Origin of the sequence: Defluviimonas aquaemixtae (assembly GCF_900302475.1) — a bacterium.
Lineage (GTDB): Bacteria > Pseudomonadota > Alphaproteobacteria > Rhodobacterales > Rhodobacteraceae > Albidovulum > Albidovulum aquaemixtae.
This window is the reverse complement of record NZ_OMOQ01000001.1, coordinates 610,024-667,694: the sequence shown is the minus strand read 5'-3', so window position 1 is coordinate 667,694 and position 57,671 is coordinate 610,024. Positions and strand designations below refer to the sequence as shown.

Below are 57,671 nucleotides of genomic sequence, written 5' to 3'. Positions count from 1 at the left end.
TGCCGACGCCCAGAAGCGAGCCCGCCGCCTGCACGAAGGTCCAGAACCAGAACCCCGCCGAGGGCAAGACGGCCCCGCGCAGGATGAAGCCGTCGGCGCCCTCCGGCACGTCGGGCCGGAGAAGTGCCAGCAGCGCCATGCCGATCACCCCGAAGAGTCCGAGCGCCGTGAAAAAGCCCGCAAGCAGCGTCTCGGCGCTTTCTTCCGCGCACCATTCGCGCGTGGCGATATTGCCGAGCGCATAGAGCGCGCCGGCCGCAACAGGCAACACGGTGGCTGGGCCGATCGCGGCCCCCTGCCCCGGGCCGAGAACAAGCACCACGCCGACGAAGCCGAGGGCCACGGCGGCGATCCGATAGGGGCCGATCGGGATGCCGAAAGCGAAGCGCGAAATGAGAAGCGTGAAGATCGGAGCGGTGAACAGCCCCGCCGCGACGACGGCGACCGGCAGGAAGGCGAGGCAGCCGAAATAGATCACCATCGCGGTCCCGTGCAGGAGGCTCCGCCCGGCGACCGGGCCCCACCGTACCGGTCTGAGCCGCAGCCCGAGGGGCGCCGCGGCCAGCCCCAGAAGCGCGAAGCCCATCACCGTGCGGGTCGCGTGGAACTGCCAGAGGCCGGCCTCCTTCGCGATGACCTGCACGAAGTTGTCGGTAAACCCGATCGCCATCGCATAGCCGAGGATCAGCAGGCCCGCGAAAAGCGTGCGGCTGGCTGTTCCGATCTGATCGACCGTCGTCATATCGTCTCCGAATGTCGAATCCCGGTTCCCTTGAAGCGGGCGGCGCGGCAATAATCGCGTCCATAAGCGACATGGCCGGTCGGGGAGGACTTTGCATGGGCTGGATGGCGGACGAAACGGCGCTCGAAAGGAACGAGGCAAACTTCGTGCCACTCACGCCGCTTTCGTTTCTCGCGCGCGCGGGCGACGTCTTCGGCCCCGAGACGGCGGTCGTCTACCGAAACACCCGCCGGACCTATGCCGTATACCGCGACCGGGTGAGCCGCCTGGCCTCCGCGCTCGCCCGGCGCGGAGTCAGCCCTGGCGATGTCGTGGCCACTCTGCTTCCGAACGTGCCCGCCCAGGCAGAGGCGCATTTCGGCATCCCGGCCGCCGGCGCGGTGCTGAACACGATCAACACGCGGCTCGACACCGACACAGTGTCCTACATCTTCGGCCATGGCGAGGCGAAGATCGCGCTCGTCGACACGGCACTCCTGCCGCTCGCCGAGGCGGCGATCGCCGAGATGGAGGGGCCCGGCCCCGAGATCATCGAGGTCGCCGATCCCGAGGCGGGCTTCCCGGCCACGGGGCGCCACACCGAGTACGAGGCGCTTCTGGCGGAAGGCGATCCCTCCCAGCCCTGGATCATGCCCAAGGACGAATGGGAAAGCCTCGCTCTCAACTACACATCCGGCACGACGGGCCGTCCAAAGGGGGTCGTCTATCATCACCGCGGCGCGTACCTCCTGGCGATGGGCACCGCCGTGACCTGGTCGGTGGGCATCCGGCCCGTCTACCTGACCATCGTGCCCTTGTTCCACTGCAACGGCTGGTGCCACACCTGGATGATGCCGGCGGTGGGCGGCACGCTCGTCTGCTGCCGCGACGTGACCGCGAAGAACATCTACGACGCCATCGCCGACGAGGGCGTGACACATCTCGGCGGCGCGCCGATCGTGCTGAACTCGATCATCAACGCGAAGCCGGGCGACCGGCGCGACTTCGACCATGTCGTCGAGGTGTTCACCGCCGGCGCGCCGCCTCCCGCAGCGACGCTGGCCGCCATCGAGCCGCTCGGATTCCGCGTCACCCAGGTCTACGGGCTGACGGAGACCTACGGCCACGTCACCGAATGCCTGTGGCGCGCCGAGTGGGACGGCGTGCCGCAAGCCGAGCGCGCCGCGATCAAGGCCCGAACCGGAATACTTATGCCGTTCATGGAGGACATCTCGGTCCATGACGACAAGGGCGTGCCCGTTCCGCGCGACGGCAAGACGCTGGGCGAAATCGCGATCCGCGGCAACGCGGTGATGAAGGGGTACTACAAGAACCCCAAGGCCACGGCCGAAGCGTTCAAGGGCGGCTTCTTCCGCTCCGGCGACATCGCCTTCCAGCATGAGGACGGCTACATGAAGATCACCGACCGCGCCAAGGACATCATCATCTCGGGCGGCGAAAACGTCTCGTCGGTCGAGGTCGAGGGCGCGTTGATGCACCACCCGGCGGTGTCGCTCTGCGCCGTCGTGGCCAAGCCGGACGAGAAATGGGGCGAGGTCCCTTGCGCCTTCGTCGAGCTTAAGGAGGGCGGAGAGGCGACGGAAGACGAACTCATCGCCTTCGTTCGAGAGCGGCTCGCTGGGTTCAAGACGCCGAAGCGCGTGGTCTTTCAGGAACTGCCGAAAACCTCGACCGGCAAGGTCCAGAAGTTTGAACTCAGGGTGCTCGCGAAAACGCTCTGACGGGCGGCGCGCGCCTTCCCTCGCGGAGGCCGGTGGCGCCCTTTGGGCGCCGCCGGTAAGCTTAATCTTCAGGCCTAGCCGACAGGCTGGCCGTCTTCCCGCCAGACCGCGATCACGGACGACCGGGGCTTGCCGGCGCCGTCGGGCCAGCTGCCGCCCGGATGCTGGACGCCGACGAAGGCGACCTTGCGGTCGAGCGACCAGCAGAGACCCGTCACCTCCGCCCCGGTCGGGACGGTCATGAAGCGGGCTATCTCGCCGGTCTCGGGGTTGCCGACGAGCATCTGGTTGTTGCCCATGCCGGCAAACTCGCCCTCGTTGCTGTCATCGCCGTCGGTCTGGATCCAGAGAAGGCCGGTCGAATCGAACTGCATCCCGTCCGGCGAGTTGAACATGTTGCCCTCGGTGACGTTGTCCGAGCCGCCATAGACATTGCCGTAGACGGTCGGGTTGCCGGCCATGACGAACAGATCCCACGAAAACGCGTCGGCCCCGTGATCGTCGCCCGCGGGCACCCAGCGCACGATCTGGCCGAAGTTGTTGGTCTCGCGCGGGTTGGGGCCATTTACCGGCGTCTCGTCGCCACCGGCATTCGGCTTCACGCCCCGGTTCTTGTTGTTGGTCAACGCGCAATAGGCTTCCGCCTTCATGGGATTCGCGGCGATCCACTCGGGCCTGTCCATCGTCGTGGCACCAACCTTGGAACCGGCGATGCGGGCGTGGATGAGAATCTCCTCGATCGCCATGCCGGTGGTCTCCGGCGTCAGCGCCAGCCACTCGCCGGTCTGGTCGTCGTTGAACTTTGCGACGTAGAGCGTGCCGTCGGACAGAAGGCCGTCGGTCGGCTGCCCCTCGGCCCAGGTCCCGTTCGAGACATACTTGTACATGAACTCGCCGCGCTCATCGTCGCCCATATAGACGACGATCCGGCCATCGGCGGCCTGCACCATCTCGGCGTTCTCATGCTTGAACCGGCCAAGCGAGGTGTGCTTGACAGGCGTGCTCTGGGGATCGCTCGGATCGATCTCCGTCACCCAGCCGTGGCGGTAGGGCTCGTTCGGCTCTTGCGAGAGGTCATAGCGCGCATCGAACGTCTCATAGCCGTAGCGGCCCTCGCCGCCGATGCCGTAGCGCTCGAAATCGTCGGTCACCTCGTAATCGCCGCTCGCGCCGAAATAGCCGTTGAAGTTCTCTTCGCAGGTCAGATACGTGCCCCAGAGCGACTTGCCGGATCCGCAATTGTTCATTGTGCCCTTGGGCGACATGCCCTCCGGATCGGCATTGGTCTTGACCAGATCGGAACCCGCGGCGGGGCCGTCCATGGTCATCTGTGTCTCGTGTGTGATCCGGCGGTTGTAGGGGCTGTCGATCACGACCTCATAGCCGTCGCCCTTGTCGGCGACTTCCATGACGGTGACGCCCTGAAGGTTCTTCAGAAGCATCACTTCTTCGGCCGATTGCGGCATGCCTTCAGAGGCGGCGGGCAGGTTGATCTTCGGGTTCACATATTCGGAATTCACTGCGATCAGCTCGCGGCCGTCGACCTCGAAAAGCGACATGCCGTCGGTGTTCTCGCCAAAGACCATGTCCGAGATCGCGGGCGAAACGCCGGTGTCTGGCGAATAGGCGCCCTCGGCATCGGAAAACAGCGGATCGCCCCACCGGACGACGGTCTTCCAAGCGTAGCCGCTCGGGACGTGAACGTCGAAATCCGTCGCGATGCCGATCGGTTCGAACGGAAACGCCGTACTGCCGGCCAAGGCCTTGCCCGCCGATCCCAGAAGCCCCGAACCGAAGACCGCAGCGCCGGACCCGAACGCGAGCACGCCGCCCATGAAGCCGCGACGCGAAATCGCGCGTTCGACGACCTTGTCGAACTCGCTCTCCGCGGGGCGCGGGTCCCGGTGTTCGTCGAACTCGTCCCAAGTGAGATCGATCAGGGTTTTCTTGTCCATAGCAGCCAGCTCCTCGTCATCTTGTTTTGCGGGATGTGCACGTCCGGACGGGCCGCGCGCGGCACGAACAGAAGCTGACCTAGCATCGTTAACTTGAGCGATTTGTGACACGGCGCCAAATCGCTGGCTACGTCGCACGCACACGAAGTTACTTGCCGCGTTTGGCGGCAGCATAAGCGATTTGTCGACATTCGACCATGCCGGGCACGAATCGTTTCGTCTGCGGGGACGACCCGCCAGGGCTCGCGCCGCAGAAGCGGCCTGGGCCCGTCCCCGCGCCGATTGTTCGCGCGCGCGCGATCGGCTATCCTGCCCGCCAACAGAGGCAGCGAGCAGGCCCACCCCGCCGTGACGGCGCTCAAGGAATACCAGCGGCTGGAATGCACCGGCCTGTGGCGCGACACGCCCGACGCGCAGCGCCGCGAGGTTGCCGTCTCGTTCGGCGACGCCACGCTCGTGATTTCCGAGGCGCGGTCCGGCCGGGCGCTCGCCCACTGGTCGCTTCCCGCCGTGACCCGCGTCAATCCGGGCCGCATGCCGGCGCGCTACGCGCCCGGTCCCGACGCGGGCGAGGAACTGGAACTCGAGGACAAGGAGATGATCGCCGCGGTCGAGCGGGTGCACGCGCTGATCGAGGCGCGGCGGCCGCATCCCGGCCGGCTCCGCGGGTTCATCCTCGGCGCAATTCTTCTGGTCATTCTCGCGGTCGGCCTCTTTTGGATGCCGCGCGCGCTCGTCAGCCACACCGCCGCCGCCCTGCCCTTCTCCAAACGGCAGGAAATCGGGCGCATCGCACTCGCCGATCTCACCCGGCTCACCGGTACGCCCTGCGGCGGGTCCGAAGGGGCCGAGGCGCTGGCCCGTCTGAGCGACCGGCTCTTCGGCGCGCGCGACCGGCTGTTCGTCCTGCCTGAGGGCCTCTCGCGGACCCGGCACCTGCCGGGCGGCGTGGTCCTTCTGCCGCGCGCGCTCGTCGAAAGGCTCGAGACGCCGCACGTCGCCGCCGGGACCATCCTGGCCGAGGACGCGCGCCGCACGGTCTCTGACCCACTGATCGGGATTCTCGACCATGCCGGCCTGCGGGCCACGCTCACGCTTCTGACGACCGGCGATCTTCCTGCCGACACCGTACACGGATACGGCGAGGTGCTGCTGCGCGCCGATCCTCTGCCGGTCACCGACGCCGCGCTTCTCGCCCGCTTCACGGATGCGGGAGTGCCGACGACGCCCTATGCCTACACTCTGGACCCGAGCGGCGAGTCGGTTCTCGGCCTCATCGAGGCCGATCCCTATCGCGGTCGGGCCGCGCCAGCGCCGATCCTGTCGGACACCGAATGGGTCGCGCTGCAAGGGATCTGCGCCGAATAGGCACCGGCGTCGCCAGCCGGAGCAATCGGGCTAACGGCGCGCGAAGGCGTCCGCGTAGCCGTTCCGGCGCGCCGTCGTCAATGCGGCGGCCAGCGCGGCGTCATCGGCGAAGGGGCCGGCAAGAACCGTGCGGACAGGCTTCCGCCCGACATGTTCGCGGGCGGTGGCGACCGGCAGGCCCATCGCCTTCAGCCCGGCGACAGCGCGGTCTGCATTCGCGGGCTCCGCGTAGGCGCCGACCTGGACGTAGCGTGCGCCGTGACCGCTCGCGGACGCCTTCGTGGACCCCGTCGCCCGGCCGCTTGCCTTCGCGGCCTGCCCCGCGGGACTCAGCTTTCCGTTCGACCAGACCACACGGTAGTCGCCTCTGTCGGCCTTCTCCGCGCGCCGCGCATCGGCCGCGCGAGGCGCGTTCGGTTCGACGGTCAGTCCCGGCACGCCCAGCCCGTTCAGATAGGCCACCGGCTCGCCCTCGGTCTCTTCGGCGCATTGGGTCACCCGCCGCCCGTCGCTCAAGAGATAGCGCTGCGCCGCATCGATGCCTTCGACGCAATAGGTCGCGGCCTTACCAACGGTGCGGACCCGGACCAGACGCGTGCCCGTGGGCGCGGCCTTCCGCGCCCGCTTCTTCGCAGGCGCTGCCATAACCGCCGCCGCGGGTGCAGCGGCGGCCCGCACGGTGGCCTCCGCCGTCGCCGGCGCGCTCGGAGTCGGGGACGGCGCTTCGGGTTGAGCTGCGGGTGCGGCGCCTGCCGACAGGGAAGGCTCCAGACCGCAGACGGGCTGCCGGTCGCGCCCGAGACGCGGAATCCAGGTCACCTGCCCCCCGATTCCGGCCCGGACAAAAGCGCAGCCGCCGCTGTCGACATACTGATTGCCGGCATAGTCGGCCGGCGGCGCTTCCCTCGGCCCCCCAACCTGCGCTTGCGCCCCCGTGCCCGTCCCCGCAACCGCCACGAGTGCGGCCAAAACAACCCGGATCACCTGCATATTCCGCCTCATCGTTCGTTGGCGGCAGGATGCCAAAGGCCTGGCGATGAGTAAAGGAAAAACGGCCTATTTAGTACCGAACATGCGATCACCCGCATCCCCTAGCCCCGGTACAATATATCCATGCTCGTTCAGCCGCTCATCCACAGCCGCTGTGACGATCGGAACGTCGGGATGCGACTTTTTCATCCTAGCGATCCCTTCTGGCGCGGCCAGAAGGCACATGAAACGGATGTTCGTGGCGCCCGACCTCTTCAGCAGTTCCACCGCCGCGGCCGAGGAATTCCCGGTCGCCAGCATCGGATCTAGCGCGATCACGAGACGGTTCTCAAGCTCGGACGGCACCTTGTAGTAGTACTGTACCGGCTGAAGAGTCTTCTCATCCCGGTAAAGCCCGACGAAGCCCACCCGCGCAGCCGGGATGAGCTCCAAAACGCCGTCCAGAAGCCCGTTGCCCGCCCTCAGGATCGAAATGAGCGCCAGCTTCTTTCCGTCGATCACCGGTGCGTCCATCGGACAAAGCGGCGTCTCGATATGCTTCGTCGTCATCTCCATTTCACGCGTGATCTCGTAGGCCAGAAGCTGGCTGATCTCGCGCAGGAGCCGGCGGAAGGAATTGGTGGAAGTCTCCTTCTCCCGCATGAGGGTAAGCTTGTGCTGCACGAGCGGATGGGTCACGACGGTCAGATGCTCATGCATCGGTTTTCTCCAGTCTCTTTAGTATCTTCTCACGTGTTTTGAATGTGCAGAACGCGGCTTCTGCCGAGGTCTTCGCAATCTCATGGAAGACACCATCATCCCAATCGAAGGCCTCGGCCAGACGGTCGTATTCCAGCGCCATCGTTGTGTGAAAGAAGGGCGGATCGTCGGTCGAAACCGTCACCCTAACTCCGCGTTCGCGCAGACGATCAATTGGATGGGACCGGTAATCCTTGTAAAGCCCCAGCGCGACGTTCGAACCGGGGCAGAGCTCCAGCACAATCCCCGCCTCGGCGATCTCATCCACCAGCGCAAGATCCTCGATCGCGCGCACGCCGTGGCCGATGCGCTCCACGCGCAGGTCGCGGATGGCAGCGCGCACGCTGTCGGGCCCGCCCCATTCTCCCGCATGGCACGTCAGCCGCAGCCCCGCCTCGCGGGCCGCATCAAAAGACCAGGCGAAGTCTTTGGGTTTGCCAGACTTTTCATCACCCGCCAGCCCGAAGCCGACCAGCCAGTCACCGGCCGTTTCGGCGGCGCACAGCGCCGCCTCCTTCGCCTTGTCCGGCCCAAAATGGCGGATCGGCGTGACGATGCCCCTAAGCACGATGCTGTGGCGCCGTTCGGCCAGATCCGCCGCCTCGCGGATCGCGTGAAGGTAGTCGCGCCAGGCCGACAGGTCCCGCCCACCGCAGAAGTCGGGGCTGATGAAGGCCTCGGAGTAGACAACCCCCGAAGCCGCGCTTTCTTCCAGCACCGCGAGCGTTAGGCGGTGGTAGTCCTCGGGCGTCGTCAGGACCGCGGTCGCGGCCTCGTAGACCGTCAGGAAGTGCCAGAAGTCGCGGTAGGCGTAGTTACCCCGCTCGTCGAAGATGCCCGAGATGTCGATCTTCTTCTCGGCGGCAAGGCCGCGGATGAACGCGGGCGGCGCGGCGCCTTCGAGATGCAGGTGCAACTCGACCTTGGGCAGCGACGCGCTCATGCCGGCCGTCCTCGCTCGCCCCGGCCGTGTCGGGACGCGTGTCGGGACAGATGCGGGACGCAAGCGGTACGCGTGCGGGACCGAAGGCAGGCGGCAAATCCGGGGTCGTGCGCAGTCACAGGAAACTCCTCCCCGGCCCCTCCGATGGCACGCCGAGATGCGCCGCGACCGACGCCGCGACATCGACGAAGCCCACCTGCCCGATGGCCCGGACACCCAAGCCGTAGCCGACGACCGGCACCCTTTCGCGCGTATGGTCGGTCCCGGTCCAGGTCGGATCGTTGCCGTGATCGGCGGTAAAGATCGCCAGATCGCCGGGCTGCAGCCGTTCGAAAAACCGCCTGAGTTGCCCATCGAACCATTCGAGCGCGCGGGCATAGCCTGAAACGTCGCGGCGATGGCCAAAGAGGGTGTCGAATTCGACGAAGTTCGCAAAGGTCAAGGACCCGGGCTCGGCCGTGTCCGCCAGCGAAACTAGATGTTCGAAAAGGTCTGAATCCGTCCCCTTGCGCACGTCGTCGATCCCGCGCCTGGAGAAGATGTCGCCGATCTTGCCTATGGCGTGGACCTTGCGCCCGGCGCCCTGCACCCAGTTGCAGAGCGTGGGCGCAGGCGGCGCGATGGCGTAGTCGTGGCGATTGGCCGTCCGCCTGAAATTCCCGCACTCACCCACGAACGGCCGCGCGATCACCCGCCCGACTTTCATTGCGTGCAGCGTGGGCGCGATGTCCTCGCAAAGCTTCAGAAGTCGGTCGAGCCCGAACGTCTCCTCATGCGCGGCGATCTGGAAGACGCTGTCGGCCGAGGTGTAGCAGATCGGCCAACCGGTGCGCATATGCTCGGCGCAATGCTCCTCGATGATGGGCACGCCCGAGGCATGGCAGTTGCCGAGCGTCCCCTCGGCGCCCGCGAGCCGAGCGACCTCGTCCATCAGTTCCTGCGGAAAGGCGGGGACCTCATCGGGAAAGTAGTGCCAGTCCCACGGCACCGGCACGCCCGCAAGCTCCCAGTGACCCGAGGGCGTGTCCTTGCCCTTCGACACCTCGGTCGCCGCCCCCCAAAGTCCGGAGGGCTCTGCATCGAAACCCGGCATCGACGCGCCCGAGGCGAGCCGCACCGCCGCACCGAGCCCGAGCGCGTCGAGATTGGGCATGCGCAAGGGGCCGCTCCGTCCCTCCTCCGCGCTGCCGGCGACGCAGGCCTCAGCAATGTGGCCCAGCGTGTTGGCGCCGGTATCGGGCACGTTGCCGTTGAAGAATTGGTTGGCATCGGGCGCACCGCCCGCCCCGACACTGTCCATAACGACGAGGAAGGCGCGCGTCACGGCCCGATCCTCGCATGGATGAGAGGCGGTTCCTCGGGTTCCTCGGGGCTGATACGGATCGCCGCGGCAACGGCGCGCGCCGTGTCCTCGGCCGCCGCCTGCGTGGCGGCGTGGATCCGGGCGATGGCCTCACCGCGCTCGATCGGTTCGCCGAGCGGCATGATCTCGGATAGCCCCACCGAGGGATTGATGCGGTCGTCTCCCCGAAGCCGCCCGCCCCCGAGAAGAACGACGGCGTGGCCCAGCACCTCTCCGTCGATCGCGGTGACGAAACCATTCTCCGCGGCGGCCACGTCGAGTACGACGGGCGCGGCAGGCAGCCTGTCGGGATAGCGATCGACGAAATCGGACGGGCCGCCCTGAGCCGCGACCATGCGCCCGAAGATCTCGGCCGCGCGTCCCGATTCCAGTGCCTCGTCGATCTGCTCGCAGCCCTCCTCGGCGTCGGCGACGAGCCCGCCAAGCGCCAACGCCTCGCCGCCAAGCTGAACGGTCACGTCCCAGAGAGCTTGGTTCACAGCGACCCCCGTCAGCGTCTCCATCACCTCGAGCACTTCGAGCGCATTGCCGGCGGACGAGGCGAGCGGCTGATCCATGTCCGTGATCAGCGCCGCCGTGCGGCAGCCCGCGCCGTTCGCCGTGATAACAAGCGCCTCGGCCAGAGCCTCGGCATCCTCCATCGATTTCATGAAAGCGCCTGAACCCACCTTGACGTCCAGGACTAGCGCTTCGAGGCCAGCCGCCAGCTTCTTCGAGAGAATCGAAGCGGTGATGAGATCAATGGACTCCACCGTGCCGCTCACGTCGCGGATCGCGTAGAGCCGCCGGTCCGCTGGCGCCATGTCTGCACCCGCGCTGACGATGGCGCAGCCGTGTTCCGCCACCAGTCGGTGCAGATCATCGGTTCCGAAGCCGGTGCGGAAACCGGGGATCGCCTCGAGCTTGTCGAGCGTGCCGCCGGTGTGGCCAAGTCCACGGCCGGAGATCATCGGCACATAGGCGCCGCAGGCCGCGAGCGCGGGGGCAAGCAGAAGAGACGTGCAGTCGCCGATGCCGCCTGTCGAGTGCTTGTCGATTACCGGACCTGGAAGGTTCCATTCCAAAACGTCGCCGCTGTCGCGCATCGCCTCGGTCAGTGCGACACGCGCGTCCTGATCGAGGCCCTTGAGAAGCACGGCCATCGCGAAGGCGCCGGCCTGCGCATCGGTGACCTCATCCGAGGCGAGACCTTTCGCGAACCACACGGCCGCCTCGGGCGACAGCCCCTTTCCGTCGCGGACGCCCGCGATGATGCGGCGCGCGTCCATGTCAGGTCCGGTCCATATGATGCGCCGAGAAGCCCCCGGGCAGGAGAGCCCCGATCGTCGTCTCCTCGGACCGGCCATCCGTGGTCGCCAGTGTCACCGGAACGTCAGAGCGCCCGAACTCCGCCAGCTTCTGCCGGCAACCGCCACAGGGAGAGACCGGCATCGCGCTATCGGCGATCACTGCGACCTCGGTCAGCTCGGTCTCGCCCGACGCGACCATGGCGGCAATGGCGCCCGCCTCGGCGCAAGTGCCCTCCGGATAGGCGACGTTCTCGACGTTACAACCCTTGTAAACCTTGCCCGACCGTCCCCTGACCGCCGCGCCGACTTTGAAGTGCGAATAGGGCGCGTAGGCGTTTTCCCGCACCTCGCGGGCGGCATCGATGAGCGACATGAGCAACTCCTTGTACGATGCCGAGACTGCGTCCATGCGGGAGGCGATGCAAGGTCAGCGATGGATTTCCGTAACGAAACGGCCCGGCAGCGCGACTTCGAGGATCTCGACATCGTCGCTCGGCTCCGACCAACGGGTGCGCATCCCCGGAGGGATCACGTAGGCATCGCCCGGTGCGAGCAGGCAGGGGGTCTTCCCCTCACCTTGAAGCGTCATGGCGCCGCCCATCACGAAACCAAATAGGATGTCGCCGTCATGCGTTGCCCAGGCGAAATCGCCCTCGCCCCGGCGTACGACTTCAACACTTGCCACACCCGCGGTGTTCTCACCGATCGTGGTGTCCCGGCAGACATAGCCCGGAAGCCGGTACGGCCGCCATTCTGCACCCTGCGCGACATTGTGGACGAAGCGCTGCCCCTGCCATTCCCGCTCGGGCCTGAGATGCGGGGTGGGCAATTCCATCTCGTGGTCAATCTCGGTGACATGATCGGCCGGGACGCCGATCTCGATCACCTCGATCCCGTCGGAGGCTTCGAGCACCCGGTGCCGGATCTCGGGTGGCTGAATGAAGCAGTCGCCGGCATGGAGCCGACGCGGGCCGCCCTGATCCTCGTAGACGACATCCACCCAGCCCTTGATGCAGAAGATGAGCTGAAAGCCGACCTTGTGGAAATGCACCATGTCAGGGACGGGCCCGCCATCGGGAATGCGGATATGGCTCGCGATGATCGAGCCGCCGAGGCGCGAGGGGATGAGATCGCGGTACTGCATCCCGGCCCGGCCGATGATCCAAGGCGCCTGGTCGGCAAGCCGTCGGACGACGAAGGCGTGTTGGGTCGGCGGCTGAATGACGGGCGGATTCAGCACGTCAATCTCGATCTCGGTCCCGCCCGGCGCAGTCAGCCGACGCGCGCCGTCAGCCAACGCGTCTGGATCGTCGCTCAGAATGCGCAGCCGTCCCGGCGTCCCGCTCACATTCGCGTCCAGCCGCACCCGAAGCCCATGACCGGACAGGATCGCCACCGCCGGATCGTCGGCGGGCCAGATCGCGTCGAGCCGCATGTGAAGGGTTTCGGTGAAGAATGGCAGATCCTTGACGAGGCTCGTGGTCAGCAGAACGACCTCAGCGCGAATTTCGGACATTTCAGGCTCCCCGTGCTATGGGAAGAGTGGCGGGACGGGCGGAAATTGACAAGCGACTCGGGGGCCTGGTCAACGAGCCTTCCGTCTCGCCGCAAGAAAGTTTAATACTAAACGAGTTTTCTCGGGAGGACAGGACGTGGACGACGCACGGCAGGAAAACGCACGACAGGCGGCGCTGGACTATCACGAGTTCCCCAAGCCCGGGAAGCTCGAGATCCGGGCGACGAAGCCCATGGCCAACGGCCGCGACCTTTCCCGCGCCTACAGCCCCGGTGTCGCGGAGGCCTGCCTCGAGATCAAGGCCGACCCCACCACGGCCTCGCGCTTCACCGCGCGCGGCAATCTCGTCGCGGTTGTCACAAACGGCACTGCCGTCCTGGGCCTCGGGAACATCGGCGCGATGGCGGCGAAGCCGGTGATGGAGGGCAAGGCTGTCCTGTTCAAGAAGTTCGCGTCCATCGACTGCTTCGACATCGAGGTCAACGAGCCTGACCCCGAGAAGCTCGCCGACATCGTCTGCGCGCTGGAACCCACATTCGGCGCGATCAACCTTGAAGACATCAAGGCGCCGGACTGCTTCATCGTCGAGAAGAAATGCCGCGAGAGGATGAATATCCCGGTCTTCCACGACGATCAGCACGGCACCGCGATCGTCGTCGGCGCGGCGGCGACGAACGCGCTGCATGTCGCGCAGAAGGACTTCGACAAGATCAAGGTCGTCTCCACCGGCGGCGGGGCGGCCGGGATCGCCTGTCTCGACATGCTTTTGAAGCTGGGCGTGAAGCGCGAGAACGTTTGGCTCTGCGACATCGAGGGCCTGGTCTACGAGGGGCGCGAGGCACAGATGACGCCGCAAAAGGCAGCCTATGCGCAGGGAACGAAACCGGCGACGCTCGCCGATGTGATCGAAGGCGCCGACCTCTTTCTCGGCCTCTCGGGTCCGGGCGTCCTGAAACCCGATATGGTGAAGAAGATGGCCGACCGGCCTATCATCTTCGCGCTCGCCAATCCCATGCCCGAAATCATGCCCGACGAGGTCCGCGCGGTCGCGCCGGAGGCGATCATCGCCACCGGCCGCTCGGATTTCGCGAACCAGGTCAACAACGTCCTCTGCTTCCCGTTCATCTTCCGCGGCGCGCTCGACGTGGGCGCGACGACGATCAACGACGAGATGGAGCTCGCCTGTATCGAGGGCATCGCCGCGCTCGCCCGCGCCACGACGAGCGCCGAGGCCGCGGCCGCCTACAGGGGCGAGACGCTGACCTTCGGGCCGGACTACCTGATCCCGAAACCGTTCGACCCGCGCCTTATCGGGACCGTAGCCTCGGCCGTCGCCCGGGCCGCGATGGAAACCGGTGTCGCGACCCGGCCGATCGCCGATCTCGACACCTACAAGCGCAAGCTCGACGGTTCGGTCTTCAAGTCGGCGCTCATCATGCGCCCGGTCTTCGACGCCGCCCGCACCGCCCAGCGCAAGATCGTCTTCGCCGAGGGCGAGGATGAACGGGTCCTGCGCGCCGCCAACGCGATGCTCGAGGAGATGACCGACCGGCCGATCCTCATCGGCCGACCCGACGTGATCGAGCGGCGCTGCGAACGCGCCGGCCTGCCGATCCGGCCCGACCGCGATTTCGAACTCGTCAATCCCGAGAGCGATCACCGCTACCGCGACTACTGGGAAAGCTATCACGAGCTCATGGCGCGGCAGGGTGTCACGCCCGACCTCGCCCGCGCGATCATGCGCACGAACACGACCGCGATCGCCGCCATAGCGGTCCACAAGGGCGACGCCGACAGCATGATCTGCGGCACGTTCGGGCAGTATCTCTGGCACCTCAACTACATCCGTCAGGTCCTGGCCCGCGACGGGCTCAGACCGCTTGGCGCGCTTTCGCTGATGATCCAGGAGGATGGTCCCCTTTTCGTCGCCGACACCCATGTGAACGCGGTGCCGACGCCCGAGGAGATTGCAACCACGATCTGCGGCGCGGCACGCCATGCCCGGCGCTTCGGCGTTACGCCCAAGGTCGCACTCTGCTCGCATTCCAACTTCGGCAATCTCGACACCGATTCCGGCCAGCGGATGCGCGCCGCGCTGGAACTGCTCGACGCGAAGGCCGTCGACTTCTCCTATGAGGGCGAAATGTCGGCCGATGCCGCGCTCGACCCCGAACTGCGCGAGCGGATATTCCCCGGCAGCCGGATCGAAGGCGCGGCGAATATCCTTGTCTTCGCCTATACGGATGCAGCCAACACTGCGCGCAACATGCTGAAGTTGCGGGCCAACGGGCTTGAGGTCGGGCCGATCCTGATGGGCATGGGCAACCGCGCCCATATCGTCACGCCTTCGATCACCGCGCGCGGACTTCTTAACATGTCGGCCATCGCGGGGACGCCGGTCGCGCTCTACAGCTGACCGTGCCGGGGGAAAGAATCACCGCCTGCCCACAAACAATGATTTGCGGCAGTACTTTGCAAAGTCGCCGCATTTTTTACATTTAGATTCGCCACATCGCGGAATTTGCAAAAATTTGCGAAACATTTCGGAAAGATTCTGCAAATTTATCTGTCGCGCGATGCGCTGTGATCGGTAACGGCGTTGCGCGTCGCCCTCGCCGTCGCGTAACAAACGCCATGTCCTTTGAGGAGGCAAGACGATGGGATACGCCGAGATCTATTCGCGCTGGAAGTCCGATCCGGAAGGTTTCTGGATGGAGGCGGCCGAGGCCATCGACTGGGACAAAAAGCCCACCAAGGCACTCTTCGACGAGAATGCGCCGATCTACGAGTGGTTCTCTGACGGGATGGTCAACGGCTGCTGGAACGCGGTCGACCGCCATGTCGCGGCTGGGCGCGGCGGCCAGGTCGCCATCGTCCATGACAGCCCGATCACCCAATCCAAGCGCGAGATCACGTATGCCGAGCTGAAGGACCGTGTCGCTGGCCTTGCCGGTGCATTGAAAGCCAAGGGCGTCACAAAAGGCGACCGCGTGATCATCTACATGCCGATGGTGCCCGAGGCGTTGGATGCGATGCTTGCCTGCGCGCGGCTCGGCGCGATCCACTCCGTCGTGTTCGGCGGCTTTGCGGCACACGAACTCGCCGTCCGCATCGACGACGCGACGCCCAAGGCGATCATCGCCGCTTCCTGCGGGCTCGAACCGGGCCGTGTCGTCCATTACAAGCCTCTGGTCGATGCAGCGATCGAGCAGGCGAAGCACAAGCCCGACTTCACTTTGATCTTCCAGCGCGAGCAGGAGTTCGCGGACCTGACACCCGGCCGCGATTTCGACTGGCACGAAGCGCAGGCGGAGGCGGAGCCGGCCGACTGCGTGCCGGTCGAGGGGAACCATCCGGCCTATATCCTCTATACGTCCGGCACGACGGGCGCACCGAAAGGCGTCGTGCGCCACACGGCGGGCCATCTCGTCGCGCTACACTGGACGATGAAGGCGATCTACAACGTCGAAGCAGGCGACGTCTTCTGGGCGGCCTCGGACGTGGGCTGGGTCGTCGGCCATTCCTATATCTGCTACGCGCCGCTGATCGCGGGCTGCACGACGATCGTATTCGAGGGCAAGCCTGTAGGCACGCCTGATGCGGGGACTTTCTGGCGGGTAATCGCTGACCACAAGGTCAAGAGCTTCTTCACCGCCCCCACCGCATTCCGCGCCATCAAGCGCGAGGATCCCAAGGGGGAAATGATCCGCAACTACGACATCTCGAGCCTGAAGGCGCTATACCTTGCGGGCGAACGCGCCGATCCCGACACGATCAAATGGGCACAGGCTCGTCTCAAGGTGCCCGTGATCGACCACTGGTGGCAGACCGAAACCGGCTGGGCCATCGCCGCAAACCCGCTCGGCATCGAGGAGCTGCCGGTCAAGATTGGCTCGCCCTCGGTTCCGATGCCGGGCTACGACGTGCAGATCCTCGACGAGGCCGGTCACCCGGTTAAGCCCGACACCCTTGGTGCCATCGCGGTCAAGCTGCCGCTGCCACCTGGCACGCTGCCGACGCTCTGGAACGCCGAGGAGCGGTTCCGGAAATCCTATCTCAGCCACTTCCCCGGCTACTACGAGACTGGCGACGCGGGCTATGTCGACGAGGACGGCTATCTCTACATCATGGCGCGCACCGACGACGTCATCAACGTCGCGGGGCACCGCTTGTCGACGGGGGCGATGGAAGAAGTTCTGGCCTCCCATCCCGATGTCGCCGAATGCGCGGTGATCGGCGTCACGGATCAGCTAAAAGGCCAGATGCCGGTGGGATTCCTGTGCCTCAATTCCGGGTCCGACCGCGACTACGGCGATGTCGTGAAGGAATGCGTGAAGCTCGTCCGCGAGCAGATCGGTCCGGTCGCAGCCTTCAAGCTGGCCTGCGTCGTCGACCGGTTGCCAAAAACGCGATCGGGCAAGATCTTGCGCGGCACGATGGTGAAGATCGCCGACGGCGAGGCATACAAGATGCCGGCGACGATCGACGATCCGGCAATCCTCGACGAGATCACGCTCGCCCTAGGGCAGATCGGATACCCGATCAGTCGCCCCACCTGAACCAATCGCCGGTGCAGGTCTTGATTGGTTCCGCGCCGGACGAGGACTTGGCGTTTCAGACAGGTTGGCGCACGCGATTTCCTCGCGTAGAACCATAACGTCATGCAACCGACACTTGTATTCCAGAATGGTTCAAGCCGCTCCCGGAAGAGGGGACCGCGCGATGTCCGAGCATAATGATGATCCGGTGTCGGGCGCGTCCGACCGGACCGATCAGGGACGGATGACGCTTCTCGGGCACGACCTGCGCGCGGCCGTATCGGACATCATCGGCGGGCTGAGGCTTGTCGATCGGAGCGGGCTGGACGAGTCCACGCGCCTGCAGATGGAGCGTGTTCGTTCCGCGGGCGAAAACCTCGCTCGGCTCCTCGAAGAGGGGCTGTCGATGATGCTCGGTGAGGATGACTTCGCAGCGACCCATCCCGCGAATCTCCAGATGGAGCGGTTCCTCTACGACGTCGAGATGCGCTGGTCGGGGCGCGCGCGCGAGAAGGGGCTGACCTTCCGGCTTGCGCGCGCCGGCGACGTGCCGCCGGTCCTGACGCTCGATCGGGTCGCGCTGGAGCGGGTCCTGTCGAACCTTCTGTCCAATGCGATCAAGTTCACCGACACCGGCGCGATCAAACTCGACGTCCGGATGGCGGAGAGTGGCGCGCTTCTTATGTCGGTGACGGATCAGGGTCCGGGCTTTTCTGCAGAAGCGCTGACGCGGATCTTCGAGTATCGCGGCCGCCCCGATGGTAGCCGAAAGCCCGGTCAGGGGCTGGGCATGCATATCTCGCGTCACATGGCGGAGCGGCTCGGCGGCACAATCTGTGTTGAGAACCTCGGCCAGAGGGGCGCCCGCGTCACGCTGGAGTTGCCGCCGGAAACCTGGACGATTCCGGCACGCGACAGGATCGTCACTCTGCCCGATCTCGGTGGCAAGCAGGTACTCGTCGCCGAAGACAATGCGACCAACCAGATGATCATCGGCCGCATGCTCTCCAAACTCGGAGCAGAGTACCGGATCGCCGAGGACGGGACCGAGGCGCTGCGCTGCCTCGAACGCGAGACATTCGACCTCGCTCTCGTCGACATCGAGATGCCGGTTCTGAACGGGATCGAGGTGATCCGCGCAATTAGGGCCGATCCCCGACTGTCGTCGTCAATGCCGATTGTCGCCATCACGGCCTACGTGCTTCGGGCCAATCGCGATGCGATCTATGCGGCGGGAGCGGATGCGATTCTCGCCAAGCCTCTCGCCGGGATCGAGGGCTTCGGCATGACGATCGCCGACGTTCTCGGCCGCAGGGCCCGCGCGCCGGAGGAGAGGCCGGCCGAGGCTGGAGCTAACCATGCATTCGACCGTGCTGCGTTCGACCGGCTGATCGAGGTCGCCGGACCGCAAGCGTCGCGTGAACTGCTCGACCGGTTGTGCGAGGATCTGCGCAAAGTGGAGCGCGGACTCGTCGCGGGTTTGGCCGACGCCGGCGCTGCGGCAATCCGGGCGCAGACGCATGTCCTCATCGCGCTTGCGGGCGCGGTCGGCGCCGTGCGGCTTCAGGCGCTTGCACAGGCGCTGAACAACGCCGCCCATCGCGGTGAACAGGCGGCATACGCCGCGCTTGGGCAGGAGGCGCTTGCCCAGCTTGACCGCCTGATCCACTTTGTCACCGAGGAACAAGTCCGACGAGGCGAGGCGGCATGACGGGTGCGCCGCTTCTTCTGGTCGAAGACACGCCGTCGCTGCAACTGGTCTATGAATCTGTCCTGGCTTCTGCCGGCCACGACGTGCATAGCGCCGATGACGCAGAGTCGGGCCTTGCCGCCTTCAAGGCACTCAGGCCGCCGGTCGTCCTCCTCGATCTCGTGCTGCCCGATCGTGACGGGCTGGATCTGATGCAGGACTTCCTTGCGATTAAGCCGGACACCCAAGTGATCGTCATCACCGCGAATGGCTCGATCAACAAGGCAGTTGCCGCCATGCGGGCCGGGGCGCACGAATTCCTCGTCAAGCCGTTCGACGAACAACGCTTCCTCAGCGCCATAGACAACGCGCTGTCCGTCGTCCGCGCGCCGTCGCGCAAGTCGGGCCGGGACGATCGCCCGCCGCCCGACTTCATCGGCCAGTCCGCAACGATGCGCGCGCTCTACCGCAAGATCCGATCGGTCTCACGGTCAATGGCGACGGTGTTCATCACCGGCGAGAGCGGCACCGGCAAGGAAATCTGCGCTCAGGCGGTGCACGATTTTTCCAACCGCGCGGAAGGCCCTTTCGTACCGCTCAACTGCGGCGCGATTCCGTCGGAGCTGCTGGATTCCGAGGTCTTTGGACACGTGAAGGGGTCCTTTACCGGCGCGATTTCGGACAAGCCGGGGGCCGCCGCCGCCGCCGACGGAGGCACGCTCTTTCTCGATGATATCTGCGAGTTGGACCTCAACCTTCAGACCAAGCTTCTTAGATTTCTTCAGACCTCGACGATCCAGCCGGTGGGCGCCGCGCGTTCGCGCAAGGTCAATGTCCGCATCATCTGCGCGACCAGCCGCGACCCGCTTCAAGAGGTGCGCCGGGGCCGATTCCGCGAGGACCTCTACTATCGCCTTCATGTCGTGCCGATCCACATGCCGCCCCTGCGTGAGCGCGGCGACGACGTGGTCGCGATCGCCGAAGCGGCGCTGACACGTTTCTCGCACGAGGAGGACAAGGGCTTTCGCACCCTCGATTCCGAGGTCAAGGCGCTTTTCCGGAAGCTCCCCTGGCCCGGCAACGTGCGCCAGCTTCTCAATGTCATGCGCCATGTCGTCGTCCTGAATGACGGGCAGGCCGTCACAAAGAACATGCTGCCGATCGAGCTTCACCACCAATTGGAGCGGCGCGATGCCGAGCCTGTGGAGCGTCTCGCTCCGCATGTGACGCTCGAGGGACTCGTGGGACGGTCACTGGCCGAAATCGAACGGATGGTGATCGAGGAGACGATCGCGCGGCATGGCGGTTCGGTTCCGAAGGCGGCGCGGGTGCTCGATGTTGCGCCGTCGACGCTTTACCGAAAGATCGAGGCTTGGAAGAACGGCGACTGAGCGCGGTCACTCGAACTGCTCGCGCGTGAGCCGCTCTTCCAGCCCATGGCCCGGATCGAACAGGATCCGGTGACGGATCATCGGGTCCGAACGGACCTCGACCGAGACGACATCGCGTACGGATCTGCCGTCGGCATCCGCCATGACAGGGCGTTTCGCCGCGTCAAGCACGTCGAACCGCACCGTCGCGGTCTTCGGCAACACCGCGCCGCGCCAGCGGCGGGGCCGAAACGCGGCCATCGCGGTCAGCCCAAGCACCTCTGCGCCGATGGGCAGGATCGGGCCGTGTGCGGAGTAGTTGTAGGCGGTTGACCCGGCGGGCGTGCAGACAAGCGCGCCGTCGCAGACCAGTTCCTCCATCCGCACCTTGCCGTCGATGCTGATCCTCAGCCAGGCCGCCTGCGGTCCAGCCCGGAGAAGCGACACCTCGTTGATGGCGAGCGCCTCGTGCACCGTCCCGTCGGCGCGGACGGCGTGCATCCTCAGCGGGTTGATGACCTCTTCCTCGGCCGCATCGAGCCGGCCGATCAGCCCTTCGGTGTCGAACTCGTTCATGAGAAAGCCGATGGTGCCGCAATTCATGCCGTAGACAGGTACATCCATCGACTGCGTGGCGTGAAGGGTCTGGAGCATGAACCCGTCGCCGCCGAGCGCCACGATTACCTCGGCCCCGCCGAGCGGAACCGAGCCGTAGATGCCGGAGAGCTCGGCGAGCGCTGCCTGCGCGGCCTCGGTGTCGCTTGCCAGGAATGTGATCTTCTTGGGCGTCGACACCACTGGCTCCGTCCGCGTTCCTCGTGCATTGATCCACAGACAGGACTGCAAAGACAACCCCAACCGCGCCGCTTCCCGCAAGCGCCGCTTCCCGAGAGCCGCCAATGCCAACCTTCGCCTCGCTTTCCCGCCGTGCCGCCCTTGCCGGCCTCGCCGCGCTGGCCGCACCCGCGCTGATCGGCGCTCGCGGCGCACGTGCCGCCGTTTCGGGCCGACCCTTCGTCCAGCCCCCGCTCACCGGCGGCAGTATCGAACAGGGCCGGCGGGTCTTCGACCTTTTGGTCGCGAATGGCCTGCACGAATTCCACGACGAAACGGCGACGGAGACGATCGGGATCAACGCACCATTTCTCGGCCCAATCCTGTCGGCGCACGCCGGCGAAAAGCTACGCATGAATGTCGGCAACACACTCGCCGAACCGATGACCCTGCACTGGCACGGCCTGCATGTGCCTGCCGCCGCCGACGGCGGCCCGCATCAGTCGATCGCGCCCGGCGAGACTTGGTCACCCGAATTCGATCTGATGCAAAAAGCGGGCACGTTCTGGTTCCATGGTCATCAGCATCGAAAGGCCGGTCCGCATGTCTGGGCCGGCATGGCCGGCGTGATCCGGGTCGAAGACGATGAGGAGACTGCTGTTGCACTGCCCCGTACACATGGCGAGGATGACTTCACGCTGGTCCTCCAGGACCGACGTTTCGACGCCGCCGGGCAGATGCCCTATGCGCTGAACATGCACGACCGCATGGCCGGAATGCAGGGCGACGTGATGCTGGTGAATGGTCAGATCGGCCCGTTGCTCGAAACCGACGCGCCGCTCGTCCGGCTCCGCGTCCTGAACGGCTCCAATGGCAGCTTCTATGGCCTGCATTTCTCCGACAATCGGACGTTCCACCAGATCGCCTCGGATGGCGGGCTGTTGGCGGCGCCGGTCGCCATGCAGGGCTCGGTCCTTAGCCCCGGGGAGCGCGGCGAATTCCTTGTCGATTTGTCCGGCGGCGAAGCCGCGCAGCTTCGCGCCGAGGTCTTCGGCGCCGAGGTCATGATGATGGGCACCGCCGGCACCCGCGACGTGATGGAGTTCCGGCCCCGCGCCGCCCGCCGCGCCGCCGCCCTGCCCGACACGCTCGTCGAACTCCCGCCGCCGCCGGAAGCAACCGGCGAGGAGCGCGACTTCAGCCTCGCGATGACCGGCATGGGCATGATGGGCGACTTCACGATCAACAACCGCCGTTTCGACCATGACCGGGTGGATTTCTCGGTTCCTCTCGGCGCGACTGAAACCTGGACCTGGACGAACACGACGCCGATGCTTCACCCGATGCATATCCACGACGTCCAGTTCCGCATCCTCAGCCGCAACGGCCAACCGCCCGCCGCGCACGAAGCTGGGCATAAGGATACCGTCCTGATCCGGCCGGAAGAATCGGTCGCGCTTCGGCTGTCATTCGCCGATTATTCGGATCCCGTTCTGCCCTACATGTATCACTGCCACATCCTCGAACACGAGGATGCCGGCATGATGGGCCAGTTCACCGTCGCCTGACGCGGCAGGCGAAAAGCTTCCCATAGTGGAATTCGTTTCGCCCGCGCAACAAAACAGGTCGGATTCCGCGCTTCCGACTGCAGCCGTCCTCAGCTACAACCCGCGCAACGCGCCTGCCTGAGGAGAGACCCATGGACGCCCCGCAACGCGATACCGGCTTTTTCACCGAGACCCTCGCCACTCGCGATCCTGAGCTCCACCGCTCAATCACCGACGAACTCGGCCGCCAGCGCGACGAAATAGAGCTGATCGCCTCGGAAAACATCGTGTCCCGCGCCGTGATGGAGGCGCAGGGCTCGGTGATGACCAACAAGTATGCCGAAGGCTATCCCGGTCGTCGCTACTACGGCGGTTGCCAATACGTCGACGTGGCCGAGAACCTCGCGATCGATCGGGCCAAGGAACTCTTCGGCTGCGAATTCGTGAACGTCCAGCCGAATTCCGGCTCTCAGGCCAACCAGGGCGTCTTCAACGCGCTCCTGAAACCCGGCGAGACCTTCCTTGGCATGAACCTCGCGAGCGGAGGCCATCTGACGCATGGCGCCGCGCCGAACCAGTCGGGCAAGTGGTTCAACGCCGTACAGTACGGCGTTCGCAAGCAGGACAGCCGCATCGACTACGACCAGGTCACCGCCCTTGCCAAGGAGCACCAGCCCAAGCTGATCGTCGCAGGCGGTTCGGCCGTGCCGCGCATAATGGATTTCGCAAAGTTCCGCGAGATCGCCGACAGCGTGGGCGCCTGGCTGATGGTCGACATGGCGCATTTCGCGGGACTGGTCGCGGGCGGCCAGCACCCTTCACCCTTTCCCTTCGCGGATGTCGCTACGACGACAACGCACAAGACGCTTCGCGGCCCGCGCGGCGGCATGATCCTCACGAACAATGAAGAGATCGCCAAGAAGGTTAATTCGGCGATCTTCCCGGGCATCCAGGGCGGACCGCTGATGCATGTCATCGCCGCGAAGGCGGTGGCCTTCGGCGAGGCGCTTCGCCCCGAGTTCAAGGCCTATGCCGCGCAGGTCGTGAAGAACGCGCAAGCCTTGGCTGACGAACTGATGAAAGGCGGGCTCGACATCGTCACGGGCGGGACCGACACGCACGTCATGCTCGTCGATCTTCGCCCGAAAAAGGTGAAGGGCAACGAGACCGAGAAGGCATTGGGCCGCGCCCGCATCACATGCAACAAGAACGGCATCCCGTTCGACCCTGAAAAGCCTATGGTCACTTCGGGCATCCGCCTCGGCTCCCCCGCCGGCACGACCCGCGGCTTCGCCGAGGCTGAGTTCCGCCAGATCGCCCGCTGGATCATCGAGGTGGTCGACGGACTTGCGGTCAATGGCGAAGACGGCAACGGCGCGGTCGAAAAAAAGGTCAAGGTGGAAGTGTCCGAACTGTGCGCCCGCTTCCCGCTCTATCCGGGGCTTTGAGCGGCGCGAAACCGATAGGGGGGCGACGCCTCCCCTCGTTTCGTGACCGCGTTACCGCGTCACGGCTGTCACCGCCGTCGTGATCTAAAACCATGTCCTCGCCGACAGGTTTCCACCCGGTACGTTATCGGCGCCGTTGCCACGCGAGGCGGCGTCGCCACCCGTAAGTCAGAGAAAGCCGCGCCAGACGAGAAGCGCGAGGACGAACAAGCACGCGACGAATATTCCGCCTGCGAGCCCCGTGAGGATGTCGAGCAGGATCGCCTTGCGCCGCGCGCCCGCACCGAGCGGCTTGAGATAGCGGACACACGTGTCGTAGGCCTTCGCGATTTCTGCCTGGTCGAGCCGCATGTGCAGACGCGGCACCTGGGCGTCCTCGGCCGCGCGCGCGAGATAGGCGGCCGACTTGCGCACCTTACGCGGCAGAAACCGGGCCCCGCGCCTGAGTTTTTGGGACAAGTCTGCGCCCCGGACATGTAGCCGCGCCTCCATCAGCTCGGCCACCCGGCGCGCCATTTGCTGCACGTCCAAGCCGCTCATTCCGCCCTCCCGCGAAGCAGAGACTAACCTCACCCCGGCCACCTCGCAACGCCACTGGAAGCCCGCTCTGCGCTGCGCTAGGAAGAGCCATGCTCAGGTATGATGAACTCGGCGCAACGGGGGCGGATCCTGCCATCCTGATCGCGCACGGGCTGTTCGGCTCGGCGCGCAACTGGGGCGCGATCGCGCGGCGGCTCGCCGCCGACCGGCGTGTCGTGACCGTCGACATGCGCAATCACGGTGAGAGCTTCCGCGCCGACACCAATGGCTACGAGGACATGGCTGCCGATCTCGCCGAGGTCGTGGCGGCGACCGGCGGTACGGCCGATGTCGTCGGCCATTCGATGGGTGGCAAGGCCGCGATGCAACTCGCGCTCACGCAGCCCGAATCCGTACGGCGCCTCATCGTGGCTGACATCGCGCCAGCGGCCTATGGGCATTCCCAGGCACATCTGACACGCGCGATGCACGGTCTCGACCTGAGAGGTCTGACTTCGCGCGGCGAGGCTGACCGGCGCCTCGCGGCGACGGTCGTAGAGCCTGGCGTGCGCGCGTTCCTCCTTCAGTCGCTCGATCTCAAGGTGGAGCCGCCGCGCTGGCGCCTCAATCTTGACGTGCTGGAACGCGAGATGGAACGCATCATAGGCTGGCCGGAGACAGAGGGTCAATTCGACGGACCTGCCCTGTTCTTGACCGGCGCCGAGTCGGACTATGTGCGCCCGGAGCACCGAGGCACGATCAAGAAACTCTTCCCGGCCGCACGTTTCGCCAAGCTGCGCGGCGCGGGCCATTGGCTTCACGCTGACCGCCCGCGCGAGTTCGAAGCGGCCGTCCGCGCGTTCCTCACCGTGTCAGGCCGCAGCGACGTAGGAGACAGTTGGTAGCCCGGACCGCGCGCTGGCAGTCACGAGCGCAATGATCGCGTGAAGCGCGACAAGCCAATCTTCGAGACCGCGATCGCAGCCGAACTGGCGGGCCTTAAGGCGACGAGCGTATGAAACGGCATGGACTGCCGAGGCGAGCCGCATGCCGCGCAATGCGTACAAGAGCGGGCCGAGACCGATCAGGCGCGGCAGTCGAGATCGAAGCGTGCCTCACCGGTATCGCCGGGGATCCCGGACCGCATCGAGTTCGGGACGACGCGGCAACCCGTGGCCTCCGCCGCCGCTTCCTCCATCAGGCGCGGCACGATTGCGCGCTCGGACCGCGTGAGATAGCCGAGACGCACGACCTCAGCCCTGCTGCCCGCGTGGAAGACGACGAAGCGCAACCCGCCCCGCGTGACCTCGTGCCGTTCGCCACCGATGAACTGCGGGGCGGGTGACGCGCAGGCGGCAAGAAGAAGGAGGGCGAGCAGGCGCATGCCGCGAACCTCGCGCAAGACGGTTAAGAAAGGGTGAATCCCGGATGTGGGACCGTGCCCGCCCATAAGGAAGGGCGGGACCGCACAGCAACGCGGACCCGCCCATCATTGGTTCTGGAAACGGATTGTTTAGAATTCTTCTACTATGCAGTTACTCTTCAATGTTTCTTACCCCTTATACGTGTAGTTTAGACACAGGTTTTGGGGATTCGGGAACTTGTCTTTTGGGACATGTCCGAAAGTTGGTACGCAAACGACTTTGTTTTTGTCTGCGCGCGGGACCATACGCCCGATCTTTCTTCGCCTGCGCCGCGACAGTCGCTAGGCGCGGCGCTGAATCTCCGTCGTTTGCATGTCCAGGCGGCGGGATCGGCCCGGCCGCCGAATCCGCCTCTTGAAGCCGCGCCGCGCCGGCGGCAATGTCGCATCAGTACCAACGTTGGAGATTCATATGACCCGGTTCATCCTCGCTCTCATCACGATCTTCTCGCTCGCGGCCTGTGAGACCGTCAAAGGCGCGGGACGCGATCTTCAGTCGGCAGGCTCGGCGATCACCGACGAGGCCGAGGACGTGCAGTCGGGAATGTGACGCGGCATATGGAGCAGGGCCCAAGGGCCCGCCATATGATCGCCAACACCGGTACATATTGCGAAGTATCGCACAATCGTCGCGAGATATGGTTGATCTCCGGCGCTTTCCGGTGTAACGCTCTCACTACAGGTGCATGGACGCGGTAATGCATCAGCTGACGCTGAGGGGGCCCGGTTGCCGATGGTGACCGGGCCTCGGTTTTCTTACCGGAAAAAGATTAAGAATCAGAAAAGGCGCCAGGTGCTCAGACGCGGTCTTCGCATCGTGCCTTGCGGCACACCCTGACGCCTTTCCGATCCAGACCACCCTTGCGGACAACCCGGATAAGGCTCCGGCCCCGAAGGACCTTCGCCGCCACACGGGACACCGAAGCGCCCGCATGACCCGCTCCGACCCTTGCGACGCCGAGGTTAACCCCTTCAGATCCGAGGATCTTTCGCGGCCCTCCCGACGTTCCGAAGCTCCCTGATTCGATCCCGGACACATGTTCCGTTTTCCAATCGTGAAGACCCCGGAGGTCTTTGCGGTCCGCCCGGTGTCTTGCGACCCCTTGCGGTAAAAGAACGTTCACAAACGGGGGTGATTCCCGCAAGGAAAAAACACCGGCCCGCGAAAGTTTTCGGGGGATAAGATGTTGAAATTCCTTGTGGATTTCATGTGGACAACTCGATTCCGCCTGTCTTTCGGCAGGCTTGCGGGCGGGAAAGGCGAGATCGCTCACACCATGATTTCGGGGCTCGCGGGCGTCTGGCATCGGTATGGCCGGCGTCCCGCACGCGTCTGGCATCCGTCCCGACACGTGTCGGGCATGTGCGTTCGGGCGCCCCGGGCTGGCGCCGGGGACCGGCTTTGATAGACTGCCCCGAGGGGGAGGACACAGCATGCGGACATTCGGGCTTATTCTGGCGGCGGCGGCGCTTTCGCTCGCGGGCTGCGCACCGGTGATCATCGGCGCGGGCGTCGCGGTGGTCGCCGACGAGGTCGTCGAGGACCGGCAGGGCGGCGACGGGCTGTTCTAGCGCGGGCAGTGCGCGGGACAGCGACGGGCCGAACCGGGTGAACCGCTCGCGCGAGGGCGCCCCCCTGCCCCTGCAATCCGCCGGTCTTTCCGGCCCCGAAACTTCCTCTGCAACTTTTTGCGGATTCCCTCCGTAGCTCCTCATGCCTGGCCAGTCCGGGTCAGGAAACCTTGAGGAGGAAACCGACATGAAATTTCTTGTCATGACCGCAACCGCCACCGCCATGCTGGGCACGCTGGCGCTGGCCGACGGCCACGGAATGGCGCCGATGGTCGAGGCCGCGGACCAGAGCGTCGCGAACGGCGTGGTGAGCGCCGACAAGGTCGTCGCGCCCGCCAACGGCTGGATGGTCGTCCACCGCACCGATGCCGAGATGAAGCCGGGGCCGGTCGTCGGCTACGCTCCCTTGCGCGCGGGCGAGAATGTCGACGTGGCCGCGATCCTCATGGAGCCGGTGGCGTCCGGCGAGATGCTGATGCTGATGGTCCACGGCGAGGACGGTGGCATGACGACCGGCGGGTTCGAATACACGCTCGGCGCCAAGGAGGACGGCCCGATCAAGGTGGACGACAAGCTGGTGATGCAGGTCGTCACGGCGGAGTGACGGGGACTCCGTTACGTGGCGAGTGAGACTCGCCGACTTCTACGCTACACTCAGCGCGGGCGTCATTTTGCGCCCGCGCTTTCCATTTCGACCGAAAGGAATTCCCCGATGTACCCCAGCCTCTTCCCCTACATCTTCCGCGCGCCCTTTTCCGGCGACGTGACGCAGGAGATCACGCCCCGGTTCCTGTCGCCCGACATCAAGGGCAGCCCCGAGATCGAGGCGCGGATCCTCCGCGAGGTGGCGAGCTATGGCAAACAGCTCGGCAAGGTTCTGGAGGCGCTGCAGGCGCTGTCTGAAAAGACCAAGGTGCCGCTGCCCGAGATCGACGCGCTGGTCGCGGGCGTGGAGCGGGTGAAGGCCGAGATGAAGGTGACGTTGCGCGACGAGGCCGAGGCGGCGCTCACGCGGCTGAAGGCGGTCGATGAGGCGGCGTGGGAGGAGGTTGTGGGACGGAAGGGGTGAGGCGCCCGAGGGCCGGAAAGCAAAGGTCCAGTGGACCTTTGCCCGGTCCGCTTGCCCGGAGGCGCGAGCCGGAGGCCAAGGGGTTCTCCGTTAGCCCCATGCGTTCGGAAATCGGGGCGCGACTGCCTGGGGTGAGACCGGATCAGAAACGGTCCAGTGGACCGTTTCCCGGTCGAACGCGCGCCCGCGTCGGGCGGGCAGGGTGGCAGGCGCGGCCCGATTTGTCGCGGGACAAATCGGGCGGGGATGGGCGGTAAAGTTCGGGAAACGGGGGGCTGAACCCTGCCCTACAACTTGCTAGCCCTTACGCGCCGAAGGCGCGCGGGAACACGTCGTGAGGTTTAGGAAGTGAACGGGTTAATCCCGCCCTAGGGCTTGCTAGAAGAGATTTTCGAGAGAAACTCGTTCAAAGCATTAAGCTGACGAGTTGCCTCACTAGGTATCTCATCTGGAAACACAGTCGGAATTCCCACAAAATCGTCCATCTTGTTGGCCAAAATCTCGTACTTCCGCATTTTGGCCACACCGGGACCACGATCTTGAATTATTTCTTCAAGGAATGCGGCGAAGACGGAGTCAAAGAACTGTAGGATGTCCTGACTAGATGCCACGCAATCATTCCTAAATTTCTCAACTGCATCGACCATGCCCTTCTGGTCTTCGCCTAGCAGTTCAGCAATAAATGCTGTTTCTGCGTACTCATATAAGTCGTTGACGTGCCGCTCTCCCAAATACCACCGCAGCTGTGGTTGTTTATCATATTCACGCCCCCACTGCCGGGTTTGGCCGTAGTGGAAGCCAGCCTCATTTCGAACTCGCGATATCAAATTCTTCCTTGAAAAATACTTTTTCAATCGCCTTAAAGCCTGCTGTCCACCCGAAGAAACTTTGCCATCCCACTTCTTCGATAGTCCCGTACCAAAGTATCTTTGACAGACCAACTTCCAGGATTCGTGGATTTTTCCGGCCAGCAGTTTCGCCAACGTCAATTCCATTGACATCGCATGAGCTAGACGTATATCTGTTGGAAAGCTGCATATCCCCGTCAAGGTTGCAAGTTTAATTAGGTTGTTTATTTCATTGCAGGCCACACTGCCAGCAATGAGTAAATCTCGCTCCTCTCTTTCGAGAGATGCGACTGCAGACGCCTCCAAAGTCATTTCAGTTACAATTGCTGAACGGGCATATCGAACCGAGCGGTTCTGATCGAGAATAGACCGCTCTACATCGATGAATCCGTTCAATTCATTTCGATAAAACTCTCGGAACTCCTCAATCTCGTCCAATGACATTCGCTCATGCTGAGCTTTCAGATCAAGGACCTGATCGCTCGACGCCCTGACCATCGTCATTGTGAAGTCTTCGCGCGTTAGAGCCATCCATCGCAGTGTGCGGCGCACACGAATAGCCAGGCGCCTGGTGCAGGGTTCCCCTCGGTAGATGCGTAGTAGCGTTGACACCGGAACGAAATATCTTGCCTCCTCCTCTCGGAGGATCGTGTAACGTATCTTTCGGCCACCTTCACCGCTCCGATTCCTCGGATGAAATTGGAACCGGAAGTGAACAGCCGATTGGTCACCCATCCATCTTCAACGCCGAGATAAACGCCGACTGCGGGATCTCCACCTTCCCGAACTGGCGCATCTTCTTCTTGCCGGCCTTCTGCTTCTCCAAGAGCTTCTTCTTCCGCGTCACGTCGCCGCCATAGCATTTCGCGGTCACGTCCTTGCGCAAGGCCGCGATGGTCTCGCGCGCGATCACCCGGCCGCCGATCGCCGCCTGGATCGGGATCTTGAACATGTGGCGCGGGATCAGGTCCTTCAGCTTCTCGCACATCACGCGGCCGCGCGCCTCGGCCCGGTCGCGGTGTACCATGATGGAGAGCGCATCGACCGGCTCCTCGTTCACCAGGACCTGCATCTTGACGAGATTGTCCTCGCGGTATTCCGAGATCTGGTAGTCGAAGCTCGCATAGCCCTTGGTCACGGATTTCAGCCGGTCGTAGAAGTCGAAGACGACCTCGGCCAAGGGCAGGTCGTAGACCACCATCGCGCGGGAGCCGGCATAGGTGAGGTCGAGCTGGATGCCCCTGCGGTCCTGGCAGAGCTTCAGGACGTCGCCGAGATAGTCGTCGGGGACCATGATCGTCGCCTTGATGCGCGGCTCCTCGATATGCTCGACGAGGGTGAGGTCGGGCATGTCGGCGGGGTTGTGCAGCTCGCGCACCTCGCCGTCGCGCATGTGGAGGCGGAAGACGACCGAGGGCGCGGTGGTGATGAGGTCGAGATCGTATTCGCGTTCGAGCCGGTCGCGGACGACCTCGAGATGCAGAAGTCCGAGGAAGCCGCAGCGGAAGCCGAAGCCGAGGGCCGCCGAGGTCTCCATCTCGTAGGTGAAGGAGGCGTCGTTGAGGGCGAGCTTCTCGATCGCGTCGCGCAGGCCCTCGAAGTCGTTGGCGTCGACGGGGAAAAGGCCGCAGAAGACCACGGGCTGGGCGGGCTTGAAGCCGGGGAGCGCGCGGTCGCAGCCCTTCTTCTCATGCGTGATCGTGTCGCCGACGCGGGTGTCGCGGACCTGCTTGATGGACGCCGTGAAGACACCGATCTCGCCCGGGCCGAGCTCGGCGATGTCGGTCATCTTGGGCTTGAGGACGGCGAGCTTGTCGACGCCGTAAAGAGCGCCGGTCTGCATCATCTTGATGCGGTCGCCCTTCTTGATCACGCCGTCCATGACGCGGATCATGACGACGACGCCGAGATAGGGGTCGTACCAGCTATCGACCAGCATGGCCTTGAGGGGGGCGTCGCGGTCGCCTTTCGGCGCGGGAAGGCGGGTGACGATGGCTTCGAGCACGTCGGGGATGCCGAGGCCGGTCTTGGCGCTGATCGGGATGGCGTCGGAGGCGTCGAGGCCGATCACGTCCTCGATCTCCCGCCTGACCGCGTCGGGCTCGGCGGCGGGCAGGTCGATCTTGTTGAGGACGGGGACGATCTCGTGGTTGGCGTCGATGGCCTGGTAGACGTTGGCCAGCGTCTGGGCCTCGACGCCCTGCGTCGCGTCGACGACGAGGAGCGAGCCCTCGACGGCGCGCATGCTCCGCGAGACCTCGTAGGTGAAATCGACATGGCCGGGCGTGTCGATGAGGTTCAGGACATAGGTCTTGCCGTCCTTGGCGGGGTAGTCGATGCGGACGGTGTTGGCCTTGATGGTGATGCCGCGTTCGCGTTCGATATCCATCGAGTCCAGAAGCTGGGCCTTCATGTCGCGCATCGCGACGGTGCCGGTCAGCTGGATCAGCCGGTCGGCGAGTGTGGATTTTCCGTGGTCGATATGGGCCACGATGGAGAAATTGCGGATCTGTGCGAGCTCGGTCATGATTGGGCGGATATGATCGGGATTTCGGGCAGGGTCAAGCGGCGCCGACGGTAGGGCGCGGGCGGCGAAACAGCCGGAGGGGAAACCGAATCGGCCGCGGAAACGTTGGCCCAGAGCCGCGGCAAGCGGGATAGGTCAGTCCGGGGGGATAGGCTTGGAGCAGGTGCTGAAACTGGCGGTCGTCGCTCTGGCCCTTCTGTTGGCCACAGCGACCTTCCTGCCCATTTGGCCGACGACGACCTGGTGGGTGCGGGCGCTCGACATTCCCCGGGTGCAGATCGCGGCGGCCATCGCGCTGGCACTGCCGCTCTGCTTCTTCCTGTCGTCGCCGTGGCGGGCTGTCGCCTTCTCGGCGCTGACCGTTTCGCTGATCTACCAATGCTGGAAGATCCTTCCCTACACGCCCCTCGTCACGCCGGAAATGGCCCTCGCCCGCCCCGACGAGGCCCGCGACATCCGGTTTCTCGCGGCGAATGTGCTGCAGGAGAACGACCGGCACGAGGCGGTGCGCGAACTCCTGCGCCGCGAGCGGCCGGACGTGCTGTTCCTGATGGAGACCGACGCGACCTGGGTCGAGGCGATGGAGCCCGTCCTCGCGGACTACGAGACTGTCGTCCGGGTGCCCAAGGACAACTACTACGGCCTGCTCTTCGCGACGACGCTTCAGGCGCACCGCGCCGAGGCGGTCTGGCTGACGCGCGACGACACGCCGGCGCTTTTCGCGGAGCTCGAGACGCCAGGCGGCGAGCGCTTCCGCTTCGTCGGGCTCCATCCGCGCCCGCCAGTCCCGGGCGAGGATACCGACGCGCGCGACGCACAGATCCTCTACGCCTCGCGCTTCGCGCGGCGGTCGGAACTTCCGGTGGTGGTGCTCGGCGACTTCAACGTCGCGGCGTGGTCGCAGGCCGCGCTACTGTTCAAACGCGTGGGCCGCTATCTCGACCCGCGCGTCGGGCGCGGTCTCTATTCCAGCTTCGACGCCACGCACCCGATCCTGAGGGCGCCGATCGACCAGCTTCACATGACACCGGACGTGGCGATCGTGTCGTTCCGGCGAGGAGAAGAAATCGGCTCGGACCACTTCCCGCTCATTTCCGATCTGCGCTTCGACGCCGAACTGGCGCAGCGCTTGAACCGGCAGCCGGAGGCGATCCCGGAGGCCGAACTGGCGCGCATCGAAGAACGGGTGGACCTGTACCGCGAGGAGCTCGGCCATGCCGAGGACCGGTTCTGACGCAACCTTGAGCGTGTCAGCGAAGGAAGTTCCTTACCCTTCGATCTTCGTCAGGTCCGCGACGCTGAGGCAGATCGTCCGGATGCGGCTGAGAAGGTTCAGGCGGTTGCGGCGAACGATCTCGTTGTCGGTGTTGATCTGAACCGTGTCGAAGAACGCGTCGATGGGCGCGCGGAGCGCGGCCATGGCGGACATGGCACGCCCGAACTCCTCGGCCTCCATGGCGGGGTCGATGGCGGCCTCGGCGGCGTCGAGCGCGGCGAAGAGTGTGCGTTCGGTCTGATCCTCCGCGAATTTCGGGTCGGCGCCGAAGGAATACTCGACGCCGTCCTTCTCCTCGGCCTGGGTCAGGATGTTGTTGGTGCGCTTGAAGCCGAGGATCAGGTTTTCGCCGTCGTCGGTTTTGAGGAAGGCGCTGAGCGCCTCCGCGCGCTTGACGAGGAGCGTCAGGTCGTCATTACCGGGCATGGCGAGGCAGGCGTCGATGACGTCGTGGCGGATGCCCTCGTCGCGGAGATGGACCTTGAGGCGGTCGTGGAAGAAGGCGAGGAGGTCGTGTGGAATTGCTTCTGCTCTCTCAAAGAGACGGACGTTGCTGTCAACGGCAGCGTGCTTTTCCATCACGATGTCCACTGAAGACGCGCTCTTTACAAGCTCATTCAGTTCGTCGAGCGAAACACCTAGCGTTGCCGCCGCCTCTAGCAAATCGCCAAATTCCTTCTTCAGCACCAGGTTCCAGACTCGGGTCAGATGCTGCACGGCGCTAACCTTTGTCCACAGGTTAAGATTGAGGCGCGTGCCTTCAGCCAACACCAACCGGATCACCCCCAACGCCGCCCGTCTCAGCGCGAACGGATCCTTCGACCCTGTCGGCTTCTCGTCGATCGCCCAGAACCCGGTCAGCGTGTCGATCTTGTCGGCGAGGGCGACGGCGACCGAGACCGGCGCGGTCGGCACCGCGTCGGAGGGGCCGAGCGGCTGGTAGTGTTCGTGGCAGGCCTCGGGCACGCCGTCGTCATGGCCGGCGGCGCGGGCGTAGTAGGTGCCCATGATGCCCTGAAGCTCGGGGAATTCGCCGACCATCGCCGATTGCAGGTCGGCCTTGCAGATCTCGGCGGCCTCGGCGGCGAGGTCGGGCTTGGCGCCGGCGAGGGGCGCGATCTCCTGCGCGAGCGCGGCGATGCGCTGAACGCGGTCCATCTGCGACCCGAGCTTGTTGTGGAAAGTCACGTTGGCGAGGCCTTCCGCCATGCCCTTCATCCCGACCTGAGCAACGGTCCGCAAGTCATTCTCCCAGAAGAACTTTGCGTCCGAGAGCCGGGCCGACAGCACCTTCTGGTTGCCCTTCAGGATCGTGGCCCCGTCATCGGCGGCCTCGGTGTTGGCCACTGTGACGAAGCCCTCGATCCGGCCGGTCTTGGGGTTGCGAGCGGAGAAGAACTTCTGATGCTCCTTCATCGAGGTCTGCAGCACCTCGGGCGGCAGGTCGAGGAATTCCTCGCCAATCCGGCCCATCAACACGACGGGCCATTCGACGAGCCCCGCGACCTCGGTCAGAAGGCCCCTGTCCTCCACCACTTCCAGCCCCGCCGCGAAGGCGGCGTTTGTGGCGTCGTGCCAGATGTGTTCGGCCCGCTCCTCGGCGTCGAGCATCACCTTGGCGCGCTTCAGCTTCGCCGCGTAATCCTCAAAGGACGTTACGGAAAACGCCTTCGGCGCAAGGAAGCGGTGACCGCGCGTGGTGCTGCCCGCGCGGATGCCGTCGATCTCGAACGGGACGGTTTCGGCCCCCGCCTCGTCCGAAAGGATGCAGAGGATCGAATGCAGCGGCCGCACCCAGCGCAAGCTGCCCGCGCCCCAGCGCATCGACTTCGGCCAGGGGAAATCGCGGATCGTCGGGCCAAGCACGTCGGCCACGATCTCGGCGGCCTTGCGGCCGGGTTTTTCGATCACGGCGAAATAGGCCTGCCCCTTGCCCGCGTCGCGAACCTCGAGCTGGTCCATCGCGAGGCCAGTGGCGCGGAGGAACCCTTCCACCGCCTTTTCGGGCGCGGTCGTCGCCGGCCCTTTGCGTTCCTCGCGGACGGGCTTGCTTTCAGCGGTCAGCCCCTCCACGGCGAGGGTCAGACGCCGCGGGGTCGAAAGTGCGTGGGCGCCTGCGTAGGTGAGCCCGGCCTCGACGAGCCCGTCGGTCACGAGCTTCTTCAGGTCGGCGCGGGCCTTGGCCTGCATCCGCGCGGGAATTTCCTCGGAGAAGAGTTCGATGAGAAGATCGGGCATCTACTGGTCCGCGCTTTCGTTCGGTTGGTGCCAGGCGTAAGCCCGGCCGTCGGCGTAGACCGCGACGACGCGGTCGAAGCCGGGATGGATGTTGCGCTCCGAGAGGAACGCCACCGCCGCGCCGCTTTCGAGATCGGCGCCGATCTGGGCGGCGTCGAAGCAAGGGAACTGGCGGGGCGCGATGCGGGGTTCGGGGTCGGGATAGGCCTCGAACGTGTCGGTGAGCGTGGCGAGCGACATGGGCGTCGTGAAGCAGGCGCGGAAGCGGAGGGGCGAGCTTGCGGAGTCGATCCCCTCGAAGGCTTCCGCCTCGACCGGCTCGGTATCGCCCGACGGGCCGGTGAGCCGGATCGCCGCCTCCGGCGAAGTCGGATCGATCTCGTGATAGAAGGCCCGTTCCTGGGTGTACCAGACCGCCCCGCCGGCGATGAGCGCCGTCAGCACCAGCGACCCGGCGACCAGCTTGCCATTCACGCCGCAGCGCCTTCCTGTGCCGCCCCGCCACCCGCCGCGGTCGTGACGAACGCGTCGGCGCATTTCTTGGCGAGCGCCCGGACGCGGCCGATATAGGCCTGCCGTTCGGTCACCGAGATGACGCCGCGCGCATCGAGAAGGTTGAAGATGTGGGAGGCCTTGATGCACTGGTCATAGGCCGGGTGCGCCATGGTGATGCGGCGACCCGCCGCGTCGGTCTCGTCGGCGGCGAGGATGCGTTCGCACTCGGCCTCGGCGTCTTTGAAGTGCTGGAAGAGAACCTCCGTGTCGGCCTCGTCGAAGTTCCAGCGGGAATACTCCTCCTCGGTCTGGCGGAAGACGTCGCCGTAGGTGAGCGGAATGGCCGCGTCCGGGTCGTTGAAGGGCATGTCCATCACGTGGTCGACGCCGAGGACATACATCGCCAGTCGTTCGAGCCCGTAGGTGAGTTCCCCAGAGACCGGCTTGCAATCATGTCCGCCGACCTGCTGGAAATAGGTGAACTGGCTGACCTCCATGCCGTCGCACCAGACCTCCCATCCGAGGCCCCAGGCGCCGAGCGTGGGGCTTTCCCAGTCGTCCTCGACGAAGCGGACGTCATGCAGCGACAGGTCGATCCCGATCGCGGCGAGCGAGCCGAGATAGAGCGCCTGCAGGTCGGGCGGCGAGGGTTTGATGATGACCTGGTACTGGTAGTAATGCTGCAGCCGGTTCGGGTTCTCGCCGTAGCGCCCGTCGGTCGGGCGGCGCGAGGGCTGGACATAGGCCGCGGCCCAGGGCTTCGACCCAAGCGCACGCAGCGTCGTGGCGGGGTGGAAGGTTCCGGCGCCGACCTCCATATCGTAGGGCTGAAGGATCGCGCAGCCCTTGGTGGCCCAGTAGGACTGGAGGCGCAGGATGATTTCCTGGAAGGATTTCGGGGCGTCGGCGGTCATGGTCGGGCCTTCCTCGGGCAAAGCGCGTTCTCAATAGGCAACAGGCGCGGGACGGTCAATCGCGGCCGGGCGATTGTGGCGTGACGCGGCGCGCGATCCTGTTAGGTTCGGCAGCGGATTCGAGTTGAGCCCAAGGTTACAAAGAGGAATTGGCATGCGTGCGGCGATTCTAGTCATCGGTCTTGTCCTGTCGTTCGTGCCAGCATTGGCGCAGGCGCAACAGGCATGGGTTCAGATCGAGGCGCAGCCGACGCTCCGGGAAGGCGAGGAGCGTGCTCGTGCCTATTCCGGCGTCTTTCCGAACGTGAGCGGCTTCGTGATGACGACGGGCTGGTACGCGATCGCGCTTGGCCCCTTCGCACCCGAAGAGGCGGAGCGCCAGCTCCGGCTTCTCAGGGGCGAGCGGCTGATCCCGCGCGACAGCTACATTGCGCTTGGTGAAAGCTTCCAGAGCCAGTTCTGGCCGGTGGGCGTGCGGCTCGGCGCCGTGCCGCCTCAGGGCGAGACGCCGCCCGAAACCGACGCGGCCGCCCTGCCCGCGCCCGAGGCGACCGCCATAGTGCCCAACATTCTGCCCGACGAGACGCCCGCCGAGGCGCGCCGGTCGGAGGCGCTTCTGACGAGAGAGGAGCGGCAGCAGCTTCAGGAGGCGCTAAAGTGGGACGATTTCTACGCGGGGGCGATCGACGGCGCCTTCGGCCGCGGCACGCGCGCCTCGATGGCCGCGTGGCAGGCCTCGCGCGGCTACGAAGAGACGGGCATCCTGACCACAGCCCAGCGCGCCGAGTTGATCGAGGGATACGAGGCCGAACGCGCCGCGCTTGGGCTGGAGACCGTGACCGAGGAGGAGGCGCGGATCGAAATTCCGCTGCCGCTCGCGCTTGTGGAGTTCGACCGCTACCAACCGCCCTTCGTCCACTATCGTGAAAAGGGCGGGTCGGGCTTCCAAATGATTCTGATCTCGCAGAAGGGCGATGAGGCGACGCTGTCGGGGCTGTACGACGTCATGCAGACGCTCGAAATCGTCCCCTTGGAGGGTGAGCGCGGGCTGAACCGCAGCTCGTTCGTACTGACGGGAAAGAACGGCAAGATCCAGTCGCACACCGAGGTTACGCTGAAGGGTGGCGTGATCAAGGGCTTCACGCTGGCCTGGCGGCCCGAGGACGGCAAGCGCGCGACCAAGGTACTCGAAGCGATGCGCGCGGGTTTCCGGGCGCTGGAGGGCGGCGCGCTAGACGACAGTCTGGGCCAGCCCTTGGCCGAGGATCGCGCGGGCCTGCTTTCCGGCCTCGAAGTGCGGCGGCCGGCGCTGTCGCGGTCGGGCTTCTGGCTGGACGGGGCGGGGCTCGTGGCGACAACGGACGAAGTTCTGGCCGGTTGCAGCAGGATCACGCTCGGTGGCGGTCCCGAGGCGGACCTGGCGCTGCACGACGCGTCAAGCGGCCTTGCCGTCCTGAAGCCGCGCGCGGCGCTCGCGCCGAGAAGCCATGCCCGGCTGGCCGAACGCACGCCCCGGGTAGGGTCCGAAATTTCGGTGGCGGGCTTTCCCTACGAGGATGCGCTCGATTCTGCGGTGCTGAGCTTCGGCAGCTTCGCCGATACCCGTGGCCTCGGCGGAGAGAATGAATTGAGCCGGCTGAGCGTCGCCACGTTGCCGGGCGATGCGGGCGGGCCGGTGCTCGACACGACCGGGGCGGTGATCGGGATGCTGCTTCCGCGCCGGGTCGAAAACGGGCGCGTCCTGCCCGACGATGTAGGCCTCGCGCTCGACGCGGCCGCGATCCGAAGGGCATTGGCGGATGGCGGGCTCGCCGAAGCGGAACCCGCCGGGCTCGGCGATGCGCCCGCGCCGATGGCGGCCGAGGATCTTCTCTGGCTCGGCCGTGATCTCACGGTCCTCGTTTCCTGCTGGGACTGACGCGGTTCAGACGCGCCAGAAACGCGGCAGGAAGAGTACGAGCACGACCAGAAGTTCCAGCCGGCCCAGTAGCATCGCAGCGGTCAGGATCCACTTGGCCGTGTCGTTGAGAGCGGCGAAATTGCCCGCCGGTCCGATGATCTCCCCGAGCCCCGGCCCGATATTGGCGATCGCCGTGGCCGCGCCGGACAGCGACGTGACGAAATCGAGCCCGGTGAGCCCGAGCGACACCGCGATGATCCCGAGGCTCACCACGAACAGTCCGAGGAACGCCATCACCGAAGACATGACATCTTCGCTGACAGGTCGCCCGTCGTAGCGGGGCGTGAAAATGCCGTTCGGGGAGTGGATTCGCCGGATCTGGGCCGAGACGGAGGCGATCAGAAGCTGGTAGCGAAAGATCTTGACCGAGCAGCAGGTCGAGCCCGCGCAGCCGCCGATGAGGCCGATGAAGAAGAACAGCACGATTGGGAACTGGCCCCAAAGCTGGTAGTCGGTGCTGGCATAGCCGGTGCCGGTGATGATCGAGGTCACGTTGAACAGCGCCTCGCGGAAGGCGTGTTCCAGCCCATCGCCCCTGACGCCCACGCGATAGGCCCAGATCACCCCGACAAGCACGCCGACCGTCCAGAGAAAGGCCCGCACCTGCCGGTCGCGCAGAAGAGGCGTCGTGCTGCCGCCGACGATCTGGACGTAGCGGACGAAGGGCAGGCTCGCCGCGAACATGAAGAACGCCGAGACATATTCCGGCGCCCCCTGGAACAGACCGAACGACGCGTCGGAGGTCGAGAAACCGCCTGTCGCCAGCGTCGTCATCGCGTGGTTCGCGGCTTCGAACCCGTTCATCCCCACGGCGACGTAGGCAAGCGCGCACAAAATCGACAGCCCGACATAGATGGCCATGATCTGGGCCGCGATCTGGGCCGCGCGCGGCAGGACCTTGCCGCCGGTGTCGAAGGCCTCGGTGCGGAAGATCTGCATGCCGCCGACCTTGAGCTCGGGCAGGAAGACCATGGCCACGACGATGATCCCGACACCGCCGAACCATTGCAGCATGGAGCGCCAGAGCAGGAGCCCTTCAGGCAGATGCTCGAGCCCGACAAAGACGGTGGCTCCGGTCGTCGTGAAACCCGACATCGCCTCGAAGACGGCGTCGACGATGCGCGCCTCCGTCGCGCCGAAGAGGAAGGGCAAGGCGCCGAACAGGGGTAGCGCCGTCCAGACCCCGGTGGCGAGCAGGAAGCTGTGCTGGACGCTCAGCTTCTCGCCCACACCGTTCGCGCAGGCAAGCGCCAGGCAGCCACCCGAAAGGCAGGTCAGGATCGCGCTTTGCAGGAAGGCGGGCCAGTGCCCATTGCCATAGACCAGATCGACCGCGAGCGGCACGATCATCGTCGCCCCGAGCACCGCGGTAAGAAGGCCGATCACATATCCAACGGGACGCAGGTCGATCATGTCAGAGCCTTGGCGGCGCTGGCCTGCCCTGTCAAGCGACCGCGCTCACAGCCGCCAGAAGCGCGGCAGGAGAAGCACGAGCACGGTCAAGAGCGAAAGCCGGCCCATGATCATCGCGACGATCATGAAAATCTTCGCGACGTCGGGAAAATCGACGAATGTGCCGGTCGGGGCGACCATCGGGCCGTAGCTGTAGCCGATGTTTCCGATCGTGGTCCATGCAGCGAAGATCGCCGAGACGAAATCCACCCCGCTCAAGTCGATCCCGACGGTGAGGAAGCCGAATGTCAGGATGTAGGCCCCCAAATAGAGAACTATCGCGTCCATCGTGTCGTTATCCACCGTCCGGCCCGCATAGCGGACCAGGGCGATCCGGCTCGGACTGTAGATGCGGCGGACCGCGGAGACGAGCGCACCGAGCATGATCTGGACGCGGAAGACCGAGAGCCCGGCCGCACTTGATCCCGAACAGGCGCCGATGACGCCGAGCCACATGCCGACGATGAGTGCGAACGCCCCCCAGCGGGGAAAGTCGCCGGTGCCGAAGCCGGTCGACGACATGATCGAGACGAGGTTGAAAAGCGATTCCCGGAACGCCGGCTCCGCGTCCTGATCGCTGGTCGTGATACGCCAGGCCGCCACGACCAAAACAGCGCTGCCGACCCAGGCGAGATAGGCCCTGACCTGCGGATCCGCGAAGAGCGGCCGGGACGACCCCTGCACGAGTTGCACGTAGCGGATATAGGGCAGGCTGCCGAGGATCATGAACAGCGAGGCCGCGTAGTCGAGCGCGTTGGAATAATCCGTGAACGATGTGGTCCGGGGCGAAAAGCCGCCCGTCGCGATCGTGGCCAGCCCATGCGCCGCCGCCTCGAAAAGCGGCATGCCAAGGAGCGCGTAAACCGCGATGCAGGCGACCGTCAGTCCGGCATAGACATAGAAAAGTTGCCGCGCGATGTCGGAGGCGCGTGGCAGGACCTTGCCAAACGTGTCGAAGCCCTCGGTTCGGAAGAACTGCATCCCGCCGACCCTGAGCACGGGCAGGAAGATCATCGCGATGAAGGCGATGCCGAGCCCGCCGAGCCAGTTCAGCATCCCGCGCCAAAGCGTCACGCCGCGCGGCAGCTCTTCGACATCGACAAAGACCGAAGCGCCCGTGGTTGTGATGCCCGAGACGGCCTCGAAATAGGCGTCGATCAGGCGCACGTCGGGGGCGCCGATCACGAACGGAAGCGCGCCGAACAGAGGCACGAAAAGCCAGATCCCGGCGGTGAGCAGGAACGCCTGGCGGATCGACAGACCGCGCGCGGCCCGGTTCTGGCAGGCAAGCGCCATCGCCGCGCCGCAGAGGACCGAAATCATCGCCGCCTCGCCGAAGGCGTGCGCGTTGCCGTCGCTGCGCAGAAGATCGGTTGCGAAGGGGATGATCATCGTCGCGCCGAGCGCGGCGATGATGAGACCGATCACAAATCCGACGGGGCGCATATCGATCATGGCGGGGGCAAGCGATGATCCTGCGCCCCGCCAGTGTCAAGACGCGTCAGCGGCGGCGCTTCGCGGCCGCGTTGTGAAAAAGCACGGTCCCGGCGGCGATCATGAGAGCGGCGGGCCAGAACATGGGTGGAAGCGTCTCGCCCAGGGCCACCACTGCAATAACCGCGCCCGTCATGGCCGCGACGCCGCCGATCTGGCTCATGTAAACCGGGCCGGCCAGAGCCTGGAGGCGGAATTGCAGGACGTATTGCGCCGCGACCACGGCTGCACCGGCAGCGGTCAGGCCGGCGAGTTCGGGCGACTGCCACAGAAGAGACAGGCGCCCACCCTCGGTCAAGGCGGCGAAGGGAAGCACCATCAGCGCGCCCGCGAGGACCGAGAACGCGGCCAGCGGCAACGGCCGGGCGCCTGCGGGCCAGTAGCGCGTGCGGAAGATGTTGCCGAGCGCGAGCGTCACCGGAATGGCCGTGGCGAGCATGACCCAGTAGACGCTCCCGCCCGGACCGCCAGCCCCGGCGAGCTTGGCCGACGCCAGAAGGACGCCACCCGCAAGCCCCGCGAGGACGCCTGCGCCCTGCCCCGGCCGCGCCCCGTCCATGCGCAAGCCTCTTGCGATGAGCCAGGTGAGCAGCACCGGGAAGGCGAAGGTGAGCGAGATGTATCCCGCACCGACATGGGCGACGGCGAGGTAGCCCATCGCGCTCGGCACGATCATCAGGAAACCCGCGCCGAGGCCGTAGTGCAGTGTGCCCGCGACGCCCAGCGGACCTCGCCCGAAGACGAGCGGCAGGAAGAGGAGGCCCGCCGCCCCGAACCAGACCGCGCCGAGATAGCCGAGCATCGGCGCGCCTGCTGCGGCCGCGAGCTTTGACAGCATGACCGCGGTCGCGATGAGCGATCCGACGGAGACGAGCAGAAAGGGCGCGGCCAGACCGGGACCGCTCGCGCAGGGCAGCGCGCCTGCGCAGTTCGTGGCATCCGCCATTTGACGAGACTCCGAATTGGGTTAGTATCTTTGTGAGAACTAACTTAGTGAAAAGTATCTTGATGTCAAGACAAATGGATCGAGCCGCCTTCGCGATTTCGCAATGGGCGCGCGAAATGCCCGACCTCGACACGAAGGCGATGGAAATCATCGGGCGAATGTCGGAGCTGTGGCTGGTGATAGACCGCGACCATCTCTCGCCCGTAATGGCCGAATTCGGCCTTCACGGCGGAGAGTTCGACGTCCTGGCCGCCCTCCGCCGCTCGGGCGCGCCTTACGAACTGACGCCCACCCAGCTCTACGAGGTCACGATGCTGTCCTCGGGCGGCATGACGGCGCGGCTCGACCGGTTGGAGAAGGCGGGACTTGTCGAACGCCGCCCCAATCCGGAGGACCGGCGTGGCACGCTCGTGGCGCTGACGGACAAGGGACGCGACCTCATAGAACGCGCCCTGCCCGCCCATGCGGCAAACGAGACGCGCATTCTTTCGCCGCTGACCCGCGAGGAGCAGGACCAGCTCAGCGCACTGATGAAGAAGCTCCTCGCCGGCCTCGGACCGCCGGAGTGATCCGCGCGCGGGAGCGGGCTTCCACCGCCGCGCCCCTCAGGGCGCCGTTGGACCCGGTCCGCCCGTGGACCCCGCAATTTGCGCCGGCGCCGCGCGCTGGTCCAAATCGTCCTCGTGATCGATCTGCTTGGGCATCACCAGCGCGAGGCCCGAAACGAGGCAGGCAAGCGCCGCCCAGACCCAGATCGTCATCTGTTCGTTCAGGAGCAAGACGCTCCACAGGATGCCGCCTGCGGTGATCGAATAACCGGCCTGGCTGGCGAAGACCGCGCCGGTAGTTCTGATCGTGTAAATCAGGAGCACGGTCGAGAAGGCGCTGAGCGCGGCGATCAGGAGGAACGCCCAGCCAAATCCCGCGATCGCCTCGGCCGGCGAAATGAAGGCGCCGGTCGCGAAAGTGGCCGGCGCAAGGATGAGCGCCCCGGCGATGGTTATGCCGGTCGCGGCGCCGAGGGAGTCCGCCTCCGAATCCGGCAGCGCCGCGATGACGATATCCTCAAGCGCGTAGCAGAGGGGCACGGCAAGCGTGACGAGGATCCAGATCCATCCGGCCACGCCGCTCTCTTCGCTTCCCGGCACCATGATCAGCGCGACGCAGGCGAGGCCGAGGCTGAGGCCGATGAAGCGCTTGAGACTCGGCGCCTCGAGGCCCATCGAGGCGGCGAGGACGAAGACGATGAAGCTCTCGGCCGCGAGGATGATGGCGATAATCATCGCCGGCACGCTTTCCGCCGCCCAGAACAGGAAGATCTGCGGCAGTACCCCGCCGATGAGGCCGAGGATCAGGTAGTGCCGAATCGGCGGCCAGGAGGCCTGCGGATAGCGCCCGGTCAGGAGGGACGTCACGATCATCAGAGCGGCGCTGAGGCTGAGCGTCCAGAACGCGACGCCGAGCGGGTGGAGCCCGTCGAGCATGATGATCCGCGACAAGGACGGGATCAGCCCCCAGGTCGCGCCGAGGAGCAGAAGCAGGAACCCGCCTTTCAGAAGGCTGATCTGCTGGCGCAGGTTCTGTTCGCGCCGGTAAACCTCGCCCGCCATCTGGAGGAAGACCCGCGCGAGGTTGCCGAGTTGGTCGTCGCGCCGGGCGATGTCGTCGAGGCCGAGCCGCGCGGGGTCGAAATCCTTGCCCTCGACGATGCCCGAGGCGGCGGCGAGCCGTTCCACCTGGTGCAGGTATTCGAGCTCCTTGTCCCTGAGCCGCTTGCGCTCAATTCCCGCATCGACGCGGGCCTTCAGGAGGACCGGGTTAAACGCCTTGGTGAGAAAGTCGTCCGCCCCGAGCTGGATCGCGCGGACCGCATCCTCCATTTCTTCCAGCGACGAGATGACGATCACCGGGATATCGCGCAGTTTGGGATCAGCCTTGATCGCCGCGAGGACTTGGAACCCGTCCATCTCGGGCATGACGATGTCGAGAAGGACGATGTCGAAGCGGTCGCGCCTTAGCGACGCGAGGCATTCCGCCCCGCTCGCGACGGTCTCGACCTCGTGGCCGAGGTTCTGCACCGCCAGTGCGAGTTTCATTCGGTTGGTCTTGTGGTCGTCGACCACAAGCACGCGACCATGTCTCTCCGTCATCGCCCCCCCATGTCCCGTCTCAGCCCGCCAGTGTCCGGCGCAGCCCGTCCCGGGCCTTGCCGAACGCCACGGCCGCGCGGTCGGACAGGGCCGCCGCACCGGCGACATCGCCTTCGCGCCCCATCGCCTCGATCTCGCGGCAGAGCCGCGACAGTTCCAGCGCGCCGAAATCGGCGGCGCTCGACTTCATAGTGTGGGCGGCACGGCGAAGGCCGTCCGCGTCACCGTCGCGCACCGCGCCTTCGATCCTTGAGATAAGGTCAGGGCCCTCCTCCAGAAAGCTCTCGATCAGCTCGCCCAGCGCCTCGCGGTCACCGCCGATGGTGTCGAGAAGAGTTTCGAGCGCCGCGGGATCGAACGCGGCGGGGTTTGCATCGGACATTTTCGGTGCCTCCTTTAGCTTCCCGCGCGTGCAGGATTGCAGCGCCTCGACCAGGGCCTCGACGCGGATCGGCTTGCTGACATAACCGCACATTCCCGCCTCGATGAATCGTTCTCGGTCGCCGTCCATGGCATTCGCCGTGACGGCGATGATGTTCGGGCGCTCGTCCTCGGGATGCTCGGCGATGATCCGGCGCGTGGCCTCCATGCCGTCCATCTCGGGCATCTCGATATCCATGAGCACGACGTCGTAGGGTTGGCGCGCCACGGCTTCGACCACTTCGCGGCCATTGCCCGCGACGTCGGATTTGTATCCGAGCCGCTTCAGGATCATCCGGCCGAGCTTCTGGTTCGTCGCGTGGTCGTCAGCCAGAAGGATGCGCAGCGGCAGCCGCTCCGCCAGGGTCTCGTCGAAGGCGGGCTTCTTGCGCTGTACCCGGTCGATGACCCGGATCGGCTTACCGGCGAAGAGGCTGACGAGCGCGTTCAGAAGCGGCGAGGGCTTGACGGGCTTGGCGAGAACTTCGGCGAAATCAGCCTTGGACAGCTCTTCGGGGCTGTGGTCGTTCGACTGGCCGAGCGAGGACAGCAGTATCAAGGGAATGCTCTTTCCCGCCGCAACGCCGCGAAGCTTCTGTGCCAGGTCGATCCCGTCCAGGCCAGGCATGTGCATGTCGAGGATCGCGACGTCGAACTTCTCGCCACCGGCCACCATCCGAAGCGCCTCTTCCGGCTCCCCTACGGCCTCCGGTTCCATCGCCCAGCTGGTGGTCTGGCGCGAGAGGAGCACCCGGTTCGTCTCGTTGTCGTCGACGATCAGCACGCGCTTGCCTTCGAGATCGGGCCGCGCCTCATTGAGGTTGATCGTGCCGATCGCGTTTCCCACGGGCGCGGTGAGCGTGAAATGGAACGTCGTGCCCTCGCCCGGCGCGCTCTCGACCCAGATCCGTCCGCCCATGAGACCCACGAGCCGCTGGCTGATCGCGAGGCCGAGGCCGGTGCCGCCGTAGCGCCGTGTCGTGGTCGCATCGACCTGGCTGAAGGATTGGAAAAGCCGGTCCTTGCGATCGGCGGGAATGCCGATCCCGGTGTCGCGGACGGTGAAGAGCAAGCGGCACTCGCCTTCGGGCGCGCGCTCCACGTCGGGCGCGACGGTCAGCACGACCTCCCCCTTCTCGGTGAACTTGATCGCGTTGTTGATAAGGTTCAGGAGCACCTGCCGGAGCCGCGTGACGTCCGACACGATCGTTTCGGGCACGTCCGGCTCGATGTAATAGGCGAGGTCCAGCCCTTTCCGCGCCGCCGCCATCGCGACGAGGTCAAGCGCCCCTTCGACGCAGTCGCGGAGGTTGAAGGGAATCCGCTCAAGCTCCAGCTTGCCCGCCTCGACCTTGGAATAGTCGAGGATGTCGTTGATCACGGTCAGCAGGCTTTCGGCGCTTTCATTGATGGTGCGGGCGAAGTCCTGCTGCTCGGGGGAAAGATCGGTGTCCATCAGAAGATTGCTCATCCCGATGACGCCGTTCATCGGGGTCCTGATCTCGTGGCTCATATTGGCGAGGAACTGGCTTTTCGCGGTCGTCGCCTTCAGCGCGACATCGCGCGCCTCGGCGAGGCTTTCCACGAGTTCCTGCAGCTTCGACTCGCGCTCCTTCATCTCAGTGATGTCGGTGAAGACGCCGACGATGCCGCCGGCTTCGGTCGGCCGCTCGTTGATCTTCATCCACGTGCCGTCGCCGCGCTTCTGCTCGAACGGGCCCTCGGGGTGGCGGTGCCGGCGGATGCGGTTCTCGGCCCATCCCTCTGCGCCGCCCGCTATGATATCCGACTTCGCCACGTGCTCCGCGATGTCGGCAAAGCTGCATCCGGGACGGATGTCGAAGCCGATCTTCGCGTACATGTCCTTGTAGCGCTGGTTGCAGATGACCAGTCGGTCCTCGGCATCGAAAAGCGCGAAGCCCTCGCTGATCGCCTCGATCGCCTCGGTCAGCTGGACCTGGAGCCGCTTGACCTCGCGGTCCGCCTCCGCGCGGGCCGACGCCAGGCGTTCGCGTTCGACAAGACTGTCACGGAAGAGGCCGAGCGTCCGCGTCATCGCGCCGATTTCATCGTGGCCGGGTCTCGGCAGTTCGGCGGCGAGGTTGCCATCTGTGATCTCCCTCATCGCGGTCAGCAGCCGCCTGAGGGGCGAGGTGATAGAGCCGACGATCAGGAGCGTGAGCAGGAGGCCAACGAGCCCCGCCGCGATGACGATCGCGGTTGAAAGCCTGACCGCCCGCGCGGCTTCGGAATATGCGGCATCGCTCTTGGCGACGGCCTCGGCCTGGAGCTCGGCCACCAGCGCGCCAAGCTCGGCATCGACGCTGCGGATATGTGCCTGGCCCTTGGCGACCAGCGAATTGCCGAGAACCCGCTGATCCTCGGTATAGGCATCGACCGCGAGGAAAGACTGCTCCAGAAGCCCCTCGATCTCGGTACGGATTGTCGCGACATGATCGGGCGCGACCGGTTCGAGTGCGGTGAGTTCCGCCTCCAGAGCCTCGCGCGCGGCGAGCGCGTTCTGCTCCGACCGCATGAGAAGGCTCACGGACAAGTCCGACAGCCAGTACTTCAACTCGCCGAAATGGGTGCTCGCCGCGTTGGCGCGGGTCAGAACACCGATCGCCGTCGCGCCCTCGGATATTGCGTCGGCATTTCGCGACAGGCGCGATGACAGAAACGCGTTTGTCGCAACGAGGAACGCCAGCAACACGACGGACAGGAAGACCAGCCGCGCGAGGATCGAGACCCTAGCCATGCGCCCCCCGCGGGAACTGCGCATGGCTCAAACGCCTGCCGGCAATGTCGCCTGCGGCGACCATCTCAGCGAAACAGACTGATGCTTATGACACCACCCAGATCGCCGAGCCTGCCGCCTTCCTTCGGGTAGCCCGTCACGTCGATTTCGCCTTTCGGTTCGCCGTGACAGGCCAGACAGCCCTCGCCGTAATACTCTGGGACCAGCACGCGGTAGGCGGGCCTGCCGTCTTTCTCGGCCTCGGCCGCAAAGACCTGGCCCTCGGGCCAGTCGGACGCCGAGAGGTCGGCGCGGATGACACCAGTCTCCCAGTCGTCGGGGCGGGCCTTGCGGTTGCGGATCAGTTCGGGCGGCGCTGTGACTTTGATCACAGCCTCATCGCCGACAAGCTCGGCGAAACGTTCGTTCACCAGGCGCCCGAACACCGCCGGCACGAAACCCTTGAATCCCACTCCGTCCTGGTTGATCGTCGCCTGATTGGCTTCCATCACCTCGCCTATTGCCGCCATCTGCGCGGAAATGAGCCGCGCTTCGCGTTCGTCCTGGCCGTCGTGGAGCGGCGTGGTTCCGTTCGACGCCAGATAGGATTCCGTCGCCTCGGCAAGAACGCGGTCGCCGGTCAGCCCCTTGTCGCCGCCCGCCGGATCGTTGATGACATCCTGGTTCGAGGCGATCACCGTCCGGGCCGATCGCAGCAGGGATGCCAGCTTCAACGCGGTTTGCAGGTCCGCATCCGCACCGGACTGTGCCCTCGCCTCCGCAATCGGGAAACCTACCTGTGCGACCAAAAGCGTGAGCAAGAACCTCGTGAAAGAAGATCGTGTGTGTTCGCGCATAGTCCCCTCACCTTGATACTTGCACGGATAACGCCGCGCTTATTTTTCGCTGAGAGATCAATCCGGTCATAGTGGATACGCAGCCTGCACCTGTCAATTGCGGCCGCGAGTTCGTACAGGAGTTGATTGACGCCGACCAGCGAAGCGCGATGACTGCCCGATTGATTGTGCTACATATGCGGCTGTGAGCGTGGAACTCGTCATCTTCGATTGCGACGGCGTGCTTGCCGACAGCGAGGTCATCTCGGCGCATGTCCTGATCGAGGAGCTGGCGCGCGAGGGGATCGCGATCGATTTCGGCTATGTGCGCCGACACTTTCTGGGCCGCAGCTTTCCGACGGTGGCCAAGATGATCCGCGAAGATCTGGACCGGCCGCTGCCCGCAGATTTCGAGATGCGGTATCGCAACCGGCTTCTCAAACGGTTCGAGACGGAGCTCCGCCCCACGAGCGGCGTCGTCGAGGTTCTCGACGCGCTAAACGTCGCTGCCTGTGTCGCGACCTCGTCGAGCCCCGAGCGGGTCTCGCGGACGCTCGAGTTGCTCGGCCTCGCCGCGCGGTTCGGCCCCGACGTATTCACGGCGAGCGAGGTCCGCCACGGCAAGCCGGCGCCCGATCTCTTCCTGCATGCCGCGCGCCGGATGGGCGTGCCGCCCGCCCGCACATTGGTGATCGAAGACAGCGCGCCGGGGCTTACCGCCGCCGGCGCCGCAGGCATGGCCGCCTTGGCCTATACGGGCGGCGAGCACCTGCAGGGTCAGGCGCCCGATGCACCCTTTCCGGTACGATTCTTTGACAATTGGGCCGATTTCCCGCACCTCTTTGAAGAACTCTGCCAAGGATCGGACGCAACGTGACCGTCGGACGCTTCACACCGGAGACCACTCGGCTCGACGATGCCGCGCGCGCCGGATGGCTCTACTACGTTGCGGGCAACACCCAGGACGAGATCGCGAAGAAGCTTGGCGTCTCGCGCCAGACGGCGCAGCGGCTCGTGGCGATGGCGGTCAGCGAGCGGCTGGTCAAGGTGCGAATCGATCACCCGATCGGACGCTGCATGGATCTCTCCGGGGCGCTCACCGCAGCCTACGACCTGAAATTCTGCGAAGTCGTGCCCTCCGATCCCGGAGCGCCGGGGCTGCTGACCGGCGTGGCGATCGCAGCGGCCGCGGAGCTTGAGCGCGTTCTAAAATCCGACGAGCCGAAGATCATCGCGCTCGGCACCGGTCGAGCGCTTAAGGCCACGGTGGATCAACTGCCGCGCATGGCGTGCCCGCAGCACAGCATCGTCTCGCTTCTGGGCAACATGATGCAGGACGGGTCTGCGACGCCCTACAACGCCACTATCGCCATGGCCGAACGGGTCGGCGCGAAGCACTATCCCTACCCATTGCCGGTGCTCGCGCGCGACGAAGACGAGCTGAGGGTCCTTCTTTCGCAACAGGCAGTCCGTAACACGATCGCGCTTGGCCAGCAGGCGGACCTGACGCTTGTCGGCATCGGCCAGATGAACCGCACCGCGCCGCTTGTCGTGGACGGGTTCGTGCCGGAGAACGAGATAGATTCACTCGTCGCCGCCGGCGCCGCCGGCGAGATCACAAGTTGGGTCTATGACCAGGACGGCCACATCATCGACTGCGCCTTCAACGCGCGCGTGGCCTCGGTTCCGCTGCCCAAGGCGGTCGAGCGGCGCGTGATCGCGGTGGCGGTCGGTGAGGCGAAGGTAACCGCGTTCACGGCGGCATTGCGCGGCAGACTGGTCAATGGCCTAATCACCAATGAGGCGACGGCAGAGTTGCTTCTCGCCGAACGCTGAAGCCAACTTGAGACCGGCCCCGCATGTGGGCCAATAAGTGTATAAAAAGTTCACTGTTGACTCGACTCGCTCGGGCTGCGAATATTTGCCCACCCAATAGGCATTTGCCCAATGATGGGAAAAGGGAGGAACAGATGAACCTGACGACGCGCGCCCTTCTGGGTGCAACCGCGCTCAGTGCTGCAGCGGCCTTCGCTCAGGCCGAGACGCTGACGATCGCAACCGTGAACAACGGCGACATGATCCGAATGCAGGGCCTGACGGATGATTTCACGTCAAAAAACCCCGACATCGAGGTCGAGTGGGTGACGCTTGAGGAAAACGTCCTGCGTCAGCGTGTGACGACCGACATCGCCACCAAGGGCGGCCAGTACGACGTCATGACGATCGGCACCTACGAGGTCCCGATCTGGGCCAAGCAAGGCTGGCTCGTGTCGCTCAACGACCTGCCCGCGGAATACGATATCGACGACCTGCTGCCAGCGATCCGGGGCGGTCTGACCGTGGACGGCGAGCTTTATGCCGCGCCGTTCTACGGTGAATCGTCGATGGTCATGTACCGGACCGACCTGATGGAAGCGGCCGGACTGGAGATGCCCGAGGCGCCGACCTGGGACTTCATCAAGGAAGCCGCAGCGGCAATGACCGACAAGGACAACGAAATCTTCGGCATTTGCCTGCGCGGCAAGGCCGGCTGGGGCGAGAACATGGCGTTCCTGACCGCGATGTCCAACTCGTTCGGCGCGAAGTGGTTCGACATGGAGTGGAAACCCCAGTTCGACTCCGAAGCCTGGGCCAACACGCTCAACTTCTATCTCGACCTGATGAACAACTACGGTCCTCCGGGCTCGTCGAACAACGGCTTCAACGAGAACCTCGCGCTCTTCCAGCAAGGCAAGTGCGGCATGTGGATCGACGCCACCGTGGCCGCGTCCTTCGTGACCGGGGCAGACTCGACCGTCGCCGACAAGGTCGGCTTCGCGCTCGCACCGGACAACGGGCTCGGCAAGCGCGGCAACTGGCTCTGGGCCTGGTCGCTGGCGATCCCTGCGGGTTCGCAGAAGATCGATGCGGCCAAGAAGTTCGTCGCGTGGGCAACGTCCAAGGAATACCTCGAACTCGTCGCTTCGAACGAAGGTTGGGCCAACGTCCCGCCGGGCACGCGTACCTCGCTCTACGAGAACCCCGAATATGCCGAAGTGCCGTTCGCCAAGATGACGCTCGACTCGATCAATTCGGCCGATCCGACCAACCCTGCGGTCGACGAGGTGCCCTATGTCGGCGTCCAGTTCGTCGCGATCCCGGAGTTCCAGGGCGTCGCCACGGCTGTCGGCCAGCAGTTCTCGGCCGCGCTCGCAGGCCAGATGTCGGCCGAAGACGCGCTGGCTGCGGCCCAGCAGCTGACCGAGCGTGAAATGATGAAGGCCGGCTACATCAAGTAACCGGACGCTCCCCGGCCGTCCCTTCGGGGGCGGCCGCCCTCGAAGTAACCCGTTCCCTGTTGTTGCTTTCGTTGCGGGCGCTACTGCGCTGAACCGCATTGTGCCCGCGCACCCGGATTTCAGCCGAGACGAGGCAAGGACCGATGGCCACCAAAGCATCCCGCTCCGCCGCAAGACTGATGATCTCGCCCGCCGTCCTTCTCCTGCTGGGCTGGATGATCATCCCGCTGAGCCTCACGCTCTATTTCTCCTTCCTGCGCTACAACCTTCTCATGCCGGGGATGGAGGAGTGGGCAGGCCTGGCGAACTATCGCTTCTTCCTGAGCGATCCTGCTTTCTTTTCCGCGTTGTGGAACACGCTCCTGCTGGTGGGAGGAATCCTCCTCATCACGATCGTCGGCGGTGTGCTGCTTGCGCTCCTGATCGATCAGCCGATGTGGGGACAGGGCATTGTCCGGGTCCTCGTCATCGCGCCGTTCTTCGTCATGCCGACGGTTTCGGCGCTGGTCTGGAAGAACATGTTCATGAACCCGGTGAGCGGGCTCTTCGCCCACGCTGCCAAGGCTGTCGGGCTTCAACCCTTCGACTTCCTCGCGCACGCGCCGCTGATGTCGATCATCCTGATCGTCTCCTGGCAGTGGCTGCCGTTCGCCACGCTGATCCTGCTGACCGCGCTGCAGTCGCTCGACAGTGAGCAGCTCGAAGCGGCCGAGATGGACGGCGCGAACTTCCCGAACCGCTTCGTCTTCATGATCCTGCCGCATCTGGCGCGCGCAATCACGGTGGTGATCCTGATCCAGACGATCTTCCTTCTGTCGATCTTCGCCGAGATCCTCGTGACCACCAATGGCGGTCCGGGCACGGCGTCGACGAACCTCACCTTCCTTGTCTATGCCGAGTCGCTTCTGCGCTTCGATGTCGGCACGGGCTCCGCTGGCGGCGTCGTCGCCATCATTCTCGCCAATATCGTTGCGATCTTCCTGATGCGGATGATCGGCAAGAACCTCGACACGTAAGGGAGAGAGACATGGCCCGCGCTGTCACGAACCGCCGCAAGACGATCACCACAGCCGCCGCGTGGTTCATCGCCTTCCTGATCTTCTTTCCGATCCTCTGGACCGTGCTCACGAGCTTCAAGACCGAAGCAACCGCGATCGCCGATCCGCCTGTCTTCGTCGCGTTCGAGTGGACGACGGAGAACTACGGCACCGTCATGGAACGCTCGAACTATTTCCGGCACTTCATGAATTCGGTGGTCATCTCGATCGGCTCCACGGTGCTCGGCCTCATCATCGCGATCCCGGCCGCCTGGTCGATGGCCTTCGTGCCGGCCAAGCGCACCAAGGACGTGCTGATGTGGATGCTGTCGACGAAGATGCTGCCGCCGGTGGGCGTTCTGGTGCCGATTTACCTGATCTTCCGCGATACGGGGCTTCTCGACACGCGTACGGGACTGGTGATCGTGCTGACGCTCATCAACCTGCCGATCATCATCTGGATGCTCTACACCTACTTCAAGGAAATCCCCAACGATATCCTCGAAGCTGCGCGGATGGACGGCGCGTCGCTCCGCTCCGAAATTCTCTACGTGCTGACGCCGATGGCCTTGCCCGGCATCGCCTCGACGCTGCTTCTCAACATCATCCTGGCGTGGAACGAGGCGTTCTGGACACTGAATCTGACCGCGGCCAAGGCCGCGCCGCTCACCGCCTTCATCGCCAGCTATTCGAGCCCCGAAGGCCTATTCTACGCCAAGCTCAGCGCGGCCTCGACCATGGCCATCGCGCCGATCCTTATCATGGGCTGGTTCAGCCAGAAACAACTTGTCCGCGGCCTGACCTTCGGCGCCGTGAAGTAAGGGAAAAATAAGATGGGACGCATCACACTCGACAAGGTTTCCAAAAGCTTCGGCGAAGTGAACGTCATTCCGCCGCTCGACCTGACGATCGAGGAAGGGGAGTTCGTCGTCTTCGTCGGACCCTCGGGCTGCGGCAAGTCCACCTTGCTCAGGCTGATTGCCGGGCTTGAGGACGTTTCGTCCGGACAGATCCGCATCGACGGCAACGACGCGACCAGCGTGTCGCCTGCGAAGCGCGGGCTCGCCATGGTGTTCCAGTCCTACGCGCTCTACCCGCATATGAGCGTGCGGAAGAACATCGCATTTCCTCTGAGGATGGCCGGGCTCGACCAGGCCGAGCAGGACCGGCGAGTCAAGGCCGCCGCCGATGTCCTGAACCTCACCGACTATCTCGAGCGGCGCCCGGGCCAGCTCTCGGGTGGCCAACGCCAGCGCGTCGCCATTGGCCGCGCCATCGTGCGCGAGCCCGCGGCCTTCCTCTTCGACGAGCCGTTGTCGAACCTCGACGCCGCCCTGCGCGTCGGCATGCGGCTTGAGATTTCCGAGCTCCACAACCGGCTCACCACCACGATGATCTACGTAACCCACGACCAGGTCGAAGCGATGACCATGGCCGACAAGATCGTCGTCCTGCAGGCCGGGGTGATCGAACAGGTGGGGTCGCCGCTGGAACTGTACCGGACGCCCCGCAACGTCTTCGTCGCGGGCTTCATCGGCAGCCCGAAGATGAACCTGATCGACGGCGCGGAGGCGGCGAAACACGGCGCGACAACGATCGGCGTCCGGCCCGAACATATCGGGGTTTCGCCGACAGAGGGCACGTGGAAAGGCACGGTCGGCGTTTCCGAGCATCTTGGATCGGACACTTTCTTCCATGTCCACGATACCGGGCTTGCCGAGGCGATGACCGTCCGCGCCGGCGGCGAAGTCAATCTCCACCACGGCGACACCGTTTGGCTCACACCCGAGGCGGACAAGATCCACCGTTTCGACAAGGACGGTCTGCGGATCGCATGAAGCGGCTTGAGGGCAAATCCGCCATCATCACCGGGGCTGCGCGCGGCATCGGGCTCGCGTTCGCGAAGGCTTACGCGGCGGAAGGTGCCAGGGTCGCAATTGCCGACATAAACATGAAGGCCGCGCGCGAAGCAGCCGAAAGCCTCGGCAGCGGCGCCATCGCTGTGAAGATGGACGTGACGGATCAGGCCTCGATCGACGCTGCCGTGGCCGAGGTCGAACACAGCTTCGGCGGCATCGACATCCTGATCAACAACGCCGCCCTTTTCACTGCCGCGCCGGTCACCGATATCACGCGCGCGGACTACGATCGCGTCTTCGCGGTCAATGTCGCGGGCACGCTCTTCACGATGCAGACCGTCGCCAAGGGCATGATCGCGCGCGGAAAAGGTGGCAAAATCATTAACATGGCCTCTCAGGCCGGCCGCCGCGGCGAAAGCCTTGTCGCGGTCTATTGCGCCTCGAAGGCCGCTGTCATCAGCCTCTCGCAATCGGCCGGGCTGAACCTCATCGAGCACGGAATCAACGTCAACGCGATCGCTCCGGGCGTCGTGGACGGCGAGCACTGGGACGGCGTCGACGCCCTCTTCGCGAAATACGAGGGTAAGGCTCCCGGCCAGAAGAAGAAGGAAGCGGGCGAGGCTGTCCCCTTCGGCCGCATGGGCAGGGCTGAGGATCTGACCGGCATGGCGATCTTCCTCGCAACTCCCGAGGCCGACTACATCGTCGCCCAGACCTACAACGTGGACGGCGGCAACTGGATGAGCTGACAATGACCGCATTGAACAACGCCGCGCTCGCCGCGATCGGATCCGAAGTCTCAACGCCACGCTACGACCGCGCGGCGCTGAAGGCCGGCATCCTGCACATTGGCATCGGAAACTTTCACCGCGCCCACATGGCCCATTATCTCGACCGGCTGTTCGAGCTGGGCGAGGGGCATGACTGGGCGATCCGGGGCGCGGGCGTGCGAGCCGGCGACTCTGCCATGCGCGAGACGCTGAAGAAGCAGGACTGGCTGACGACCGTCGTGGAGCTCGATCCCAAGGCGCTGAGCGCACGCGTGATTGGCTCGATGATCGATTTCGTGCCAATCGATGCCGAGGAGACGATCGCCGCGATGACCGACCCCGAAATCCGGATCGTCTCGCTCACGATCACGGAGGGCGGCTACTATATCGACGCCCAAACCGACGGGTTCAACGCGGATCATCCCGACATGGCTCGAGACGCGGAGCATCCCGAAGAGCCCAAGAGCGTCTTCGGCATGATCATCCTCGCGCTCAGGCGGCGCTGGGATGCGGGAACCGCCCCATTCACTGTCATGACCTGCGACAACCTGCCCGAAAACGGCCATGTCGCGCGGCAAACGGTCGTCGGCCTCGCCCGCCTCTCGGATCCCGGGTTCGCGAAATGGATCGAGGACAATGTCGCCTTCCCCAATTCGATGGTCGACTGCATTACGCCGGCGACCTCGGACCGAGAGCGCGCTATGGTCGCCGAGACATTCGGCATCGACGATGCGGCCCCGGTCGTTTGCGAACCGTTCCGGCAGTGGGTTCTCGAGGACAACTTCCCGCAAGGCCGTCCATCTCTGGAAAAGGTCGGCGCGGAATTCGTCGCGGATGTCGCGCCCTACGAGCTGATGAAGCTGCGCATCCTCAACGGTGGGCATGCGGCCATCGCCTATCCCTCGGCGCTGATCGGGCATCATTTCGTCCACGACGCGATGGCCGATCCCCTGATCCGCGACTGGCTCGACGCGCTCCAGCGGCGGGAGATCATCCCGACGTTGAAGCCGATCGCCGGCGTGGACTACTCGGCCTACCGCGAAAAGATCATCGAGCGCTTTTCGAATCCGCGCATCGGCGACACGATCCCGCGCCTCTGCCTCGACGGGTCGAACCGTCAGCCGAAGTTCATCCTGCCCACCCTTCGCGACGCGCTCGCCCACAGCGCACCGGTCAACGGTCTCGCGCTCGAAGTGGCCCTCTGGTGCCGCTACTGCGCGGGCGAAGACGAAGCTGGTAAGGCGATCCCGCCGAACGATGACGACCATGTCGAACTGAAGAACAGGGCGCTCGCCGCGAGGGAAAGCCCGCCGCTGTTCCTCGAATACGAGAGCATATTTGGCGATCTGAAGCGAAAGGATCGTTTTGTGGACGCGTTCTCGGCCCAGCTTGAGCGCCTGTGGAAGGACGGAGTCGCCGCCACGCTCCGCGGCTACATCGCCTCGTCGAACTGACTTTACCGCACGGCCGCCCCTTGCTCCCAGTGCTTGGTTGTGTGGAATGCAGTCGCGCGACGCACCAGATGTTCAATCTCAACCGGGACGGTGAAGCGTCGAGAATAGCTTGGGGTCGATGCTTTCGGCGGCGAAGGTCGGCCCCTCGGTCAGGATCGACACCGCATCGTGCGAATGCAGGCTTTCCTGGTGGCTCGCCACGATACGAAAATCGCCGACGCGCGGCTCGGCCAGAAGCCGCTCGGCGAAACTGCGGGCGGCGTCCTCGACGAAAATCGGGTTCGCGGCATTGAGCTCGGCAAAAGCCTGTTCGTCCTCGCGCTTGACCATGACCTGCGTTTCCGTCGGTACGGCGGCGCGGGCGAGGTCGATCAGGTCCTCGTACCAGAGGATCTTGCCACCCTC

At 65.1% G+C, this 57,671-nt stretch carries 48 protein-coding genes (2 of these 48 only partly in view); 24 read left to right on the top strand and 24 right to left on the bottom strand.

The annotated features are described in order from the left end of the window. Positions 1-742, bottom strand: partial view of a DMT family transporter gene (locus DEA8626_RS03215; RefSeq protein ID WP_108851614.1) — the 5' portion only. The gene continues 182 nt to the left of window position 1, outside the view; only the first 742 of its 924 coding nucleotides appear in the window; the start codon lies at positions 740-742; the stop codon falls past the left edge of the window. Positions 743-837: 95 nt separating this feature from the next. On the opposite strand from DEA8626_RS03215, the gene DEA8626_RS03210 reads away from it, so the two are divergent. Continuing rightward, positions 838-2,463, top strand: a complete 1,626-nt coding sequence (locus tag DEA8626_RS03210; protein WP_108851613.1) for an AMP-binding protein — start codon at positions 838-840, stop codon at positions 2,461-2,463. A gap of 74 nt (positions 2,464-2,537) precedes the next feature. On the opposite strand, the gene DEA8626_RS03205 is transcribed toward DEA8626_RS03210, so the two are convergent. Next, a complete protein-coding gene (locus DEA8626_RS03205) occupies positions 2,538-4,418 on the bottom strand; it encodes a PhoX family protein (protein ID WP_108851612.1) in 1,881 nt (626 codons plus the stop codon). A gap of 348 nt (positions 4,419-4,766) precedes the next feature. Between DEA8626_RS03205 and DEA8626_RS03200 the strand changes: the two genes are divergently transcribed. Beyond that, the gene (locus DEA8626_RS03200) at positions 4,767-5,786 is read left to right on the top strand and encodes a hypothetical protein (RefSeq protein ID WP_108853296.1); all 1,020 of its coding nucleotides are present in this window, start codon (positions 4,767-4,769) and stop codon (positions 5,784-5,786) included. Positions 5,787-5,816: 30 nt separating this feature from the next. Here DEA8626_RS03200 and DEA8626_RS03195 read toward each other — a convergent pair whose 3' ends face one another. The 7 genes from DEA8626_RS03195 to DEA8626_RS03165 form a co-directional block, all read right to left on the bottom strand. Beyond that, entirely contained in the window at positions 5,817-6,770 is a 954-nt protein-coding gene (locus tag DEA8626_RS03195; RefSeq protein ID WP_219929156.1) for an SPOR domain-containing protein, read from the bottom strand. Positions 6,771-6,842: 72 nt separating this feature from the next. Continuing rightward, entirely contained in the window at positions 6,843-7,475 is a 633-nt protein-coding gene (gene upp / locus DEA8626_RS03190) for a uracil phosphoribosyltransferase (protein WP_108851610.1), read from the bottom strand. Continuing rightward, entirely contained in the window at positions 7,468-8,457 is a 990-nt protein-coding gene (locus DEA8626_RS03185; protein WP_108851609.1) for an adenosine deaminase, read from the bottom strand. Before DEA8626_RS03185 ends, upp begins: the two co-directional genes overlap by 8 nt. Before the next feature lie 115 nt (positions 8,458-8,572). After that, positions 8,573-9,781, bottom strand: a complete 1,209-nt coding sequence (locus DEA8626_RS03180; RefSeq protein ID WP_108851608.1) for a phosphopentomutase — start codon at positions 9,779-9,781, stop codon at positions 8,573-8,575. Then, entirely contained in the window at positions 9,778-11,088 is a 1,311-nt protein-coding gene (locus DEA8626_RS03175; protein WP_108851607.1) for a thymidine phosphorylase, read from the bottom strand. Before DEA8626_RS03175 ends, DEA8626_RS03180 begins: the two co-directional genes overlap by 4 nt. A gap of 1 nt (position 11,089) precedes the next feature. Then, positions 11,090-11,482, bottom strand: coding sequence for a cytidine deaminase (locus tag DEA8626_RS03170; RefSeq protein ID WP_108853295.1), 393 nt, complete (start codon positions 11,480-11,482; stop codon positions 11,090-11,092). Between the two features lie 54 nt (positions 11,483-11,536). After that, on the bottom strand, positions 11,537-12,625 hold the full coding sequence (locus DEA8626_RS03165; protein ID WP_108851606.1) for a cupin domain-containing protein: 1,089 nt from the start codon (positions 12,623-12,625) through the stop codon (positions 11,537-11,539). Between the two features lie 136 nt (positions 12,626-12,761). Here DEA8626_RS03165 and DEA8626_RS03160 point away from each other — a divergent pair, with 136 nt between their 5' ends. The 4 genes from DEA8626_RS03160 to DEA8626_RS03145 all read left to right on the top strand — a co-directional run bounded on the left by DEA8626_RS03160 (position 12,762) and on the right by DEA8626_RS03145 (position 20,244). After that, positions 12,762-15,041 (top strand): NADP-dependent malic enzyme, encoded by a 2,280-nt coding sequence (locus DEA8626_RS03160; RefSeq protein WP_108851605.1) that lies wholly within the window; start codon positions 12,762-12,764, stop codon positions 15,039-15,041. 241 nt (positions 15,042-15,282) lie between these two features. Continuing rightward, positions 15,283-17,184, top strand: a complete 1,902-nt coding sequence (gene prpE, locus DEA8626_RS03155; protein WP_108851604.1) for a propionate-CoA ligase PrpE — start codon at positions 15,283-15,285, stop codon at positions 17,182-17,184. A 163-nt stretch (positions 17,185-17,347) separates the two neighbouring features. Beyond that, on the top strand, positions 17,348-18,874 hold the full coding sequence (locus tag DEA8626_RS03150) for an ATP-binding protein (protein WP_181366344.1): 1,527 nt from the start codon (positions 17,348-17,350) through the stop codon (positions 18,872-18,874). Beyond that, complete coding sequence (locus DEA8626_RS03145; RefSeq protein WP_108851602.1) at positions 18,871-20,244, top strand: sigma-54-dependent transcriptional regulator; 1,374 nt, start codon at positions 18,871-18,873, stop codon at positions 20,242-20,244. Before DEA8626_RS03150 ends, DEA8626_RS03145 begins: the two co-directional genes overlap by 4 nt. Before the next feature lie 6 nt (positions 20,245-20,250). Here the strand turns inward: DEA8626_RS03145 and DEA8626_RS03140 are convergent, their stop codons facing one another. Further along, positions 20,251-21,018: an NAD kinase gene (locus tag DEA8626_RS03140; protein WP_108853294.1), complete on the bottom strand. Its 768-nt coding sequence runs from the start codon at positions 21,016-21,018 to the stop codon at positions 20,251-20,253. A 104-nt stretch (positions 21,019-21,122) separates the two neighbouring features. On the opposite strand from DEA8626_RS03140, the gene DEA8626_RS03135 reads away from it, so the two are divergent. Together DEA8626_RS03135 and glyA are read left to right on the top strand one after the other, a co-directional pair. Further along, positions 21,123-22,565 carry a multicopper oxidase family protein gene (locus tag DEA8626_RS03135; protein ID WP_108851601.1) on the top strand — a complete coding sequence of 481 codons (1,443 nt, stop codon included), beginning with the start codon at positions 21,123-21,125 and terminating at the stop codon, positions 22,563-22,565. Positions 22,566-22,696: 131 nt separating this feature from the next. Continuing rightward, positions 22,697-23,992: a serine hydroxymethyltransferase gene (gene glyA / locus DEA8626_RS03130; RefSeq protein WP_108851600.1), complete on the top strand. Its 1,296-nt coding sequence runs from the start codon at positions 22,697-22,699 to the stop codon at positions 23,990-23,992. Positions 23,993-24,160: 168 nt separating this feature from the next. Here glyA and DEA8626_RS03125 read toward each other — a convergent pair whose 3' ends face one another. Then, positions 24,161-24,532 carry a hypothetical protein gene (locus DEA8626_RS03125; protein ID WP_108851599.1) on the bottom strand — a complete coding sequence of 124 codons (372 nt, stop codon included), beginning with the start codon at positions 24,530-24,532 and terminating at the stop codon, positions 24,161-24,163. Positions 24,533-24,621: 89 nt separating this feature from the next. Here DEA8626_RS03125 and DEA8626_RS03120 point away from each other — a divergent pair, with 89 nt between their 5' ends. After that, complete coding sequence (locus tag DEA8626_RS03120) at positions 24,622-25,416, top strand: alpha/beta fold hydrolase (protein WP_108851598.1); 795 nt, start codon at positions 24,622-24,624, stop codon at positions 25,414-25,416. A gap of 179 nt (positions 25,417-25,595) precedes the next feature. Here DEA8626_RS03120 and DEA8626_RS03115 read toward each other — a convergent pair whose 3' ends face one another. After that, positions 25,596-25,895 (bottom strand): hypothetical protein, encoded by a 300-nt coding sequence (locus DEA8626_RS03115; protein ID WP_108851597.1) that lies wholly within the window; start codon positions 25,893-25,895, stop codon positions 25,596-25,598. A 451-nt stretch (positions 25,896-26,346) separates the two neighbouring features. Here DEA8626_RS03115 and DEA8626_RS03110 point away from each other — a divergent pair, with 451 nt between their 5' ends. The 4 genes from DEA8626_RS03110 to DEA8626_RS03095 all read left to right on the top strand — a co-directional run bounded on the left by DEA8626_RS03110 (position 26,347) and on the right by DEA8626_RS03095 (position 28,575). Next, a complete protein-coding gene (locus DEA8626_RS03110) occupies positions 26,347-26,484 on the top strand; it encodes an entericidin A/B family lipoprotein (RefSeq protein WP_108851596.1) in 138 nt (45 codons plus the stop codon). 884 nt (positions 26,485-27,368) lie between these two features. Next, entirely contained in the window at positions 27,369-27,506 is a 138-nt protein-coding gene (locus tag DEA8626_RS20965; protein WP_181366343.1) for a hypothetical protein, read from the top strand. A gap of 187 nt (positions 27,507-27,693) precedes the next feature. Further along, positions 27,694-28,110 (top strand): DUF7282 domain-containing protein, encoded by a 417-nt coding sequence (locus tag DEA8626_RS03100; protein ID WP_181366342.1) that lies wholly within the window; start codon positions 27,694-27,696, stop codon positions 28,108-28,110. Between the two features lie 108 nt (positions 28,111-28,218). Beyond that, on the top strand, positions 28,219-28,575 hold the full coding sequence (locus DEA8626_RS03095) for a hypothetical protein (protein ID WP_108851595.1): 357 nt from the start codon (positions 28,219-28,221) through the stop codon (positions 28,573-28,575). A gap of 368 nt (positions 28,576-28,943) precedes the next feature. Here DEA8626_RS03095 and DEA8626_RS03090 read toward each other — a convergent pair whose 3' ends face one another. Together DEA8626_RS03090 and lepA are read right to left on the bottom strand one after the other, a co-directional pair. Next, entirely contained in the window at positions 28,944-29,927 is a 984-nt protein-coding gene (locus DEA8626_RS03090) for a hypothetical protein (RefSeq protein ID WP_108851594.1), read from the bottom strand. A gap of 223 nt (positions 29,928-30,150) precedes the next feature. Then, positions 30,151-31,950, bottom strand: coding sequence for a translation elongation factor 4 (gene lepA / locus DEA8626_RS03085; protein ID WP_108851593.1), 1,800 nt, complete (start codon positions 31,948-31,950; stop codon positions 30,151-30,153). Between the two features lie 163 nt (positions 31,951-32,113). Between lepA and DEA8626_RS03080 the strand changes: the two genes are divergently transcribed. After that, positions 32,114-33,184 (top strand): endonuclease/exonuclease/phosphatase family protein, encoded by a 1,071-nt coding sequence (locus tag DEA8626_RS03080; protein ID WP_245890835.1) that lies wholly within the window; start codon positions 32,114-32,116, stop codon positions 33,182-33,184. Between the two features lie 33 nt (positions 33,185-33,217). Here DEA8626_RS03080 and glyS read toward each other — a convergent pair whose 3' ends face one another. Genes glyS through DEA8626_RS03065 form a run of 3 tightly spaced genes read right to left on the bottom strand, consistent with a single transcriptional unit; the run spans position 33,218 to position 36,873 of the window. Then, entirely contained in the window at positions 33,218-35,464 is a 2,247-nt protein-coding gene (glyS, locus tag DEA8626_RS03075; protein WP_108851591.1) for a glycine--tRNA ligase subunit beta, read from the bottom strand. Beyond that, a complete protein-coding gene (locus DEA8626_RS03070; protein ID WP_108851590.1) occupies positions 35,465-35,938 on the bottom strand; it encodes a DUF6446 family protein in 474 nt (157 codons plus the stop codon). It lies immediately after the preceding gene. Beyond that, entirely contained in the window at positions 35,935-36,873 is a 939-nt protein-coding gene (locus DEA8626_RS03065) for a glycine--tRNA ligase subunit alpha (protein ID WP_108851589.1), read from the bottom strand. Before DEA8626_RS03065 ends, DEA8626_RS03070 begins: the two co-directional genes overlap by 4 nt. 154 nt (positions 36,874-37,027) lie before the next feature. Here DEA8626_RS03065 and DEA8626_RS03060 point away from each other — a divergent pair, with 154 nt between their 5' ends. Continuing rightward, positions 37,028-38,791, top strand: coding sequence for a serine protease (locus DEA8626_RS03060; RefSeq protein ID WP_108851588.1), 1,764 nt, complete (start codon positions 37,028-37,030; stop codon positions 38,789-38,791). Positions 38,792-38,797: 6 nt separating this feature from the next. Here the strand turns inward: DEA8626_RS03060 and DEA8626_RS03055 are convergent, their stop codons facing one another. From DEA8626_RS03055 to DEA8626_RS03045, 3 genes are read right to left on the bottom strand one after another with little or no spacing between them, the layout of a single operon-like run. After that, entirely contained in the window at positions 38,798-40,246 is a 1,449-nt protein-coding gene (locus tag DEA8626_RS03055; RefSeq protein WP_108851587.1) for a TrkH family potassium uptake protein, read from the bottom strand. 45 nt (positions 40,247-40,291) lie between these two features. Beyond that, complete coding sequence (locus DEA8626_RS03050) at positions 40,292-41,740, bottom strand: TrkH family potassium uptake protein (protein ID WP_108851586.1); 1,449 nt, start codon at positions 41,738-41,740, stop codon at positions 40,292-40,294. A 46-nt stretch (positions 41,741-41,786) separates the two neighbouring features. Next, positions 41,787-42,725: a DMT family transporter gene (locus DEA8626_RS03045; protein WP_108851585.1), complete on the bottom strand. Its 939-nt coding sequence runs from the start codon at positions 42,723-42,725 to the stop codon at positions 41,787-41,789. Positions 42,726-42,787: 62 nt separating this feature from the next. Here DEA8626_RS03045 and DEA8626_RS03040 point away from each other — a divergent pair, with 62 nt between their 5' ends. Next, the gene (locus tag DEA8626_RS03040) at positions 42,788-43,294 is read left to right on the top strand and encodes a MarR family winged helix-turn-helix transcriptional regulator (protein ID WP_245890729.1); all 507 of its coding nucleotides are present in this window, start codon (positions 42,788-42,790) and stop codon (positions 43,292-43,294) included. 36 nt (positions 43,295-43,330) lie between these two features. Here the strand turns inward: DEA8626_RS03040 and DEA8626_RS03035 are convergent, their stop codons facing one another. From DEA8626_RS03035 to DEA8626_RS03025, 3 genes are all read right to left on the bottom strand, one after another. Further along, entirely contained in the window at positions 43,331-44,875 is a 1,545-nt protein-coding gene (locus DEA8626_RS03035) for a response regulator (RefSeq protein WP_181366341.1), read from the bottom strand. Positions 44,876-44,894: 19 nt separating this feature from the next. Continuing rightward, entirely contained in the window at positions 44,895-48,053 is a 3,159-nt protein-coding gene (locus DEA8626_RS03030; protein ID WP_181366340.1) for a hybrid sensor histidine kinase/response regulator, read from the bottom strand. A 65-nt stretch (positions 48,054-48,118) separates the two neighbouring features. After that, positions 48,119-48,853 (bottom strand): Tll0287-like domain-containing protein, encoded by a 735-nt coding sequence (locus DEA8626_RS03025; RefSeq protein ID WP_219929155.1) that lies wholly within the window; start codon positions 48,851-48,853, stop codon positions 48,119-48,121. A gap of 220 nt (positions 48,854-49,073) precedes the next feature. Here DEA8626_RS03025 and DEA8626_RS03020 point away from each other — a divergent pair, with 220 nt between their 5' ends. From DEA8626_RS03020 to DEA8626_RS02985, 8 genes are all read left to right on the top strand, one after another. Next, positions 49,074-49,745 (top strand): HAD family hydrolase, encoded by a 672-nt coding sequence (locus tag DEA8626_RS03020; RefSeq protein WP_108851580.1) that lies wholly within the window; start codon positions 49,074-49,076, stop codon positions 49,743-49,745. Further along, on the top strand, positions 49,742-50,704 hold the full coding sequence (locus DEA8626_RS03015; RefSeq protein ID WP_108851579.1) for a sugar-binding transcriptional regulator: 963 nt from the start codon (positions 49,742-49,744) through the stop codon (positions 50,702-50,704). Before DEA8626_RS03020 ends, DEA8626_RS03015 begins: the two co-directional genes overlap by 4 nt. Positions 50,705-50,838: 134 nt before the next feature. Further along, complete coding sequence (locus tag DEA8626_RS03010) at positions 50,839-52,146, top strand: ABC transporter substrate-binding protein (protein WP_108851578.1); 1,308 nt, start codon at positions 50,839-50,841, stop codon at positions 52,144-52,146. Positions 52,147-52,289: 143 nt separating this feature from the next. Next, entirely contained in the window at positions 52,290-53,162 is an 873-nt protein-coding gene (locus DEA8626_RS03005) for a carbohydrate ABC transporter permease (RefSeq protein ID WP_108851577.1), read from the top strand. An 11-nt stretch (positions 53,163-53,173) separates the two neighbouring features. After that, complete coding sequence (locus DEA8626_RS03000; protein WP_108851576.1) at positions 53,174-54,004, top strand: carbohydrate ABC transporter permease; 831 nt, start codon at positions 53,174-53,176, stop codon at positions 54,002-54,004. 12 nt (positions 54,005-54,016) lie between these two features. Further along, complete coding sequence (locus DEA8626_RS02995; RefSeq protein WP_108851575.1) at positions 54,017-55,021, top strand: ABC transporter ATP-binding protein; 1,005 nt, start codon at positions 54,017-54,019, stop codon at positions 55,019-55,021. Further along, on the top strand, positions 55,018-55,791 hold the full coding sequence (locus tag DEA8626_RS02990) for an L-iditol 2-dehydrogenase (protein WP_108851574.1): 774 nt from the start codon (positions 55,018-55,020) through the stop codon (positions 55,789-55,791). Before DEA8626_RS02995 ends, DEA8626_RS02990 begins: the two co-directional genes overlap by 4 nt. A 2-nt stretch (positions 55,792-55,793) precedes the next feature. After that, positions 55,794-57,266, top strand: coding sequence for a mannitol dehydrogenase family protein (locus tag DEA8626_RS02985; protein ID WP_108851573.1), 1,473 nt, complete (start codon positions 55,794-55,796; stop codon positions 57,264-57,266). 78 nt (positions 57,267-57,344) lie between these two features. Here the strand turns inward: DEA8626_RS02985 and folE2 are convergent, their stop codons facing one another. After that, positions 57,345-57,671, bottom strand: the final stretch of a protein-coding gene (folE2, locus tag DEA8626_RS02980; protein WP_108851572.1) for a GTP cyclohydrolase FolE2. Its footprint extends 771 nt past the window's final position; 327 of the gene's 1,098 nt are visible here — the last part of the coding sequence; its start codon lies beyond the right edge, outside the window; it ends in the stop codon at positions 57,345-57,347.

Bases quoted from the DNA above. Each gene is read 5' to 3' on its own strand.
- DEA8626_RS03125 (WP_108851599.1), bottom strand. From the start codon at position 24,532: ATGAGCGGCTTGGACGTGCAGCAAATGGCGCGCCGGGTGGCCGAGCTG.
- DEA8626_RS03120 (WP_108851598.1), top strand. From the start codon at position 24,622: ATGCTCAGGTATGATGAACTCGGCGCAACGGGGGCGGATCCTGCCATC.
- DEA8626_RS03110 (WP_108851596.1), top strand. From the start codon at position 26,347: ATGACCCGGTTCATCCTCGCTCTCATCACGATCTTCTCGCTCGCGGCC.
- DEA8626_RS03035 (WP_181366341.1), bottom strand. From the start codon at position 44,875: ATGACGGAGAGACATGGTCGCGTGCTTGTGGTCGACGACCACAAGACC.
- DEA8626_RS03040 (WP_245890729.1), top strand. From the start codon at position 42,788: ATGTCAAGACAAATGGATCGAGCCGCCTTCGCGATTTCGCAATGGGCG.
- prpE (WP_108851604.1), top strand. From the start codon at position 15,283: ATGGGATACGCCGAGATCTATTCGCGCTGGAAGTCCGATCCGGAAGGT.
- DEA8626_RS20965 (WP_181366343.1), top strand. From the start codon at position 27,369: ATGCGGACATTCGGGCTTATTCTGGCGGCGGCGGCGCTTTCGCTCGCG.
- lepA (WP_108851593.1), bottom strand. From the start codon at position 31,950: ATGACCGAGCTCGCACAGATCCGCAATTTCTCCATCGTGGCCCATATC.
- DEA8626_RS03000 (WP_108851576.1), top strand. From the start codon at position 53,174: ATGGCCCGCGCTGTCACGAACCGCCGCAAGACGATCACCACAGCCGCC.
- DEA8626_RS03060 (WP_108851588.1), top strand. From the start codon at position 37,028: ATGCGTGCGGCGATTCTAGTCATCGGTCTTGTCCTGTCGTTCGTGCCA.
- DEA8626_RS03095 (WP_108851595.1), top strand. From the start codon at position 28,219: ATGTACCCCAGCCTCTTCCCCTACATCTTCCGCGCGCCCTTTTCCGGC.
- DEA8626_RS03210 (WP_108851613.1), top strand. From the start codon at position 838: ATGGGCTGGATGGCGGACGAAACGGCGCTCGAAAGGAACGAGGCAAAC.
- DEA8626_RS03205 (WP_108851612.1), bottom strand. From the start codon at position 4,418: ATGGACAAGAAAACCCTGATCGATCTCACTTGGGACGAGTTCGACGAA.
- DEA8626_RS02995 (WP_108851575.1), top strand. From the start codon at position 54,017: ATGGGACGCATCACACTCGACAAGGTTTCCAAAAGCTTCGGCGAAGTG.
- DEA8626_RS03005 (WP_108851577.1), top strand. From the start codon at position 52,290: ATGGCCACCAAAGCATCCCGCTCCGCCGCAAGACTGATGATCTCGCCC.
- DEA8626_RS03145 (WP_108851602.1), top strand. From the start codon at position 18,871: ATGACGGGTGCGCCGCTTCTTCTGGTCGAAGACACGCCGTCGCTGCAA.
- upp (WP_108851610.1), bottom strand. From the start codon at position 7,475: ATGCATGAGCATCTGACCGTCGTGACCCATCCGCTCGTGCAGCACAAG.
- DEA8626_RS03150 (WP_181366344.1), top strand. From the start codon at position 17,348: ATGTCCGAGCATAATGATGATCCGGTGTCGGGCGCGTCCGACCGGACC.
- glyA (WP_108851600.1), top strand. From the start codon at position 22,697: ATGGACGCCCCGCAACGCGATACCGGCTTTTTCACCGAGACCCTCGCC.
- DEA8626_RS03090 (WP_108851594.1), bottom strand. From the start codon at position 29,927: ATGACGATGGTCAGGGCGTCGAGCGATCAGGTCCTTGATCTGAAAGCT.
- DEA8626_RS03065 (WP_108851589.1), bottom strand. From the start codon at position 36,873: ATGACCGCCGACGCCCCGAAATCCTTCCAGGAAATCATCCTGCGCCTC.
- DEA8626_RS02985 (WP_108851573.1), top strand. From the start codon at position 55,794: ATGACCGCATTGAACAACGCCGCGCTCGCCGCGATCGGATCCGAAGTC.
- DEA8626_RS03100 (WP_181366342.1), top strand. From the start codon at position 27,694: ATGAAATTTCTTGTCATGACCGCAACCGCCACCGCCATGCTGGGCACG.
- DEA8626_RS02990 (WP_108851574.1), top strand. From the start codon at position 55,018: ATGAAGCGGCTTGAGGGCAAATCCGCCATCATCACCGGGGCTGCGCGC.
- DEA8626_RS03045 (WP_108851585.1), bottom strand. From the start codon at position 42,725: ATGGCGGATGCCACGAACTGCGCAGGCGCGCTGCCCTGCGCGAGCGGT.
- DEA8626_RS03165 (WP_108851606.1), bottom strand. From the start codon at position 12,625: ATGTCCGAAATTCGCGCTGAGGTCGTTCTGCTGACCACGAGCCTCGTC.
- DEA8626_RS03170 (WP_108853295.1), bottom strand. From the start codon at position 11,482: ATGTCGCTCATCGATGCCGCCCGCGAGGTGCGGGAAAACGCCTACGCG.
- DEA8626_RS03055 (WP_108851587.1), bottom strand. From the start codon at position 40,246: ATGATCGACCTGCGTCCCGTTGGATATGTGATCGGCCTTCTTACCGCG.
- DEA8626_RS03185 (WP_108851609.1), bottom strand. From the start codon at position 8,457: ATGAGCGCGTCGCTGCCCAAGGTCGAGTTGCACCTGCATCTCGAAGGC.
- DEA8626_RS03010 (WP_108851578.1), top strand. From the start codon at position 50,839: ATGAACCTGACGACGCGCGCCCTTCTGGGTGCAACCGCGCTCAGTGCT.
- glyS (WP_108851591.1), bottom strand. From the start codon at position 35,464: ATGCCCGATCTTCTCATCGAACTCTTCTCCGAGGAAATTCCCGCGCGG.
- DEA8626_RS03115 (WP_108851597.1), bottom strand. From the start codon at position 25,895: ATGCGCCTGCTCGCCCTCCTTCTTCTTGCCGCCTGCGCGTCACCCGCC.
- DEA8626_RS03135 (WP_108851601.1), top strand. From the start codon at position 21,123: ATGCCAACCTTCGCCTCGCTTTCCCGCCGTGCCGCCCTTGCCGGCCTC.
- DEA8626_RS03175 (WP_108851607.1), bottom strand. From the start codon at position 11,088: ATGGACGCGCGCCGCATCATCGCGGGCGTCCGCGACGGAAAGGGGCTG.
- DEA8626_RS03050 (WP_108851586.1), bottom strand. From the start codon at position 41,740: ATGATCGATATGCGCCCCGTCGGATTTGTGATCGGTCTCATCATCGCC.
- DEA8626_RS03030 (WP_181366340.1), bottom strand. From the start codon at position 48,053: ATGGCTAGGGTCTCGATCCTCGCGCGGCTGGTCTTCCTGTCCGTCGTG.